Raw genomic sequence first — 55,610 nt, forward strand, 5'->3', positions numbered from 1 at the left:
TTGGGGATTTTGGGCAGGTCACGCAAGGGTTTCTTTTTGGTTGGCATACATGCACCTCTTACTCATGTTATGCCCGAACACAAAATTTCTGACACCCTCGAATAAGCGTCAACATCGCAAATGAATGCAAATACAACTCTCAACACCAACTAAAATAACCAAACAACCAAACAACACTAACCAAAGAAACTCAAAGCCGCTGAAGAATCAACTCCCCCGAGCCCCCAGCCAACCCAGGCTGCCCGGCCTGCCCAGGCCGCCCATCCCCCCCAGCATCAGTCCGATAAACCAGACACCCCTTACTGGCCCCACCCAAACCAGCCTTCCCAGCAGCCCCCGCCTTGCCCGGAGCACCGCCATCAAGCCGCACCACAATCCGCTCTTGCGCAAACCCTTCAGGCACCGCCAGACGAACCCGCCCGCCGGAAGCCCCATCATGCCCATTGCCACCATCATCACCATTGGCCCCACGGCTGGCCTGCCCCCAGGTACACCCCCCGGGCTTGCCATTGGCCCCATCGAGCCCAACATACCCCGGCGCCCCAGCCCCGCCGCGGGCGTCGATCGACAGCCGGTCCGCCTCCAGCGCCTGCAACCGCAGATCCAGGTTACGCCCAGGCCGCGCAGCACGTTCATAGGTCCCGGGCGCCCCAGGCGCGCTGAATTCGCTGCCCTCGCCCAGGTAGGCACTCAAAGCCTCGATACTCAGGTCCCGCTCCGCCGGCGCAATGGCGATCCGCGCATCGCGCCCCAGCTCGAGCCGGTCGATCTTCAGTTCGGTAAGCGTGGCCGGCAGCAACAGCGTCGCCGAGTCGGCCACCCGCAACTGCTCCAGGTGCACACTGGCCGCCTTGTTGGGCAGACGCAGCATCGAATGGGCGGCGACCTCCAGGCTTTCGGCCTGGACCAGGGGGCTGGCCAGTGCGGCCAGCAACATCAGTTTACGCATGGCTCGACGCCTCCTGCGGACGGGGGATGGACATGACGTGGAAGATACCGGTCAGCAGGATCTGCAGGCGATCGAACCAACGGTGGCTGCGCCCGCGCAGGCTGCCATTGAAGAACAGCACCTCCAGCGCATGCAGCGACAGCAGGACGATACCCGCGGCATTGATCAGCAGATTGAGCGGCAACGGCTGCGGCATGAACAGGTTGAACAGCACCACGCCCCAGAACGCCACCGTCAGAGCCTTGCCCAGGCCCAGGATGAACTTCATGTCCGGCCCCCATGGATTGTTGTTATGTCGGCGCGGCCCGTTCGAGGGGGCCGCGCCGGCAACAGTAACCCTACTGCCAGGGCATGCGCCAGAGGGGTTCAGTTCAGGTGCAGCTCCACCCGTCGGTTGCGCGAGCGCCCCTCATCGGTGTCGTTGTCAGCCACCGGCTCACTCTCGCCACGGCCCTGGCTGGTCACCTTGTTCGGCGCCAGCCCCTGGCTGATCAAGTACTCGGCAACACCACTGGCGCGACGCTCGGACAAGCGCTGGTTATAGCTATCCGAGCCCACGCTGTCGGTGAAACCGATGACCTTGACACTGGTCACACTGGGGTCGTTGAGCTTGGGCAGCAAACCTTGCAGGCGCTGCTGGGCGCCCTGGGTCAGCTCGGCGGAGTCGAAGGCGAACAGCACCTGGCCCTGGTCATCGAGCGTGATCACCTCTGGGGTTGCGGTGGGTTCCGGTTGGGGTGCCGACGCCGGATACTGCGGCAGCGGGCAGCCCATGTGATTGACCTGGGTACCTGCCGGGGTGTCCGGGCAGCGGTCGCGGCGGTCGAATACGCCATCGCCATCCTCGTCGCCATCCTGGGCATAGCAGATCAGGCCACCGGCAATCGCACCGGCAACGCCGGCACCGGCCGCCCAGCTGGAACTTTCGATGGCGCCAAGGCCGCCGCCGACCAGTCCGCCCAGCAGGCTGCAGATGGGCCAGGTCCTTTGATTGAGGGGAGCGCTGCCATCGCTGTGGGTGGCGCAGCCTGTAATCAGGCTCGTCGCCACCACCAACGGCAGCGCCGCTTTCGACAAAACACGCATGGTGATTGCTCCTGTGTCACCGGCCGCTACCGGTCACACAGGAGTAAAGACGCGCCCGCGTCACTTCTCAAGGCGCGGGCGTACGGCACTCAACGCTGGATCTTGATCTCGGTGCGCCGGTTCATCGCCCGGCCATCGGCCGTGGCATTGTCAGCGACCGGCTGGGTCTCACCCGCGCCCCCCACCGAAATGAAGCTGGCTCGCGGCACGCCGCTTTCGACCAAGTAGTTGGTCACCGACTGGGCACGACGCTCGGAAAGTTTCTGGTTGTAGCTATCGGAGCCGACGCTGTCGGTGTGACCTGTCACGCTCAGACGAGCGCTCGGCGCTTCCTGCTTCAGGCGACTGGCCACTTTATCCAGGCGTTCTTTGTCTTTGAGAGTCAGGCTTGCCGAGTTGAACTCGAAGTGAACGTCACGAATGACGATGACCTCTTCCTTCTGCACCACCACTTCCTCGACCACCGGCGCCGGCTCAGGCGGGCAACCGTTGGCATCGACCTGCACGCCACGCGGAGTACCAGGGCACTTGTCGCGGCTGTCCGGCACACCATCGCCGTCTTCGTCGCCATCGCCGTGGGCCCAGCAATAGCCGGCCGCCAGGCCACCACCGAGCAATGCGCCCCAGCCAGCCCAGCTGGAGCTCTCGATCGCGCCCAGGGCCGCGCCGCCCACGCCCCCGACGGCAGCGCACTTCGGCCAGTCGGTTTTCTGCAAACCTGCACAACCAGTCAACACACTGGTGAGCAGAACCAGGGGTATCGCTGTGCGTACTATGCTCATCTTGTTGCTTCTCCTAGGGGGAATCGGTGCATTACCGATGCTCTGGGAGTAAAGACCGGCGATTACCGCTCTGCCAGCAATAAGCCCCGACGTAGCGACGCGCCTCTTTGCCCGATCGCTTAGGACCGCTAGTCTTGAGCGACCTGAACGAGGAATGGCAATGACCGAGGTTTTTTCACAACGCACGCCGCAGCAGGCCTTGGCCGCCCTGCTCGATCGCTTCACCCCGCGCCAGTTGCTGCTGGTGGGCAGTCGCTTCCCGGCTCTGGAAGCCTTCGCTGCCGCCCATCCCGAGACCCGGATCGAGGTCGCCGCACCCGGTCCGCTCACCGCCGAACAGGCAGCCCGACGCTTCGACCTGGCGGTACTGGTCGACTGTCTGGAGCACCTGCCCAAGCGCACCGGCCTGGAGCTGCTGGGCGGCATCCGCAACCTCAACGCCAGCCGCGTCGCGGTGCTGGCGGATCTGAACGCCTGCGGCTGGCAGGACACCGACTTCTATTCGCTGGCACTCTCGGCCAGCGAGAAGTTCCAGCGCGACGAACAGGTGTTGAGCCTGTTCACCTATGATCTGCATGACTACAAGCAGGTCCCGGACTGGCTCAATGCAAAGTTCTGGGCCAACCCTGAAAACTTCGGCAAGTACTGGTGGTGACTGGATGAGTGTCTCGATCTGCCCCTGCGGCAGCGGCAACCTGCTCGACGCCTGCTGTGGGCACTATCACAGCGGCACCCCGGCACCGGACGCCCAGACCCTGATGCGTTCGCGCTACAGCGCCTACGTGCTGGGCCTGATCGACTACCTGGTGAACACCACCCTGCCGGCCCAGCAGGCCGAGCTGGATCGCGCCGCCATGGCGGCCTGGAGCGCGCAGAGCACCTGGCTGGGGCTGGAGGTGGAAAGCGCCGAGGTACTGGGTGGGCAACCCGAACACGCCTTCGTCACCTTCACCGCACGCTGGCACGACCTGGAAGGCGACCACCAGCACCGCGAGCGCTCGGCATTCGTCCAGCATGCAGGACGCTGGTACTTCATCGACCCGACCGTGGCACTCAAGGCCGGTCGCAACGATCCCTGCCCCTGCGCCAGCGGGCAGAAATTCAAGAAATGCTGCGCCAGTTACCTCGGTAGTTGAACATGCGCCCCCTGGCCCGCCTGCTCACACTCTGCCTGTTGCTGGGCTGGCTGACGGGCTGCGCCGGCTGGGGCGGCGACACCTGGCGTGAGCCACAGCTGCACCTGCTCGAGGTGGAGCCGGTGAAGATGCGTCTGCATCAGCAGGAGTTCGTCCTGCACCTGCGGGTCGACAACCCCAACGAAAGCCGCCTGTTCATCCGTCATCTGACCTATTCGGTGCGCCTGGGCGACCTGCTCCTGGCCGAGGACGAGACCAGCCTATGGCGCAGCGTCGGCGGCCAGGCCCGGCGCACCTTCAAGATCACCGTGCGCACCAACCTCTGGCAGCACCTCAAGCCCCTGGCGAAGCTGCTCAAGCGTGGGCAACCCCTGCAATACCAACTGCGCGGCGAGCTGGCCACCGGGCTGATCCTCCATCGGGACCTGCACTTGTCGCAAAGGGGTGAGATAATCCCCGGCGATCTACAACCGGAGTAACCCCGCAATGACCCAGCAACCCCATGTCCATGGCCCCGACTGCAACCACGGTCACGACCATCACCACGCCCACGACCATGGCCATGTACACGGCCCGCACTGCAACCACGGCCACCAGGAGCCGGTGCGCAACGCCCTGAAGGACGTCGGCCGCAACGACCCTTGCCCGTGCGGCAGCGAGAAGAAATTCAAGAAGTGCCACGGCGCCTGATCGACGTCAAATCAGGCCATCGCGGGCCAAGCCCGCTCCCCGGCAAATCGTCGTGGGAGCGGGCTTGGCCCGCGATCCGCACATACCAGCACGACCACTGGTAAATAAAGCTCCCCGGCACCTTGCACGGCGACTGCGCGCTCACTACCTTAGCGCCTTTCAGAACCCCGCCACGCCCTGCAGGAGCCTAGTCATGGCCGCCCCCGTCCTTCCGCCCTTCCCTCTCCGCCTCGGCAGTGCTGCCGCGTTGCTAGGCCTGCTCGCGCTCGGCGGCTGCCAGATGGGTGGTCACCAGGACAGTGTGCTGCCGACGACGGGCATCCAACCGCTCAAGGGCCTGGCGCAGAACGTCTCGGTTCGGCGCAACGCGATGGGCGCGCCGCTGATCGAAAGCAGCAGCTTCCATGACGCGCTGTTCAGCCTGGGCTACCTGCACGCCGGGGATCGCATCGAGCAGATGGTCGCCATGCGCCTGCTGGCCCAGGGGCGCTTGGCCGAGCTGGCCGGGGCCGATGCCCTGGAGATCGATCGCCTGATGCGCGCCGCCAACCTCAAGCAGAGCGCCGGCCAGCTGTATGCCGATGCCTCGCCGCGCCTGAAGCGCTTCTTCGAGGTGTACGCCCGCGGGGTCAACGCCTACCTGTTCCGCTACCGCGACAAGCTGCCGGGCGAGCTCGCCCGCAGCGGCTACCGCCCGGAATACTGGAAGCCCGAGGACTCGGCACTGATCTTCAGCCTCTACGCCTTCAGCCAGTCGGTGAACCTGCAGGAGGAACTGTCGGCCCTGACCCTGGCGCAGAAGGTCGGTGCCGACAAACTCTCTTGGCTGCTGCCCGGCGCCCCCGACGAGCCACTGGCCGAGGGCGAGCTCGACAAACTCAAGGGCGTGAACCTGACCAGCCAACTGCCAGGGCTCGGCGCACTCACCGCCGCCGGCCAGCAACTGGCCGACCTCGGCCTGCTGGGCGCCCCCGGCTCAGCCAATTTGGCCCTGACGCCCCAGCGCAGCCGCAGCGGCAATAGCCTGCTGGCCAGCGACAACCGCGCCGCCTGGGCACTGAGCCCGGTGCAGATCCATACCACCAAGTACCGGGTCGCCGGCCTGTCGCTGCCAGGCCTGCCGATCGTGCTGGCCGGCTACAACGGCAAGCTGGCCTGGAGCAGCAGCGCGGTGATGGCCGACAACCAGGACCTGTTCCTCGAGCAAGTACGCCGCCAGGGCAGCCAGCTGAGCTACCTCGCTGACGGCAAGTGGCAGCAGGCCCGCGCACGCAATGAAACCTTCTTCGTCCGCGGCCAGCGCCCGCAGCGCGAGGTCATGTACGACACCCGCCATGGCACCCTGCTGCCAGGCCATGGCAGCCTGGCCCTGGCCCTGCACCTACCGCAGCTCAAGGAAGATCGCAGCCTCGACGCGCTGTTCGACCTGACCCGCGCGCAGAACATCGAGCGCGCCTTCGACAGCACCCGCGAGGTCGCTGCGGCGGCGTTGAACTTCGTGTTCGCCGAGCCCCAGCACATCGGCTGGCAGGTCAGTGGCCGCTACCCCAACCGCCGCGAAGGCCAGGGCCTGCTGCCCTCGCCGGGCTGGGACGGGCGTTATGATTGGGACGGCTACGCCGACCCGATGCTGCACCCCTACGACCAGGATCCGCCCGCCGGCTTCATCGGTCACGCCAACCAGCGCAGCCTGCCCAAGGGCTATGGCATGCAGCTGTCGAGCAGTTGGTACTACCCCGAGCGTGCCGAGCGCATGGCCCAGCTGGCCGGCAACGGTCGTCACGACAGCCGCAGCCTGATGGCCCTGCAGAACGACCAGGTGACGCTGCTGGCCGACAAGCTCAAGCAGATGTTCGACGCGCCCGGCATGGCCCAGCCGCTCAAGCAGGCCATCGATGCCCTGCCCGCCGGGCAGCGCGACAAGGCCCGCGATGCCCTGGCCCGGCTCAAGGCCTTCGATGGCCGGCTGAGCCCGGTGTCGGCCGATGCCGCGCTGTATGAACTGTTCCTGCAGGCGGTCACCCGGCGGACCTTCCTCGACGAACTGGGCCCGGAATCCAGCCCGGCCTGGCAGGCCTTCGTCGGCAATGCCCAGCTCTCCTACTCCGCCCAGGTCGATCACCTGCTGGGGCGCGAGGACAGCCCGTTCTGGGATGATCGCGGCACGCCGCAGAAGGAAGACAAGCCGACCATCCTCGCCCGCAGCCTGGCCGCCGCGGTGGATGCCGGCACCGCCCAGCTCGGCGCGGATCGCCGTGCCTGGCAATGGGGCAAGCTGCACCATTACCGTTGGCCGGCACCGACCTATCACGGCCTGGGCGACAAGCTCGACCGCGCGCCCCTGGCGGCGGGAGGCGACTTCAGCACCCTGGCCCTGACGCCTTATGCCTTGGGGAGCGGCTTCGACACTCAGTTGCCGGCCTCGGCGCGCATGATCATCGACTTCGGCCAGGCCGAACCGCTGCAGGTACTGACCAGCAACGGCCAGTCCGGCAACCCGGCCAGCCGCCACTACAGCGACGGGCTCGATGCCTGGTTCAAAGGCCGTTTCAGCAGCCTGCCGCTGCAACCACAGAACTTTGCCCGGGCCTATGGCAGCCAGCGGTTGACCCTGGTGCCTGGCAAGTAGCTCATTTGGCAGTCGAGATCAAGCGTCGCGCTGGCGGCGCTCGATCTCATGGCCGATACCAAGTCATCGCCTGGCTCCCTTGCGCCCCGCGATCCGAATAGTGCGCCACTCCCGAAGTTATGCTTCTATCCTTGATCCCAGCCTTCGCCCTAAAACGCTGATATCAGGACCACCATGCACCAATCGACCCACGACCTGCTCTCCCCTGTCCCGGGTATCGCCCGCCAGCTGCACAGCTTCCACTTTGGCCCGCGTGGCGCCGGCAAGGTGTACATCCAGGCCTCGCTGCACGCCGACGAGCTACCGGGCATGCTGGTGGCCTGGCACCTGAAGCAGCGACTCGGGGAAATGGAGCAGCAGGGCCGCTTGCGCAAGGAGATCATCCTCGTACCGGTGGCCAACCCGGTGGGCCTGGAACAGGTGCTGCTGGACGCGCCGCTGGGCCGTTTCGAACTGCAAAGCGGTGAAAACTTCAACCGCAAGTTCGTCGACTTGTCCGACAGCATCGGTGACCAGATCGAAGGCCATCTCACCCAGGATCCGGCGCACAACCTGGCGCTGATTCGCGAATACCTGCGCCGGGGCCTGGAAGCCCACCCCGCGCACACGCCGCTGCAGTCGCAGCGCCTGACCCTGCAACGCCTGGCCTGCGACGCCGACATGGTCCTCGACCTGCACTGCGACTTCGAGGCGGTCGAGCATCTGTATACCACGCCGGAAGCCTGGCCCCAGGTCGAGCCGCTGGCCCGCTACCTGGGCGTGCAGGCCAGCCTGCTGGCCACCGACTCGGGTGGACAGTCGTTCGATGAGTGTTTCAGCCTGGTGTGGTGGCAACTGCAGCAGCGTTTCGCCAAACGCTTCCCGATCCCCCAGGGCAGTTTCTCGGTGACCATCGAGCTGCGCGGCCAGGCCGATGTCAGCCACCCCCTGGCGACCCGGGACTGCCAGGCGATCCTCGACTTCCTTACCCATGCCGGGATCATCGAGGGCCAGCCGGCCCCGCTGCCCGCATTGGTTCACCCGGCGACGCCGCTGGCGGCGGTGGAACCAGTCATGACGCCGCTTGGCGGGCTGCTGGTGTTCCACGCCGCGCCCGGCCAGTACCTGCAAGCCGGAGAGCTGATAGCCGAGGTCATCGACCCGCTCAACGACCGGGTCACCCCTCTGCGCAATACCCAGGCCGGCCTGCTCTACGCGCGCAGCATCAGGCGCATGGCCACGGCGGGCATGGTGGTTGCCCATGTGGCCGGCGCACAGGTTTGCCGCAGCGGCTATCTGCTGGGCAACTGAGACAAATCAGGCCACTGGGGCGGGCGGCGGCTCATCGGGCAGGGTCGGCTCGCCCGGCTCCATCGGTGGGTGCTCACCTGGTTCCGGCGGCTGCGGTGTGTCGGGATCGGGCTGGTGCGGCACGCCACCGGCCTGCATCGGCAGCGGTGTGTGGATCGGCGGGTGGGCCATCAGCGACCAGGCCAGCAATCCGATCTGGTTCGGCTGCAGGACGGCCAGCTTGGCACTGATTGCGGGGTCGATTTTCATAGGCGGCTCCTGACGAGGCCCGGCGCACGGCATGCGCGCCAGGACTTCTCGTTGGAGTTCCGGGCGCGGAAACAATTCCCGCGCTTTGTCGGCTCAGGTGCGTGGCAGGGTGACGCCGCGCTGGCCCTGGTACTTGCCACCACGGTCCTTGTACGACACTTCACATTCCTCGTCGGACTGCAGGAACAGCATCTGCGCCACGCCTTCGTTGGCGTAGATCTTCGCCGGCAGCGTGGTGGTGTTGGAGAACTCCAGGGTCACATGGCCTTCCCACTCGGGCTCGAGCGGCGTGACGTTGACGATGATGCCGCAACGGGCGTAGGTGCTTTTGCCCAGGCAGATGGTCAGCACGTCGCGCGGAATGCGGAAATACTCGACGGTGCGGGCCAGGGCGAAGGAGTTCGGCGGAATGATGCACACGTCACTCTTGATGTCGACGAAACTGCCGGCATCGAAGTTCTTCGGATCGACGGTGGCCGAGTTGATGTTGGTGAAGACTTTGAATTCGTCGGCGCAGCGTACGTCGTAGCCATAGCTGGAGACACCGAAGGAAATGACCCGGCTGTCCTGCTCGCCGCGCACCTGGCGCTCGACGAACGGTTCGATCATGCCGTGTTCCTGCGCCATGCGGCGAATCCACTTGTCCGATTTGATGCTCATGGCGGGGGTGTCCTGAAGAGTGCGGGGTAAAAAACGAGAGGTGCATCTTACCGGTCCCAACGCCCAGGTTAAAGTTTCCTCGCCCTATCCCGCGCCGGACGGGGCCTGTACAGGCCGCCGATCCGAATTTCATCAAAGCGCTTCTTGGCCATTGGCAGGTTGTGGAAAGTGGGTTAAGGTGGCGCCACTGTGCTGCACGTGACACCGAGAATCTCTAGTTTGATGCACGATCCTGATCGGCCCATCGCTGAATTTTCTGCTCTCTTTGCGCTCAGTCCCGGTCAGGGTGTTTCCTGACCGTTATCAACTTTGTCCAAGGAGACAGAAAAATGTCCAACCGTCAATCCGGTGTTGTCAAGTGGTTCAACGATGAGAAGGGCTACGGCTTCATCACCCCTCAGTCGGGCGACGACCTGTTCGTGCACTTCAAAGCCATCCAAGCTGACGGCTTCAAAACCCTGAAAGAAGGCCAGGCTGTTACTTTCGTCGCTACCCGCGGCCAGAAAGGCATGCAGGCTGAAGAAGTTCAGATCGCCTAAGTCGATCTCGCTTCCTCGCTTTCAAAAAAAACCCGCCATTGGCGGGTTTTTTTGTGCCTGAAGATTGATGGCTTTGTAAGCATATCTATTCGTGGGAGCGGGCTTGCCCCGCGATGGCGCCAGCCCAGGCAACCATCATCGCGGGGCAAGCCCGCACCCACGCCCCTCAGGTCCTGAGCTACCCAGCCCGAATCAATCCTCGCTGATGGTAATGCTCGGCATCACCGGCGCCGCCGCTTCCTGCAGCACGATCCGCGCCCCCACCTGCCGCGCCAGCTCCTGGTAGACCATGGCGATCTGGCTTTCCGGCTCGGCGATGGCGGTCGGCTTGCCGCTGTCGGCCTGTTCGCGGATCAGCATCGACAGCGGCAGCGAGGCCAGCAGTTCGACGCCGTACTGCGCCGCCAGCTTCTCGCCACCGCCTTCGCCGAACAGGTGCTCGGCATGGCCGCAGTTGGAACAGATATGCACGGCCATGTTCTCGACCACGCCCAACACCGGGATGTTGACTTTGCGGAACATCTCCACGCCTTTCTTCGCATCCAGCAACGCCAGGTCCTGGGGCGTGGTGACGATCACCGAGCCTGCCACCGGCACCTTCTGCGCCAGGGTCAGCTGGATGTCGCCGGTGCCCGGCGGCATGTCGATCACCAAGTAGTCGAGGTCGTCCCAGGCGGTCTGGGTCACCAGTTGCAGCAATGCCCCGGAAACCATCGGGCCACGCCAGACCATCGGCGTGTTGTCGTCGGTGAGAAACGCCATGGACATGACCTCGACGCCATGGGCCTTGATCGGCACGAACCACTTCTGATCGCGCACCTGCGGACGGGTGCCCTCGGCGATGCCGAACATCACCCCCTGGCTCGGGCCATAGATGTCGGCATCAAGAATACCCACTCGGGCGCCCTCGCGGGCCAGGGCCAGGGCCAGGTTGGCGGCGGTGGTCGACTTGCCGACCCCGCCCTTGCCCGAGGCCACGGCGATGATGTTCTTCACGTTGGCCATGGCCGGCACCTGGGCCTGAGCCTTGTGGGTGGCAATCACGCAGTCGATGCTCACGCTCGCCGAGGCAACGCCATCGAGGTTGCCGATCGCGGTCTGCAGCACCTGCGCCCAGCCGCCCTTGAACAGGCCGGCGGCATACCCCAACTGCAACTGCACGCTGACCTGCCCGCCCTGGATGTCGATGGCGCGCACGCAACCGGCGCTGACCGGGTCCTGGTTCAGGTAGGGGTCGGTGTACTGGCGAAGCACGCCTTCGACGGCGGCACGGGTGACGGCACTCATGGAGGCTCCCATTGGCAAACTGGATACGGAACAGGCGCCTATGCTAACCCGTCAATCGTCAGCAGATGCGTCCTTGGGGTGAAATAAATTCGCCAGCCCTTTATAGTGGCCGATCACCCTCATTTTTACCCCGTAGCCAGATAAGTAGCCGAGCCACCATGTCCGAGCCACGTCAGATTCTCGTCACCAGCGCCCTGCCCTATGCCAATGGATCGATCCACCTTGGCCATATGCTGGAGTACATCCAGACGGACATGTGGGTGCGCTTCCAGAAGCTGCGCGGCAACCAGTGCATCTATGTCTGCGCCGACGACGCCCACGGTTCGGCCATCATGCTGCGCGCGGAAAAGGAAGGCATCACCCCGGAGCAGCTGATCGCCAACGTCCAGGCCGAGCACAGCGCCGACTTCGCCGACTTCCTGGTCGACTTCGACAACTACCACTCCACGCACAGCGAGGAGAACCGTGAGCTGTCGAGCCTGATCTACACCCGTCTGCGCGACGCCGGGCATATCGCCAACCGTTCGGTCACCCAGTATTTCGACCCCGAGAAGGGCATGTTCCTCGCCGACCGTTTCATCAAGGGCACCTGCCCCAAGTGCGCGGCCGAGGACCAGTACGGCGACAACTGCGAGAAATGCGGCGCCACCTACGCCCCCACCGAACTGAAGAACCCCAAGTCGGCGATCTCCGGCGCCACCCCGGTGCTGCGCGACTCGCAGCACTTCTTCTTCAAGCTGCCGGACTTCCAGGCCATGCTGCAGCAGTGGACCCGCAGCGGCACCCTGCAGGACGCGGTGGCCAACAAGCTCGCCGAATGGCTGGACTCGGGCCTGCAGGAATGGGACATCTCCCGTGACGCGCCGTACTTCGGATTCGAGATCCCGGGCGAACCGGGCAAGTACTTCTACGTTTGGCTGGACGCGCCGATCGGCTACATGGCCAGCTTCAAGAACCTCTGCGCCCGCCGCCCGGAGCTGGACTTCGACGCGTTCTGGAACGAAGGCTCCAAGGCCGAGCTGTACCACTTCATCGGCAAGGACATCGTCAACTTCCACGCGCTTTTCTGGCCGGCGATGCTCGAAGGCGCGGGCCTGCGCAAGCCGACCGCGGTCAACGTGCACGGCTACCTGACCGTCAACGGCGCAAAAATGTCGAAATCGCGCGGCACCTTCATCAAGGCGCGCACCTACCTCGACCACCTGCAGCCGGAATACCTGCGCTACTACTACGCCGCCAAGCTGGGTCGCGGCGTCGATGACCTCGACCTGAACCTCGAGGATTTCGTGCAGAAGGTCAATTCCGACCTGGTCGGCAAGGTGGTCAACATCGCCAGCCGCTGCGCCGGCTTCATCCACAAGGGCAACGATGGCGTGATGGTTGCCGGCGATGCCGCGCCCGAACTGACCGAGGCCTTCCTCGCCGCCGCGCCGTCGATCGCCGAGGCCTACGAGGCCCGCGACTTCGGCCGCGCCATGCGCGAAATCATGGCCCTGGCCGACCGCGCCAACGCCTGGATCGCCGACAAGGCGCCCTGGTCGCTGGCCAAGCAGGAGGGCAAGCAGGACGAGGTGCAGGCCATCTGCGCCCAGGGCGTCAACCTGTTCCGCCAGCTGGTAATCTTCCTCAAGCCGGTGCTGCCGCTGCTGGCAGCGGATGCCGAGGCGTTCCTCAACGTCGCCCCGCTGACCTGGGACGACCACCTGTCGCGCCTGGAAAACCATCAGCTCAACCCGTTCAAGGCCCTGATGAGCCGTATCGAGCCGGCCAAGGTCGAGGCCATGGTCGCCGCCAGCAAGGAAGACCTGCTGGCTGCCGAAGCCAAGGCCGCCCCGGCGGGCAATGGCGAGCTGGCCAAGGACCCGCTGTCGGCCGAGATCGAATTCGACACCTTCGCCGCGGTCGACCTGCGCGTGGCGCTGATCGTCAAGGCCGAAGCCGTGCCCGGTGCCGACAAGCTGCTGCAGCTGACCCTGGACATCGGCGACGAGCGTCGCAACGTGTTCTCGGGCATCAAATCGGCCTACCCGGAACCTTCCCTGCTGGAAGGCCGCCTGACCATGATGGTAGCCAACCTCAAGCCGCGCAAAATGCGTTTCGGCGTTTCCGAGGGCATGGTCATGGCCGCCGGCCCCGGTGGTGAAGAAATCTACCTGCTCAGCCCTGACAGCGGCGCCAAGCCAGGCCAGCGCATCAAGTAAGCCCTCCTGCCCCGGCCAAATGGCCGGGGCAGTTGCATCTGCCGCCCGCTGTCCGATAATGACGGCACCCTCCCGCTTTCGGCATCGCCATGAGTGACTACGTCCTGATCCTGGTCAGCGCCGCGCTGGTCAATCACCTGGTCCTGAAGGCCGAGCCGATCGAGCGTGCGCGCCTGCATGCATTGGGCCTGTGTTCGGCCCTGATGATCCTCGTTGCGCTGCCTGTCGGCGCCTGGCTGCACCGACAATTTCTCGCACCCATGGAGTTGCAGAACCTGCAATTGTTCATTTTCCTGCCCTTGCTGACGGCACTGGCCTGGACACTGCCAAACCTGCTCCGACGCTTTCGGCCAAGCTGGCCCATGCACGGCCTGCAACCCTTGCTGAGCGCAAACGCCGTGGTGCTAGGCTTGCTGTTACAGCTTGCCAACGACGATGCGGACGGATGGAGGGTGCTGGTGTGGGCTGTCATCAGTGCACTGGGATTCTGGCTGGCCCTCATGCTGTATGCCGACCTTGACGCCCGCTGCCACCATGGGGAAATACCCGCAGCCCTGCGCGGCTTGCCTGTGAAGCTGATCGGCAGCGGCGTGATGGCCATGGCGCTTTCGGGATTCAACGGACTCTTCACCCAATGATCCTGACCCTACGCATCAATGTCTTGCCCCCGGCAATTGAAGCCACTGCTGCGCAACACCTCAAGGAAGCGCAAAACCATGACGACCACTGATCCGCGCCTGCGCAGCTCCATGCAACGGGTACTGCTAGCCTGCGCCCCTGGTCTGCTGGTGCTGTTCTGGTTGCATGGCTGGGGCGTGCTGATCAATCTGCTGTTGAGCGCTTGCACGGCGCTGGTCACCGAAGCGCTGCTGCTGCGCTGGCGGAGAATGCCGGTCGCCTGCGCCGCTGGCGACGGCAGCGCGCTGGTCACCGCCACGCTGCTGGCGGCTGCCTTACCCAGCCAGGCGCCCTGGTGGCTGCCGGTGACGGCGGCTTGCGTCGCCATCGGCCTGGGGAAACAGGCTTTCGGTGGCGTCGGGCGCAACCTGTTCAACCCCGCCATGGTCGGCTATGGGTTCGTCCTGCTGAGTTTCCCACTGCAGATGAACCACTGGCCAGGTCAGGCACCTGGGCTCGTGGAAAGCCTGAGCCTGAGCTTCGGGGCCAGTGAAAGGATCGACGCCTGGGCCAGCCCCACGGTGCTTGATGTCTTGCGCCACAACCGTAGCCTGACCATCGACGAACTGTTCGCCAGTCACCCAGCGTTCGGCCATCTGGGTGGGCGTGGCACCGAGTGGGTCAACCTCGCCTTCCTGCTCGGCGGGGTGTTCCTGCTGCAGCGCAAGGTCTTCGGCTGGCAGGCCCCCGTCGGCCTGCTCGGCGCCTTGTTCCTGTCCAGCCTGCTGGGCTGGAATGGCTCCGGCTCCGACTCCCACGGCTCGCCACTGCTGCACCTGCTGTCCGGTTCGACCATGCTCGCCGCCTTCTTCATCGCCACCGAACCGGTGTCCGGCTGCAAGCAACCGCAGGCCCGCCTGCTGTTCGGTATAGGCACCGGCCTGCTGATCTACCTGATCCGCACTTGGGGCAGCTTCGCCGATGGCACGGCGTTCGCCGTCCTGCTGATGAACCTCGCCGCGCCCATCCTTGACCGCTGGGTGGAACGCCGCCAGCAGGCCTGCCCATGATCGCCCGCAAACGCAGTACCGCAGTGCTGCTACTGGTGGCAGGACTGGCGATTGCCGCGACACTGGCCTGGCAGCGCTTCACCGCCGGACCGATTGCCGTGGCCTCCCGCCAGTGGCAGGAACAGCAGTGGCTCAAGGTGCTGCCACCGGGCAGCTACGACAACCGGCCATTGCAAACGCCCGTGGCACTCACGGACACTAAACTGAGCCATAGCCATCTGCTGGCCGGCTACCGCGCCAACTTGGCGGGAGCCACCAGCGCTGTTCTGCTTCACAGCAGCGTCCAAGGCTATGGCGGTGCCATCGAGTTGGTGATCGCCATCAGCCCTGCGGGCCGTCTGGTGGGCGTGCGTGTACTCAAACAGCAGGAAAGCCCTGGTTTGGGCGATCAACTGGTCGATCCGGCGCGCCATTGGCTGGACCAGTTTCTCGGTCAGACACTGCGCGATACACCCGAACAGGCCTGGGCGCTCAAGCGTGACCAGGGTGCGTTCGACCAACTAGCCGGGGCGACAGTGACTTCGCGGGCAGTCATCGAGGCGATCCAGGATACGCTGCGCTACTTCGACCAACATCGCCCCGCGTTGCTCGGTGAGATACCCCCATGAAGCGTTGCTGGCCCGTGCCAATCAGCCTGGTGCCATTGCTCGGCGCGACCGGCACTGTCGTCCAGGCGTTGGCGATAAGCCTTTGCACAGTGTTGCTGGTAGGCCTGCACCAGGTATTGATGATCCCGCTGCGCAGGCACCTGGACCATGGCCCCCGCCTGTGGGCAAGTACTGTACTTGCCGCCGCCTTGGCGACCTGCCTGCACCTCAGCCTGCAAGCCTGGGCGATGCCCCTGGCCCAGCAACTTGCCCTCTACCCGCTGCTGTTGGCCCTGCCCTGCCTGGCCAATGAGCAACTGCCAGCACAACCTGGCCGATATCGCCAGTTGGGGCTAGGACTGCTCGGTGTCCTCGCAACCGGCCTGGCCCTGGGCATCTGCCGCCAACTGCTGAGCGATGCTCTCGGCCTACACCTCGCCGCACTGGCTCCTGGCGCCTTGATACTGCTCGGCCTGCTGCTGGGCCTGTACAATCACTTGCGTCCATCGAACACCGCCTCACGCCGTCAAGGAACCCGCTGACCCCATGAATGCCGCCAAACGCCTGGAGATCTTTCGCAGGCTGCATGAAGACAATCCCGAGCCCAAGACCGAACTGGCCTATTCCACCCCCTTCGAACTGCTGATAGCGGTAATCCTCTCGGCCCAGTCGACGGATGTCGGCGTCAACAAGGCCACCGCTCGCCTGTTCCCGGTCGCAAACACCCCACAAGCGATCCACGCCTTGGGCATCGAAGGCCTGAGCGAGTACATCAAGACCATCGGCCTGTACAACAGCAAGGCCAAGAACGTCATCGAAACCTGCCGCCTGCTGATCGAACAGCACGCCGGCGAAGTCCCGCAGACCCGCGAAGCCCTCGAAGCCCTGCCAGGCGTTGGCCGCAAGACCGCCAATGTGGTGCTCAACACTGCCTTTCGCCAATTCACCATGGCCGTCGACACGCATATCTTCCGGGTCAGCAACCGCACGGGCATCGCGCCGGGTAAAACCGTGCTGGAGGTGGAGAAGAAGTTGCTCAAGTTCGTCCCCAGGGACTATCTGCTCGATGCCCATCACTGGTTGATCCTGCATGGCCGCTATGTCTGTCAGGCCCGAAAACCGCGCTGCGGCAGTTGCCGGATCGAGGACCTGTGCGAATACAAGCAGAAGACTTCTGACGATTGAGGCGATAGCTCATACTTGCTCGAGGCGATTGAAAAAATCTTTTTTACCCATTCTGCGATTCCCGTTATAAGGACGGCCAATGGCCCCTTGGCTTGGAGTGACGCATGAGCACCGATAAAGAAGACTTGGCAATCGACGACGATTTTCAGAGTGCGGACGACGATGTGGAGCCGCAGGCCGAACCGGCCAAGACCAACCTGAGCAAACGCCGCACCATTGACAACATGCTTGAGGAACGACGCCTGCAAAAGCAACTGGCCGACTTCGACTACGACCTGTAGTAGACGCAAAAGCCTCCCGAGCGGAGGCTTTTTCAATGATGCTCAGGCCAGCCCGTGGCGCTGGGCGAGTTCGATCAGGTCCACCAGCGAGCGGGCATTGAGCTTGAGCAACAGTCGCGTCTTGTAGGTGCTGACTGTTTTGTTGCTGAGAAACATGCTGTCGGCGATCTCCTTGTTGCTCTTGCCCCGGGCAAGCTGCTGCAGCACCATCATCTCCCGCCCGGAAAGCCGCTCGACCATCTCCATCTCCGTGGCGCCACTCACACCCGATCTCCCCTTGTGCAGCGCCTGGTTGGGGAAGTAACTGTAACCGGACAGCACGGCCTTGATCGCGCTGAGCAGTTCGGTCAGTTCCTGTTGCTTGCACACATAACCCGCCGCCCCTGCCTGCATGCAGCGCATCGAGAAATGCCCTGGAGCCTGAGACGTCAACACCAACACCTTGGTCCCCGGACTTGCCAGGGTCATTCGGGCAATCACTTCAAGCCCATCCAGTTTGGGGATCCCGATATCCAGAATGACAATGTCCGGCAGATATTCCCGCGTCAGTTGCAAGGCATCCACACCATTGTCGCTCTCCGCCACCACCTCGTAGCCATGCCGCTCCATCAGCATGCGTACGGCCAGGCGAATGACCGGGTGATCATCCACGATCAGCACTTTATTCATGCGATTCCCATTGATACGTTGTTTTTAGTTCGATAGACCACCACACCCGAGCATAACGATTATTTATGCAGCGGTTTCCCTGGCAGATTCACCGAAAGAAGTGGACTACTGTTATTAGAGATTCTTCCTACAAACAGCTAATTAACAAAATGTAATACATGCATGTCCATCGCAACGAGTCAGAAAGTAACAGTCGCCAAAATTGGATCCAAGTGTCGCCGGGTGACACATTTCGCGGGAAAATTCGACTATACAGGTTGGATAAAGGCCTGCCCTACGAACCACGCCATTACGGGGTAGGGAAACAAGCCACGCTTAACAGGCTGGGGAAAACGGGCTACAGATGAGCAAAGCATGGCCAGGCACTCATCATGAACCGCGACCCCATCAGCCCGTTGACTCTTATCGCTGTCTTTGCCGGTGTGATTGAGGGATCCGCCTTGGCCTCACTACCATTCCTCAGTGACGACAGCCAGACTGTCTACACTTGGTTCCTGGTAGGTTTTCCGTTCTTCCTCACCGTGCTGTTCTTTCTCACACTCAACTTCAATAGCGGTTCACTCTTTGCCCCGGACAGGCGTGCCTGTACTTCGGATAAAACAATGCCCCCCTCTGCGGCAAGGGACAAAGGGGCAATGATCATCGCCATCTCCGGTACCGACAGCCGGAAGATTATCGAAAACCATGTGCTGCGGATGGTCGAGCGTCCACACGGACAACAGCGGCGCTGGATCCTGTACAACCTCGATACGCGAACCTGCATCCACCTGTCGGTATCGCCGATGCAGGAAGGCGAGGTCGCGCCGCCCGCTGAATCCCGGGCATGAAAAAACCCGGCCAAGGCCGGGTTTTTTCTGATACACCATAGGCTTACAGCAGCGAACGGCCTTTGTTGGCCGCGATGCGCATGCGCAGTGCATTGAGCTTGATGAAGCCCGCGGCGTCGGCCTGATTGTAGGCGCCGCCGTCTTCCTCGAAGGTCGCGATATTGGCATCGAACAGCGAATCGTCCGACTTGCGGCCGACGACCGTGACGTTGCCCTTGTACAGCTTCAGGCGTACGACGCCGTTCACGTTGACCTGGGAGGCGTCGATCATCTGCTGCAGCATCAGACGCTCCGGGCTCCACCAGTAGCCGGTGTAGATCAGGCTGGCGTACTTGGGCATCAGCTCATCCTTCAGGTGAGCGACTTCGCGGTCCAGCGTGATCGACTCGATGGCGCGGTGGGCCTTGAGCATGATGGTGCCGCCCGGGGTCTCGTAGCAGCCGCGCGACTTCATGCCGACGTAGCGGTTCTCGACGATGTCCAGGCGCCCGATGCCGTTGGCGCCGCCGATGCGGTTGAGGTCGGCCAGCACGGTGGCCGGGGTCTTCTCGACGCCGTCGATGGCAACGATGTCACCGTTGCGGTAGGTCAGCTCGAGGTAGGTGGCCTGGTCAGGGGCATTCTCCGGCGAGACGCTCCAGCGCCACATGTCTTCCTCATGCTCGGTCCAGGTATCTTCCAGGACACCGCCTTCGTAGGAGATGTGCAACAGGTTGGCGTCCATCGAGTACGGCGATTTCTTCTTGCCGTGGCGCTCGATCGGGATGCCGTGCTTCTCGGCATAGTCCATCAGCTTCTCGCGGGACAGCAGGTCCCACTCGCGCCACGGGGCGATGACCTTGACGCCTGGCTTGAGCGCATAGGCGCCCAGCTCGAAGCGCACCTGGTCGTTACCCTTGCCGGTGGCACCGTGGGAAATGGCGTCGGCGCCGGTTTCGTTGGCGATCTCGATCAGGCGCTTGGCGATCAGCGGACGGGCGATGGAGGTACCCAGCAGGTACTCGCCTTCGTAGACGGTGTTGGCGCGGAACATCGGGAAGACGAAGTCACGCACGAACTCTTCGCGCAGGTCGTCGATGTAGATTTCTTTCACGCCCATCGCCTGGGCCTTGGCGCGGGCCGGCTCGACCTCCTCGCCCTGGCCGAGGTCAGCGGTGAAGGTCACCACTTCACAGTTGTAGGTGTCCTGCAGCCACTTGAGAATCACCGAAGTATCAAGGCCGCCGGAATACGCCAATACGACCTTTTTTACGTCCGCCATGCCATCACTCCACGGGGTTGTACGGAAAGCCGTTGATTCTACCGGCCTTGCCGAAATATTTACAATGGGGCGACAGCTTGTGACGACAAAGCGACAGGAATTGTCGAGAGCGCGACCCGTGGTCGCTCTCAGGATTTCGCCGAAGCGGACGGCGTGGCAGCAGCCGCAGGCGTTGGCGCAGGTGTGGTAGCCGTGGGTGTCGGGGTCGACGGCGGCACCGGCGCTGCCGGTTTCTCCACCGGCTTCTCGACCGGCGTCACGCGCTCGAGCTGGATGTTCACCCGGCGGTTGCGCGCGCGGTTGGCGGCACTGTTGTTCTTGGCCAGCGGGTAGCGCTCACCATGGAAACGCACGGTGATCTGTTCTTCCGGCACACCATGGGCCTTGAGGTACTCGGCCACCGCCAGCGCCCGTCGACGCGAGGTGTCGCGGTTGGTCAGACGATTGCCGCTGTTGTCGGAGTGACCATTGAGTTCGATGTGATTGACCGTCGGATCGGCCTTCAGGTAGTCCAGCAGCACATCCAAGCGCGCGCGCGCCGAGCTGTCCAGCTCGATCCCGCCCCCCGGGAAGCCGACCTGGGTCTGGCGGATCTGGTCGTAGTTCATCGGCAGCAGCTTGGCGGCGCACAGCTGGTAGTCGCTGTAGGCCTTGGCGAAACTGACCGGCATCACATGCACTTCCATCGGCCGGCCACCTTCGCCGCGGTAGTTGCGCACCACGGTGCTGCGTCCATCGAGCAGGCCGTTGATCAAACGGCTGGCCTGGCCCTGACTGGAGGTGAACAACACCCCGGTACGGGCCATATGCACCGCACCAAGGTTGATGTCGCCGCGCCCGGGCTGCCAGGGCGCGGCGGCGGCCAGCAAGGTGGCGGAGCCGGCGCCCAGGATATTGCTGTCCGAACGCAGCTGGAAGGTTGGCTGCTCGCCGGCGCGGCGCACGAACTCGCCGCTGCCGAAACCGTCGATCGGCTGGATCAGGCGACATTCGAACTGGTCACCCTCAACTTTCCAGGCGACGTTCTCCACGCGGGTCTGGAAGGTCATTGCCCCGGCCGGCAAGCTGGCAACGAGGGTGAACAGGGCTAGGTAACGCTGGCGCACGGTCGGCTCCACAGATTCTGGCGGCTTACCTGAACGCTATCGGTCGCCCGTCGGAAAACTTGATAGCCGTGCTCGAACAGGGGTTTTCCGGTAGCATTGGCTTCTGAGTTCGACCCGCCTGGAATCTCCAATGTCCGATCGCCTGACCCTCCTGCGCCCCGACGACTGGCACATCCATCTGCGCGATGGTGCCGTTCTGCCACACACCGTCGGTGACGTGGCGCGCACCTTCGCCCGCGCCATCATCATGCCCAACCTGGTTCCGCCAGTGCGCAACGCCGTCGAGGCCGCTGCCTACCGCGAGCGCATCCTTGCCGCACGACCCGCCGGCAGCCGCTTCGAGCCGCTGATGGTGCTTTATCTCACCGACCGTACCAGCGCTGACGATGTGCGTGCCGCCAAGGCCAGCGGGATCGTGTACGCTGCCAAGCTTTACCCGGCCGGCGCCACCACCAACTCCGATTCGGGCGTGACCAGCATCGACAATATCTTCCCGGCGATCGAGGCCCTGGCCGAAACCGGCATGCCCCTGCTGGTGCACGGAGAAGTCACACGCAGCGAGATCGACGTGTTCGACCGCGAGAAGCGCTTCATCGACGAGCACATGCGCCGCCTGGTCGAACGCTTCCCGACCCTGAAGGTAGTGTTCGAGCACATCACCACCAGCGACGCCGCGCAGTTCGTCACCGAGGCGCCAGCCAACGTTGGTGCGACCATCACTGCCCAGCACCTGCTGTACAACCGCAATCACATGCTGGTCGGCGGTATCCGCCCACACTTCTACTGCTTGCCGATCCTCAAGCGCAACACCCACCAGGTGGCGCTGCTGGATGCCGCCACCAGCGGCAATCCGAAGTTCTTCCTCGGCACCGACTCGGCGCCCCACGCCAAGCATGCCAAGGAAGCCGCCTGCGGCTGTGCTGGCTGCTACACCGCTTACGCCGCCATCGAGATGTACGCCGAGGCGTTCGAACAGCGCAACGCGCTGGACAAGCTCGAGGGCTTCGCCAGCAAGCACGGCCCGGACTTCTACGGCCTTGCTCGCAACACCGACACCATCACCTTGGTCCGTGAGGAATGGACCGCGCCGGACAGCCTGCCGTTCGGCGACAACACCGTGATCCCCCTGCGCGCCGGTGAGAAATTGCGCTGGCGCCTGCTGGAGGACAACGCGTGAGCGAAGACCTGTACGAAGACGACCAGGACAGCCAAGTCAGCAGCGGCTCGCGCCACCCCATGGCCGAGCGTTTTCGTGGCTACTTGCCAGTGGTGGTGGATGTCGAGACCGGCGGTTTCAACAGCGCCACCGACGCGCTGCTGGAGATCGCCGCCGTCACCATTGGCATGGACGAGAAGGGCTTCCTGTTCCCCGAACACACCTACTTCCACCGGGTCGAACCGTTCGAAGGGGCCAACATCGAGGCGGCCGCGCTGGAATTCACCGGCATCAAGCTGGACCACCCGCTGCGCATGGCGGTGAGCGAGGAAAGCGCACTGACCGATATCTTCCGCGGCGTGCGCAAGGCGCTGAAGGCCAATGGCTGCAAGCGGGCAATCCTGGTCGGGCACAACAGCAGCTTCGACCTGGGCTTCCTCAATGCCGCAGTGGCGCGCAACGACATCAAGCGCAACCCGTTCCACCCGTTCTCCAGCTTCGATACCGCCACCCTCGCCGGCCTCGCCTACGGCCAGACCGTGCTGGCCCGTGCCTGCCAGAGCGCGGACATCGACTTTGACGGACGCGAAGCGCATTCGGCGCGCTACGACACCGAGAAGACCGCCGAGCTGTTCTGCGGCATCGTCAATCGTTGGAAAGAAATGGGCGGCTGGCGCGACTTCAACGATTGAAGCCCGCCTAGCGCGACATGCTCGCGGGGCATAAAAAAACCGGCCACCAGGGCCGGTTTTTTATACGCGTGGCAATTACAGCTTGCCAGCGTTCTCGCTCAGATAGGCAGCAACGCCTTCCGGCGAAGCGTTCATGCCCTTGTCGCCTTTCTTCCAGTTGGCCGGGCAGACTTCGCCGTGCTCTTCGTGGAATTGCAGGGCGTCTACCAGGCGCAGCAGCTCGTCCATGTTGCGGCCCAGCGGCAGGTCATTGACGATCTGCGAGCGGACAACACCGTTGGTGTCGATCAGGAAGGCGCCACGGAAGGCCACACCGCCTTCGGACTCGACGTCGTAGGCCTTGCAGATTTCGTGGGTCATGTCGGCTGCCAGGGTGTACTTGACTTGACCGATACCGCCGTTGTTGACCGGCGTGTTGCGCCAGGCGTTGTGGGTGAAGTGCGAGTCGATCGACACACCGATCACTTCCACGTTGCGCGCCTGGAAGTCAGGGATACGGTTGTCCAGGGCGATCAGCTCGGATGGGCAGACGAACGTGAAGTCCAGCGGGTAGAAGAATACCAGGCCGTACTTGCCCTTGATGGCCGAGGCCAGGTTGAAGCTGTCTACGATCTCGCCGTTGCCCAGCACGGCTGGAACGGTGAAGTCCGGGGCTTTTTTGCCAACGAGTACGCTCATTCGATCTCTCCTGATGAGGGGTGAAAAACCTTGCCCGGGCGGAACACGTCCCCCGGATCCAGCAAAGGCCGACCATCATACACAGCTTTACGTGACAGGCCGAATCTCGACCGCCGGTCGCTCTGGAACGCACCTCACACAAAGTGCTTTGACAAGCATTCTCATTACCATTACTCTCCAACGCATCGACTCAACCCGCGACGGTCAGCCTTTATGTATGTGTGTCTCTGTGTCGGTGTCACCGATGGACAGATCCGCGATGCGATCTACGAAGGATGCTGCAGCTACAAAGAAGTGCGAGCCGCCACCAATGTGGCCAGCCAGTGCGGCAAATGCGCCTGCCTCGCCAAGCAGGTGGTACGCGAAACCCTCACCGAGCTGCAACTAAGCCAGCAGGCTAGCCTGCCCTACCCCGTTGAGTTCAATGCGGCATAATTCCCGAATTCGAAGAACCGGACCCAGCGTCCGGTTTTTTTATGCCTGCAATTCAATAAGTTAGCGCTCGAACGCGGTTCACAAACATTCTTATTCCGATTAATTTTCACTTATTATTCAATAACTTAGGTTTGACATAGGAATAGCTCAGGCTCAAACTTCTCTGTATTGGCTCAACTTCTACAGGGCAGGACCCCATCATGAAAGGCGACGTAAGCGTCATCCAGCATCTCAACAAGATCCTCGGAAACGAGCTGGTCGCAATCAACCAGTACTTCCTGCACGCGCGCATGTACGAAGATTGGGGCCTGAACAGAATCGGCAAGCTCGAGTACAAAGAATCCATCCAGGCGATGAAGGACGCTGACAAGCTGATCAAGCGCATCCTTTTCCTCGAAGGCATCCCCAACGTGCAGGACCTGGGCAAGCTGATGATCGGCGAGCACACCAAGGAGATGCTCGACTGCGACCTGAAACTTGAGAAAAAGGCCCATGCCGACCTCAAGGCCGCCATTGCCCACTGCGAAACGGCTGGCGACTTCGGCTCGCGCGATGTGCTCGAAGACATCCTCGAAGACCAGGAAGAGCACATCGACTGGCTGGAGACCCAGCTGGGCCTGATCGACAAGATCACTATCGAGAACTACCTGCAGTCGCAGATGGGCGAAGAGTAAGTTTCGCCAGCTACAAAAAAGCCCCGCCTAGGCGGGGCTTTTTGCTACTTGCGGCAAACGCCGGATCAGGCTTCGGAAGCCTTGGCCTTGGCGGCCGCTTCCTTGATCAGGGTCTGCAGCTCACCCTTCTCGAACATTTCCAGCATGATGTCGCTGCCACCGACCAGCTCACCGGCCACCCACAGTTGCGGGAAAGTCGGCCAGTTGGCGTACTTGGGCAGGTTGGCGCGGATTTCCGGGTTCTGCAGGATGTCGACATAGGCGAACTTCTCACCACAACCCATCACTGCCTGCGAAGCCTTGGCCGAGAAGCCACACTGCGGCGCATTCGGCGAACCTTTCATGTAAAGCAGAATGGTGTTGTTGGCAATCTGCTCTTTGATTGTATCGATGATATCCATGAAGCACCTCGGCTGAACTTTCCGACAGGGTCGTCGGCACGGTGACGCATTGTATCGGAAAGCCGAGCAGCGTGCTCGGCCTTACCGTACTTCATGCGGCCTCGACCTGTACCGGCACGCCATTGAGGGCGGCATTGCCGGAAACGCCATCGCGCAAGTGTTCGTCGGTCAGGTCATTGGCACTCGCCCCCGGCTGTGCAGCAGCCACCTGCAAGCGCGCGCCCTGGCGCCCATGGCCGTAGCCATGGGGCAGGCTGACCACGCCTGGCATCATTTGCTCACTGGCCTGCACCGTCACCTCGATTACCCCGGTACGCGAGCGCACCCGCACCATCTGACCGTCCTGCAAGTGCCGCCGGCGCAGGTCGTCCGGATGCATCAGCAACTGATGGCGCGGCTTGCCTTTGACCAACCGATGGTAGTTGTGCATCCACGAATTGTTGCTGCGCACGTGCCGACGGCCGATCAGCAGCAACTGGTCATCCGCAGGCGCGGCCATATGAGCGAGGCGCCGCAGGTCCTCGAGCAGTACGCCCGGGGCCGCCTCGACCTTGCCGCTGGCCGTGCGCAGGCGCGTCGTAAGGTTGGCGCGCAGCGGCCCGAGGTCAAGGCCATGGGGATGCGCGTCTAACACGCCTAGCGAGAGTTTCCAGGGCGTCTGCTCGCCATAAGGCCCCTTGCGCAGGGCGAAGTCGATCATCTGTGCCGGCGGCAGGGTGGCCTTGAGCTCGACCTGCGCGCGCTCGGCAAAAGCCTTGGCCAGCCCCACGAAGATCTCCCAGTCGTGCAATGCGCCCTCGGGCTTGGGCAGGATTGCCCGGTTGAAGCGGGTAACGTTGCGCACCGCCAGCAGGTTGAAGGTGGAATCGTAATGATCGTTCTCCAACGCCGAGGTCGACGGCAGGATCAGGTCGGCATGGCGCGTGGTCTCGTTGATGTACAAGTCAATACTGAGCATGAAGTCGAGGCCGGCCAGGGCGTCGTCCAGGCGTCGCCCGTTGGGCGTGGACAACACTGGGTTACCCGCCACGGTCACCAGTGCCCGCACCTGCCCCTCCCCGGGTTCGAGGATCTCTTCGGCCAGGGCCGACACCGGCAACTCGCCGCCGTACTCGGGCAAGCCCGAGACCCGGCTGCGCCATTGGTCGAAATGCCCGCCGCAAGTGCTGGCGACCAGGTCGACCGCAGGTGTCGTGCACAGGGCACCGCCCTCGCGATCAAGATTGCCGGTGACCAGGTTGATCAACTGCACCAACCAGTGGCACAGCGAACCGAAGACCTGGGTCGATACACCCATTCGGCCATAACACACCGCTTTGTCGGCAGCGGCGAAATCTCGCGCCAACTGGCGGATCGCCTCCGCCGGAATACCACACAGCGCGCTCATGGCGGTCGCATCGAACGGCAGGATGGCTTCGCGCACCTGTTCCAGCCCAGTGACCGGCAGATGCGAACCCCGGGCCAGGTTCTCGCTGAACAGCGTATGCAGCAGGCCACACAACAGCGCCGCGTCGCCACCGGGGCGAATGAACAGGTGCTGGTCAGCCAGCGCCGCTGTCTCGCTGCGCCGCGGATCCACCACCACCAATTGTCCGCCTCGGGCCTTGAGCGCCTTGAGACGCTTTTCCACATCCGGCACGGTCATGATGCTGCCATTGGAAGCCAGGGGATTGCCGCCCAGGATCAGCATGAACTGGGTCTGATCGATGTCCGGAATGGGCAACAGCAGGCCATGGCCATACATCAGGTGGCTGGTCAGGTGCTGCGGCAACTGGTCCACTGAGGTCGCAGAGAAGCGATTGCGGGTCTTGAGCAGGCCGAGGAAGTAGTTGCTGTGGGTCATCAGCCCATAGTTGTGCACGCTGGGGTTGCCCTGGTAAACGGCCACCGCGTTGCGCCCGTGGGCCTGCTGGATCGCCCACAACCGCTCGGCGGCCAGGGCGAAGGCTTCGTTCCAGTCGATCGGCAACCACTGGTCACCGATGCGCCGGTGAGGCTGGCGCAGACGGTCGGGGTCCTCCTGGATGTCCTGCAGGGCGACCGCCTTGGGGCAGACATGGCCGCGGCTGAACGGATCCTGCTGATCGCCCTTGATCGAGCTGATCCGCGCCGGGCCATCTGTTTCATGGGTGACTTCGATATTCAGGCCACAGATGGCCTCGCACAGGTGACAGGCTCGGTGATGCAGGGTCTTGGTCATGGCCGCCTCTGCCTTGTTATTTTAAAGACTCGACTATGCGCCCGCCGATCGAGGCTCGCTAGAAAGGTTCGCGACGTGAATCGGACGACATCAGGGGGACGATTCGCGACAACGGGTTTGCCAAAAGCGCTCCGAGCCGTGTACAACCGCTGTAGCAAATAAAAAACAGCTAGCCGGCAAGGGCTTACGACACCCATTGACACAGAGACGCTGTTTCCCCTCTTGGTTTCAGGCGACATTTAATTATAGTATTGCGCCTTTCCCTATTCCGTCCGCCCTGTGCGGCTTACGCCGCAGGTCACCCCCGTTGTCAACAAAACCCATACGGTCGACCTGCAAAACGTTGCAGATAAGGTAGTCAATCATGAGCGCTAGGCACTTTCTCTCCCTGCTGGATTTCACCGCTGACGAATTGCTCGGCGTGATCCGTCGCGGCATCGAGCTGAAGGACCTGCGCAAACGAGGCGTGCTGTTCGAGCCGCTGAAAAACCGCGTGCTGGGCATGATCTTCGAGAAGTCCTCGACCCGCACCCGGGTGTCTTTCGAGGCCGGCATGATCCAGCTCGGCGGCCAGGCCATCTTCCTGTCGCCACGCGACACCCAGCTGGGCCGCGGCGAGCCGATCGCCGACAGCGCCATCGTGCTGTCGAGCATGGTCGACGCGGTGATGATCCGCACCCACGCCCACAGCACCCTCACCGAGTTCGCCGCCAACGCGAAGGTGCCGGTCATCAACGGCCTGTCCGACGAGTCGCACCCCTGCCAACTGCTGGCCGACATGCAGACTTTCTTCGAGCACCGTGGCGCGATCCAGGGCAAGACCGTGGCCTGGGTCGGCGACGGCTTCAACATGTGCAACTCCTATATCGAAGCTGCCGTGCAGTTCGATTTCCAACTGCGCATCACCTGCCCTGAAGGCTACGAGCCTGATCAACGCTTCCTGGCGCTGGGCGGTGACCGCGTGCAGATCATCCGTGATCCGAAAGAAGCCGTGCGCGGCGCTCACCTGGTGACCACGGATGTCTGGACTTCCATGGGCCAGGAAGAGGAAACTGCACGGCGCCTGGCGCATTTCGCGCCTTACCAGGTCACACGCGAACTGCTCGACCTGGCGGCACCCGATGCCCTGTTCATGCATTGCCTGCCCGCCCACCGTGGCGAGGAAATCAGCCAGGACCTGCTCGACGACCCTCGTTCGGTCGCCTGGGACGAAGCTGAAAACCGCCTGCATGCGCAGAAGGCCCTTCTGGAATTCCTTGTAGAACCGGCTTACCACCACGCATGAGTCAACAGCTACTGCTCAACCTGCGCAACCTCGCCTGCGGCTATGGCGAGCAACGCATCGTCCAGAACCTCAACCTGCACCTGAACGCAGGCGACATCGGTTGCCTGCTGGGGTCCTCCGGCTGCGGCAAGACCACCACGCTGCGCGCCATCGCCGGCTTCGAGCCGGTGCACGATGGCGAAATCCAGCTAGCCGGCGAAGTCATTTCCCGCGCCGGGTTCACCCTGGCCCCGGAAAAGCGCCGGATTGGCATGGTGTTTCAGGACTACGCCCTGTTCCCCCACCTTACCGTGGCGCAGAATATCGCCTTCGGCATCGGCAAGCATCCGCGCCAGGCGGCGGTGGTCGACGAGATGCTCGAACTGGTCAAGCTCGGCGGCCTGGGCGGGCGCTACCCGCACGAACTGTCCGGTGGCCAGCAGCAGCGCGTGGCCCTGGCCCGGGCGCTGGCGCCGAAGCCACAGCTGCTGCTGCTCGACGAGCCGTTCTCCAACCTCGACGTGGAGCTGCGTCGGCGCCTGAGCCATGAGGTGCGCGACATTCTCAAGAGCCGTGGCACCAGCGCCATCCTGGTCACCCACGACCAGGAGGAAGCCTTTGCCGTCAGCGACCATGTAGGCGTGTTCAAAGAAGGTCGCCTGGAACAGTGGGACACCCCCTACAACCTCTACCACGAGCCGCAGACCCCGTTCGTCGCCAGCTTCATCGGCCAGGGTTACTTCATTCGCGGCCAGATGAGCAGCCACGAGTCGGTCACCACCGAACTCGGCGAGCTGCGCGGCAACCGCGCCTACACCATGGCTCCCGGCAGCTCGGTGGACGTGCTGCTGCGCCCGGATGATATCGTCCATGCTCCCGACAGCCCGTTGCGGGCGCGGATCATCGGCAAGAGCTTCCTCGGCGCCTCGACGCTGTATCGCCTGCAACTGCCCACCGGCAGCCAGCTCGAGTCGATTTTCCCCAGCCACAATGACCATCAGGTCGGCCAGGATGTCGGCATTGCGGTTGCTGCGGACCACCTGGTGCTGTTCGCGGTGCCCGGTAGCGTCGCTGCGCAGCTCTCCAGCCATGAGCAAGGCGTGCGACGCGTCAGCTGCGCACATTGATGCGCTAGATCCTCACAGCATCAATGTGCCGCTGGCGACGCGCCTTGCCATCCCGCCGATCTTCACCCGCTCGCCTTCCAGACGACAGAACAGCTCACCGCCCCTGGTCGAACACTGGAAGGCCTGCAGCTCGGACTTGCCAAGTCGCGCCGCCCAGTACGGGATCAGTGAGCAATGGGTGGAGCCGGTGACCGGGTCTTCCGGGATGCCAATGCCCGGAGCGAAATAGCGCGATACGAAATCATGCCGCTCGCCTGGAGCCGTCACGATCACTCCCAAGCCCGGCAGGCGAGCCAGCGCTGCCATGTCCGGCGCGCAATCGCGTACCGCTTGCTCCGAGTCGAGCACCACGAACAGCTCGCGGGTCTGGTAGACCTCGCGCACCTCGCAGCCCAGCGCTTCGGCAACCGCCACGGGCCCGGCCAACGGCTGCGGCTCGAGACGCGGGAAGTCCAACCACAGGCGGCCATTCTCACGGCTGACGCTCAGCAGGCCCGAACGGCTCTTGAAGTCCAGGCGCGGCGCCTGCTCACCATAGACGTCGAACAGGACATGAGCGCTGGCCAGGGTGGCGTGACCACACAGGGGGACTTCGGTGCTCGGGGTGAACCAGCGGATCCGATAGCCATCATCCTCGGCCACCACGAACGCGGTTTCGGCAAGGTTGTGCTCGGCGGCCACCTGTTGCATCAGGCCATCTTCGAGCCACTGGTCCAGGCGGTAGACCATGGCCGGGTTGCCAGCGAAGGGGCGGTCACTGAAGGCGTCCACCTGATGAAAATGCAACTGCATGCCACGACTCCTGTATCTGGCGGGAAAGGTCCCGAGCATGCGGCATGCCGCCAGGGCCCGACAGTGACAGAGTCGTAGAATTTCTATCAGTACAGATGATCAGCCGCGACCGATCTCGGCGAACTGTGCCTGGGTATAGGTGGCCAGCACCGCGGCGGCCAGCTCCACTTCAAGACCACGACGCCCAGCGCTCACATGAATCGTTTCATGTTGTTGCGCGGACTGATCGATAAAGGTGCGCAGGCGCTTCTTCTGCCCCAGCGGACTGATCCCCCCAACCAGATAGCCCGTGGCGCGCTGGGCAGCCTGCGGGTCGGCCATTTCGCACTTTTTCACTCCCGCCGCGTGGGCCAGGGCCTTCAGGTCGAGGGTCCCGACCACCGGCACCACGGCCACCAGCAGTTCGCCCTTTTCACTGCTGGCGAGCAGGGTTTTGAATACCCGCAACGGGTCAAGGCCGAGCTTTTCCGCCGCCTCCAGGCCATACGAGGCGGTTTTCGGATCATGTTCGTAACTGTGCACGCGGTGCTCGGCGCGCGCCTTCTTCAAAAGGTCCAGGGCGGGGGTCATCAACGGCTCCAGTCGATCACAAGTCGCCCGGTACTTTAGGGCAATTCCACCGGTGCAGCCAGCGCAGGTCCCAGGCTAGAGCAGCGGCCATGGATTCACGACCCGGTGCGTCAGTCAGATTGTGGCCAAGCGTTCATTTTCGACCTTTGACATCAGCGTTTCTTGTCTATATTTTTTCGTTTATGAATAAATGGTGCACCTATAAGGTGCACTACCTGTACCTGCCCGGCGTCAATGGGGATCGACTCCGGGCTTTTTTGCTGTCGAGCGCCCAGCGCCTCACAACAACAAGAACCGAGGTCACACATGACAACTGCTCTACGCGAACCCACGTTATCCGCCCAATGCCTGGCCGAGTTTCTCGGCACCGCCCTGCTCATCTTCTTCGGCACCGGTTGTGTCGCCGCGCTCAAGGTCGCCGGCGCCAGCTTCGGCCTGTGGGAGATCAGCATCATCTGGGGGGTCGGCGTGAGCATGGCGATCTACCTGACCGCCGGTGTCTCCGGCGCGCACCTGAACCCGGCGGTCAGCATCGCCCTGGCCGTATTCGCTGGTTTCGACAAGCGCAAGTTGCCGTTCTACATGCTGGCCCAGGTGTGCGGCGCATTCTGCGGCGCGGCCCTGGTGTACTTCCTGTACAGCAACCTATTCTTCGATTTCGAACAAAGCCACGCCATGGTACGCGGCAGCCAGGCCAGCCTGGAGCTGGCCTCGGTGTTCTCCACCTACCCGCACCCGGCGCTGTCCACCGGCCAGGCCTTCCTGGTCGAAGTGATCATCACCGCGATCCTGATGGCCGTGATCATGGCCCTGACCGACGACAACAACGGTCTGCCACGCGGCGCCACCGCCCCGCTGCTGATCGGCCTGCTGATCGCCGTGATCGGCAGCGCCATGGGACCGCTGACCGGCTTCGCAATGAACCCGGCGCGAGATTTCGGGCCTAAACTGATGACCTTCCTGGCCGGCTGGGGCGAAGTCGCCTTCACCGGCGGGCGCGATGTTCCGTATTTCCTGGTGCCGGTGTTCGCGCCAATCCTCGGTGCCAGCCTGGGCGCGGCCCTGTACCGTGGGGTGATCGCCCGCAACTTGCCGACAACCCAGGCTGCGGCCCAACAGACAGACGATAATCCTCAGGGTGATACCCAGGTTTCCTGATGCCAGCGCCGGGCCCGGACCGCAAGGCCGGCGCCCGCCACGCCCTGACCTACTCCCTTATTCGTGCAAGGCCACCGACATGACCGATACCCTGGACAAGAACTACATCATCGCCCTGGACCAGGGCACCACCAGTTCGCGCGCCATCATCTTCGATCGCGACGCCAACGTGGTGGGCACCTCGCAGCGTGAATTCGCCCAGCATTACCCGCAGGCGGGCTGGGTCGAACACGACCCGATGGAAATCTTCGCTACCCAGAGCGCGACCATGGTCGAGGCCCTGGCCCAGGCCGGCATCAGCCACGCCCAGGTCGCCGCCATCGGCATCACCAACCAGCGTGAGACCACCGTCGTCTGGGACAAGGAAACCGGCCGCCCGGTGTACAACGCCATCGTCTGGCAATGCCGCCGCAGCACCGACATCTGCGCCCAGCTAAAGCGCGACGGCCACGAGCAGTACATCCGCGAAGCCACCGGCCTGGTCACCGACCCGTACTTCTCCGGCACCAAGCTCAAGTGGATACTCGACAATGTCGAAGGCGCCCGCGAACGCGCCGAACGTGGCGAGCTGCTGTTCGGCACCATCGATACCTGGCTGATCTGGAAATTCTCCGGCGGCAAGGTGCATGTCACCGACTACACCAACGCCTCGCGTACGCTGATGTTCAACATCCATTCGCTGCAGTGGGACGAGAAGCTGCTCGATATCCTCGGCATTCCGCGCCAGATGCTGCCTGAAGTGCGCCCATCGTCCGAGGTCTATGGCAAGACCAAGAGCGGCATCGACATCGCCGGTATCGCCGGCGACCAGCAATCGGCGCTGTTCGGCCAGATGTGCGTCGAACCGGGCCAGGCCAAGAACACCTACGGCACCGGCTGCTTCCTGCTGATGAACACCGGCGCCAAGGCGGTCCAGTCGTCTCACGGCCTGCTCACCACCATCGCTTGCGGCCCACGCGGCGAGGTGGCCTACGCCCTCGAGGGCGCGGTGTTCAATGGCGGCTCGACCGTGCAGTGGCTGCGCGACGAGCTGAAGATCGTCAACGACGCCTACGACACCGAGTACTTCGCCAGCAAGGTCAAGGACAGCAATGGCGTCTACCTGGTACCGGCCTTCACCGGCCTGGGCGCGCCGTACTGGGATCCGTACGCTCGTGGCGCATTGTTCGGCCTGACCCGTGGCGTCAAGGTCGATCACATCATTCGCGCCGCCCTGGAGTCGATCGCCTACCAGACCCGCGATGTGCTCGACGCCATGCAGCAGGACTGCGGCCAGCGCCTCTCCGAACTGCGCGTGGACGGTGGCGCAGTGGCCAACAACTTCCTCATGCAGTTCCAGGCCGACATTCTCGGCACCTGCGTGGAGCGCCCGAAAATGCGCGAGACCACGGCGCTGGGCGCGGCCTACCTGGCGGGCCTTGCCTGCGGTTTCTGGAGCGGCCTGGACGAGTTGCGCGACAAGGCGATCATTGAACGCGAGTTCAGCCCGCAACTGGATGAAGTGGCGAAAGAGAAGCTGTACAAGGGCTGGCGCAAGGCTGTTGACCGTACCCGCGACTGGGAAGATCACGACGCCTGATCTAGTAATGCAGGGGCTGCCGTGCAGCCCCAGTTGACCAACGGCCTACTGGTCGTCATCTCCGTCCTACGGCATCATTGCAGAATTTGTCCGGCAGCCCCAAAGGACCGCCCATGAATCTGCCCCCACGCCAACAACAAATCCTCGAGCTCGTCCGCGAACGCGGCTATGTCAGCATCGAAGAGATGGCGCAGCTGTTCGTCGTCACCCCGCAGACCATCCGCCGCGATATCAACCAGCTTGCCGAGGGCAACCTGCTGCGCCGTTATCACGGTGGCGCGGCCTACGACTCGAGCATTGAGAACACCGCCTACGCCATGCGCGCCGACCAGATGCGCGACGAGAAGCAACGCATCGCCGAAGCCGTGGCACGGCAGATTCCCGACCATGCCTCACTGTTCATCAACATCGGCACCACCACCGAATCCATCGCCCGCGCCCTGCTCAACCACAACCACCTGAAGGTCATCACCAACAACCTGCACGTAGCGGCGATCCTGGCGGCCAAGGACGACTTCGAGGTACTGGTGGCCGGCGGCACGGTCCGTCGCGACGGCGGCGTGGTCGGCCAGGCAAGCGTCGACTTCATCAGCCAATTCAAGGTCGATTTCGCCGTGGTCGGCATCAGCGGTATCGACGAAGACGGCAGCCTGCTGGACTTCGACTACCAGGAAGTACGTGTATCCCAGGCGATCATCAGCAACGCCCGCCAGGTGCTACTGGCGGCGGACTCGAGCAAGTTCGGCCGCAATGCCATGGTTCGCCTCGGTTCGATCAGCCTGATCGACTGCCTGGTGACCGACCAGGCCCCTTCTTCTGCCCTGACGCAGTTGCTCAATCAGTACAAGATTCGTCTCGAGGTGGTTTGAAGCAGAGGCCGTGGGAGGGCGAAGGGCGCAGGCCTCAGCCCTTGTATCGCCTGTGAGATCAAGCGCCGCGCGGGCGGCGCTCGATCTCAATGCCCCTGAAAATCTTCAACCGTTCACCCCACCTTTTTCACAAATGTTCATTTCCCTGTCATCCGATCAGTTTTTTCTATAAAGACTGACTGGCAGCCGCCTGTTCATTGCGCTAGTATTTTCGAAAACGAACATTAATGTTCATATTCGATGTGAACAGCCCCAGGAGGCCTTGCCCGTGTCCCAGCCCGTTTCGTCCCAGCCACCACTCCAGGACTGCTACGACCTCGCCGTGATCGGCGGTGGCATCAATGGCGTCGGTATCGCTGCCGATGCCGCCGGGCGCGGTCTGAAGGTGTTCCTTTGCGAAAAGGATGACCTGGCACAGCACACCTCCTCGGCCAGCAGCAAGCTGATCCACGGCGGCCTGCGCTACCTGGAGCACTACGAATTCCGCCTGGTGCGCGAAGCACTGGCCGAACGCGAAGTGCTGCTGGCCAAGGCGCCACACATCGTCAAGCCCATGCGCTTCGTGCTGCCCCATCGCCCGCACCTGCGCCCGGCCTGGATGATCCGTGCCGGCCTGTTCCTCTATGACCACCTGGGCAAGCGCAAGCGTCTGGGCGCCTCGCGCGGCCTGCGATTCGGCCCAGGCTACCCGCTCAAGCCAGTCATCACCCGCGGCTTCGAATACGCCGACTGCGCGGTGGACGATGCTCGCCTGGTGGTGCTCAATGCCATGGCCGCCCGGGAGAAGGGCGCGCACATCCATACCCGCACCCGTTGCCTGCGCGCCGAACGCGTCGACGGCCTGTGGCAGGTGGAACTGCAGCATGCCGATGGCAGCCTGCAGAGCATCCGCGCCCGGGCACTGGTGAACGCTGCCGGCCCTTGGGTCGCCAGCTTCATCAAGGACGACCTCAAGCTCGATGCGCCGTACGGCATTCGCCTGATACAAGGCAGCCACCTGATCGTGCCGCGCCTGTACGAGGGCGAACACGCCTACATCCTGCAGAACGAAGACCAGCGCATCGTCTTCTGCATTCCTTACCTGGATCGCTTCACCCTGATCGGCACCACCGACCGCGAATACAGCGGTGACCCGGCCAAGGTGGCGATCACCGAACAGGAAACCGACTATCTGCTCAAGGTGGTCAACGAGCACTTCAACCACCAGCTCAGCCGCGCCGATATCCTGCACACCTATTCCGGCGTGCGCCCGCTGTGCAACGACGAATCGGACAACCCTTCGGCCGTGACCCGCGACTACACCCTGGCGCTGTCTGCCGCCCAGGGCGAGGCGCCGTTGCTGTCTGTGTTTGGCGGCAAGCTGACCACATACCGCAAGCTGGCCGAATCAGCCATGGCCGAGCTGCAGCCATTCTTCACCCAGATGCGCGGCAGTTGGACCGCAGGCGCACCACTCCCCGGCGGTGAAAGCATGACCACCGCACCAGCCCTGGTCGATGCGCTGGTGGCACGTCATGCCTGGCTGCCACTGGATATTGCCAAGCGTTGGGCCACGACCTATGGCAGCCGTGTGTGGCGTCTGCTCGACGGTGTCAACGGCCCCGAAGACCTCGGCCAGTCGATGGGCGGTGGCCTGTTCACCCGCGAGGTCGACTACCTGTGCACCGAAGAATGGGCCAGCAGCGCCGACGACATCCTCTGGCGCCGCACCAAGCTGGGCCTGTTCACCAGTGCGATCGAGCAACAGGCACTGGCTGACTACTTGCAGCAGACCCAGGGCAACCGCGTGCAGGCTGCCTGACGCCAAACTGCTAAAGCTTGGGTTCGATCATCATCCATGGGGCCGCTTTGCGGCCCCAATGCATCTGACTGATGCATCTGCGCGCAGCCATTCGTTCGGATTTCCGAATGCGCCACACCCCATCCTTTCGGAAATCCGTACGACACATACTGTCGTAAAGGCATCAAAAAACATTAATCCCCAGCATTTTCGCGGCGTTATGATCGACATCAGAGCTTGGCACGACTCATGCTCTACACTTGGAAGCCGAATGCACCACGCTTCATGCTGTATTCGTTGAACGAAAGAGTCCGCCAACGGCTCCATAAAAAAAACAAACACGTCGAGGAAAATTTGATGCGCATCGTTCGTCAATTGCTGGGCGCCGCCATCGCGGCAGCAGTCATTTCGTCGCCGGTCATGGCCGAAGAACTGACCGGCACCCTGAAGAAGATCAAGGACTCCGGCACCATCACCCTGGGCCATCGCGACTCCTCCATCCCGTTCTCCTACCTGGCCGGCAGCACCGCACCGGTAGGCTACTCCCACGACATCCAGCTGGCCGTCGTCGACGCCCTGAAGAAGCAACTGGGCACCGACATCAAGATCAAGTACAACCTGGTCACCTCGCAGACCCGCATCCCGCTGGTGCAGAACGGCACCGTGGACCTTGAGTGCGGTTCCACCACCAACAACGTCGAGCGCCAGCAGCAGGTCGGCTTCTCGGTGGGCATCTTCGAAGTCGGCACCCGCCTGCTGACCAAGGTCAAGGATGGCCAGCCATCCTATAAAGACTTTGCCGACCTGGCCGGCAAGAACGTGGTGACCACCGCCGGCACCACCTCCGAGCGCATCCTCAAGGCGATGAACGCCGACAAGCAGATGAAGATGAACGTGATCTCCGCCAAGGACCACGGTGAAGCCTTCAACATGCTCGAAAGCGGCCGCGCCGTGGCCTTCATGATGGACGACGCCCTGCTGGCCGGTGAAATGGCCAAGGCCAAGAAGCCTGCCGACTGGGTCATCACCGGCACGCCACAGTCGTACGAAATCTACGGCTGCATGGTGCGCAAGGACGACCCGGCCTTCAAGAAAGCGGTCGACGAGGCCATCGTCGCCTACTTCAAGTCGGGTGAAGTCAACAAGAGCTACGACAAGTGGTTCCAGCAGCCGATCCCGCCAAAGGGCCTGAACCTGCAGTTCCCGATGAGCGACGAGCTGAAGAAGCTGATCGCCGAGCCGACCGACAAGGCGGCGGACGAGAAGAAGTCCTGACCTCCGGCAAATAGTGGCCTGAAGCGCCTCCGCGCGAATCCATCCAACAGGCCACTTAGTTAGTGTCTAACCTTTACATCCGAGGGCGTCGAACGCCCCCGGATGTATCGAGGTGCCCGTGAAACAACCGTCTGAGGGGAAATCCCGATGAATTACAACTGGGACTGGGGCGTGTTCTTCAAGTCCACTGGCGTGGGCAGCGAAACCTATCTGGACTGGTACATCAGCGGTCTGGGCTGGACCATCGCCATCGCCATCTCCGCCTGGATCATCGCCTTGCTGCTGGGCTCGCTGCTCGGCGTGATGCGTACCGTACCCAACCGTCTGGTGTCAGGGATCGCCACCGCCTACGTCGAACTGTTCCGCAACGTGCCGCTGCTGGTGCAACTGTTCATCTGGTACTTCCTGGTGCCGGACTTGCTGCCAGAAGGCCTGCAGGAATGGTTCAAGCAGGACCTCAACCCGACCACCTCGGCACTGATCAGCGTGGTCATCTGCCTCGGCCTGTTCACCGCCGCCCGTGTCTGCGAGCAGGTGCGCACCGGCATCCAGGCGCTGCCCCGCGGCCAGGAGTCGGCCGGGCGCGCGATGGGCTTCAGCCTCCCGCAGATCTACATGAACGTGCTGCTGCCCCAGGCCTACCGGATCATTATTCCGCCGCTCACCTCGGAATTTTTGAACGTGTTCAAGAACTCCTCGGTGGCCTCGCTGATCGGCCTGATGGAACTGCTGGCGCAGACCAAGCAGACTGCCGAGTTCTCCGCGAACCTGTTCGAAGCATTCACCCTGGCCACCCTGATCTACTTCACCCTGAACATGGGCCTGATGCTGCTCATGCGCATGGTCGAGAAGAAAGTCGCGGTACCGGGCCTGATTTCCGTGGGAGGCAAGTAAATGGACATGGATTTCAGTGAAATCATCCCGGCCCTGCCCGCCCTCTGGGACGGCATGGTCCTGACCCTGCAACTGATGGTCATGGGCGTGGTCGGCGGTATTGCCCTGGGTACCATCCTTGCCCTGATGCGCCTGTCGTCGAACAAGCTGCTAGCTAATATCGCTGGCGCCTACGTCAACTACTTCCGCTCCATCCCGCTGCTGCTGGTGATCACCTGGTTCTACCTGGCGGTGCCGTTCGTGCTGCGCTGGATCACCGGCGAAGACACCCCGGTGGGCGCCTTCACCTCCTGCGTCGTGGCCTTCATGATGTTCGAGGCGGCCTACTTCTGCGAAATCGTCCGCGCCGGCGTGCAGTCGATCTCCAAGGGCCAGATGGGCGCCGCGCAGGCGCTGGGCATGAGCTACGGCCAGTGCATGCGCCTGATCATCCTGCCCCAGGCGTTTCGCAAGATGACCCCGCTGCTTTTGCAACAGAGCATCATCCTGTTCCAGGACACCTCGCTGGTCTACACCGTCGGCCTGATCGATTTCCTCAACTCGGCCCGCTCCAACGGCGACATCATCGGGCGCTCCCATGAGTTCCTGATCTTCGCCGGTGTCGTCTACTTTCTCATCAGCTTCTCCGCTTCCTGGTTGGTCAAGCGCCTGCAAAAAAGGATCGCCGTATGATTTCCATCAAGAACGTCAACAAGTGGTACGGGGACTTCCAGGTGCTGACCGACTGCAGCACCGAGGTCAAGAAGGGGGAAGTGGTGGTCGTGTGCGGCCCGTCCGGCTCGGGCAAGTCGACCCTGATCAAGTGCGTCAACGCACTGGAACCCTTCCAGAAGGGCGACATCGTGGTCGACGGGACCTCCATCGCCGACCCGAAGACCAACCTGCCCAAGCTGCGTTCGCGGGTGGGCATGGTGTTCCAGCACTTCGAGCTGTTCCCTCACCTGTCGATCACCGAGAACCTGACCATCGCCCAGCGCAAGGTGCTCGGCCGCAGCGAGGCGGAAGCCACCAAGAAAGGCCTGGCCCTGCTCGACCGCGTAGGCCTCGGCGCCCACGCCAAGAAGCATCCCGGCCAGCTGTCCGGTGGCCAGCAGCAGCGCGTGGCGATCGCTCGCGCCCTGTCGATGGACCCGATCGTCATGCTGTTCGACGAACCGACCTCGGCGCTGGACCCGGAGATGGTCAACGAAGTGCTCGACGTGATGGTCGAGCTGGCCCACGAAGGCATGACCATGATGTGCGTGACCCATGAGATGGGCTTTGCGCGCAAGGTCGCCAACCGGGTGATCTTCATGGACAAGGGCCACATCATCGAGGATTGCCAGAAGGAAGACTTCTTCGGCAACCCCGAAGGCCGCCACGAACGCACTCAACACTTCCTCAGCAAGATCCTGCAACACTAAGCAGGCACTGCTGCCCGGCGCTGCCGGGCAGCGGATGCTGGTGGTGACAAGGCCACTGTGATGAAATGCGACCCCTCGCTCCTTCGCCCTGCCCAGCCTGCCGTGAAATCCCGTCTGATCCGCCAACTGCTCCTCCCGCCCCTGGTCATTCTACTGATGGTTGGGCTGGGCTTCGTTGGCTTCTTGATCAGCGAGAGCAACGGCATCCGCACCCTCAGCGAGAACGGCGAGCGCCAGCTGGAGCTGCACGCCCGTACCGTCGAAAGCGAAATCAGCAAGTACACCTACCTGCCCAGCCTGCTGGAGTTGGAAGACAGCGTCTCGCGCCTGCTCACCGACCCCGAGGCCGGTGACCGTCAGGCCGTCAACGAATACCTCGAGGGCCTGAACCGGCGCAGCCGCAGCCGGGCGATCTTCGTCCTCGACACCAACGGCAGGGTCCAGGCCACCAGCAACTGGCGCGACGCCGACTCCTTCCTCGGCGAGGACCTGGCGTTTCGCGCCTACTTCCAAGTCGCCGTGCGCGGCGAGCCGGGGCGCTTCTACGGCATCGGCAGCACCACCGGCGAGGCCGGCTACTACCTGGCACACGGGTTGGAGGAACACGGCAAGATCATCGGCGTGGCGGTGATCAAAGTTCGCCTGGACACCCTTGAGGAGCGCTGGCAGCGTGCCCGTCTGGAGGCCTTTGTCAGCGACGAGAACGGCATTATCATTCTCTCCAGCGACCCGGCCCGGCGCCTGAAATCAGTACGCCCGCTCACCCCGCAGATCAAGGAGCGCCTCGCGCGCAGCCTGCAATACTACTGGTGGCCGCTCAACGAACTGCAACCGCTGGCCCGCGAAACCCTGGCCGACGGCGTGGAAAAGCTCACCTTCCCGGCCAACAGCGAGACCGACCAGGGCAAGCAACGTGAAGTCTCCTACCTGGCCCAGACCCGCCGCCTGGTCGACACCCCCTGGCATTTCACCCTGCTCACCCCGCTGCAGGACCTGCGCCGCGAATCGATGATGCAGGGCATCCTGGTGGGCGTGGCCTTCGCCCTGCTGGCGATCCTGGCCATCGCCTGGAACGAGCGGCGCAAGGTGATCGCCACCCGCCTGGCCGCCCGCGAGGCCCTGGAAGAGGCCAACAGCCAGCTGGAACGCAAGATCACCGAGCGCACCGCCGACCTGCGCGCCAGCAACGAACGGCTCAAGGGCCAGATCCGCGAGCGCCGCCACGCCGAGCAGACCCTGCGCCACGCCCAGGACGAACTGGTTCAGGCCGGCAAGCTGGCGGCCATCGGGCAGATGTCCACCAGCATTGCCCATGAGTTGAATCAGCCGCTAGCGGCCTTGCGCACCCTGTCCGGCAACACCGTGCGCTTCCTCGAACGCGGCGCGCTGGAAACCGCCAGCGCCAACCTGCGCACCATGAACGACCTTATCGACCGCATGGGCCGCATCACCGCCAGCCTGCGCTCGTTCGCCCGACGTGGCGACGACAGCGGCCAGGCCTCGCTAGAAAAGGCGGTGGAGGCTACCTTGCAGGTGCTGGCCAACCGCATCAGCGCCTGCCACCTGCAACTGCACCGACAGTTCGACGATCAACTGCTGGCCATCGACCAGACCCGGCTGGAACAGATCCTGGTCAACCTGATCGGCAACGCCCTCGACGCCATGGCCACCCAACCCCTGCCGCAACTGTGGCTCGAAGGCGAGACGCAGGGCGACAAGTATCGCCTGCGGGTGCTCGACAACGGCCACGGCATCGATGCCGAGGCGCGCAAGCACCTGTTCGAACCTTTCTTCACCACCAAACCGGGCGAGCATGGCCTGGGCCTGGGCCTGACCCTGTCGGCGAGCCTGGCCACCGCCGCCAAGGGTACACTGAGCGTCGAACATCCCGCCGGTGGCGGCACCGCGTTCGTGCTTGCCCTGCCCCTGGTCACGCCCCCTAGCGAATTGGCTGAGCCTCTATGAAACAAGCACCTCTCACCGTCCTGATCGTCGAAGACGACCCGCACGTGCTGCTCGGCTGCCAGCAGGCGCTGGCCCTGGAAGACATCGCCTGCGAAGGCGTCGGCAGCGCCGAGCAGGCCCTGGAGCGCATCGGCGACGACTTTGCCGGCATCGTCGTCAGCGATATCCGCCTGCCGGGCATCGATGGCCTGGAGCTACTCAACCGCCTCAAGGCCCGCGACCGCAGCCTGCCGGTGGTGCTGATCACCGGCCACGGCGACATCGACATGGCGGTCGGCGCCATGCGCAACGGCGCCTACGACTTCATGGAGAAACCCTTCTCGCCGGAGCGTCTGGTCGAGGTGGTGCGCCGGGCACTGGAACAGCGCGGCCTGTCTCGCGAGGTATTCGCCCTGCGCCGCCAACTGGCCGAACAGAGCAGCCTGGAAGGGCGTATCATCGGCCGCTCGCCGGCCATGGAGCAACTGCGCGAACTGATCGCCAACGTCGCCGACACCTCGGCCAACGTGCTGATCGAAGGCGAGACCGGCACCGGCAAGGAGCTGGTCGCCCGCTGCCTGCACGACTTCAGCCGGCGCCAGGGCCAGCCGTTCGTGGCGCTGAACTGCGGCGGCCTGCCGGAGAACCTGTTCGAAAGCGAGATCTTCGGCCACGAGGCCAACGCCTTCACCGGTGCCGGCAAGCGTCGCATCGGCAAGATCGAGCACGCCAATGGCGGCACGCTTTTCCTCGACGAGGTGGAGAGCATGCCGATCAACCTGCAGATCAAGCTGCTGCGCGTGCTGCAGGAGCGCACCCTGGAGCGCCTGGGCTCGAACCAGAGCATCCCGGTGGACTGCCGGGTGATCGCCGCTACCAAGTCCGACCTCGCCACCCTGGGCCAGAGCGGCCAGTTCCGCAGCGACCTGTACTACCGGCTCAACGTCGTTACCCTGGAGCTGCCACCACTGCGTGAGCGTCGCGAAGACATCCTGCAACTGTTCGAGCACTTCCTGCAGCAATCTGCCCTGCGCTTCGACCGCGAAGCGCCAGCGCTAGACAGCCAGACCCTGTCGCGGCTGATGGCTCACGACTGGCCGGGCAACGTGCGCGAGCTGCGCAACGTCGCCGAGCGCCATGCCCTGGGGCTGCCCGCATTCAAGAAGGGCCCAAGCGGCGGCGCCAGCCAGGGCCTGGGTTTTGCCGAGGCGGTGGAAGCGTTCGAACGCAACCTGCTCAGCGACGCCCTGCAGCGCACCGGCGGCAACCTCAGCCAGGCCAGCTTGGAGCTGGGCATGGCCAAGACCACGCTGTTCGACAAAGTGAAGAAGTACGGCCTCGGCTGATCGGCAACCCCAATCCTGGAATGAAAACGTGGACCTGGTATTCAAAGCGGCCCTGGGCGCCGGGGTGGTGGTGCTCCTGGCAATCCTGTCGAAGACCCGCAACTATTACATTGCCGGCTTGGTGCCGCTGTTTCCCACCTTTGCCCTGATCGCCCACTATATCGTCGGCAAGGGGCGGTCGCTGGAAGACCTGAAGGCCACCATCCTGTTCGGCATGTGGTCGATCATTCCCTACTTCGTCTATCTGGCGACGCTCTACGTGCTGGTCGATCGCCTGCGCCTGGAAGCTTCGCTGGTGCTGGCCACTGTGGCCTGGCTGATGGCGGCGACGGTGCTGGTGAGCGTTTGGGTAAGGATGCATTGAACCTATCGCGAAACGATGCTGGAAGCGGGCCTGCCGCGAGAGCCTTTAAAGCCGGGCAATATGCGTGACATCCTGTCGATGCGCCTGCAGGTAGGGTAGAACCGCCCCCAACAACGGCGCCTTGAACGGCTCCTGAAAGCGATGCGCCAGCCCAGGAATCAGCCGCAACTGGCTACCCTGGATATGCGCCGCCAGATGCACCCCGTGCATCACTGGCAACAAGGGATCGGCGGTGCCGTGCACCACCAGCGTCGGCACCCGCAATTGATTGAGCAGTTCGACCCGGCTGGGTTCGGCAAGGATCGCCATGATCTGGCGTTTGGCCCCTTCCGGATTGAACGCCCGGTCATAGGCCACGGCAGCTTGTTCCAGCAGCGCGGCACGGTCATCCCGCACCTCGGGGCTGCCCAGTGCCGCCAGCAGATCGGCCTGCTGCTCGATGGCCACCTCGCGGCTCGGCGCACTGCGCCGCGCCAGCAACTGCACCAAAGCCGGATCCGGCGCCGGCAGGCCGGCAGCGCCCGAACTGGACATCACCAGGGTCAGGCTGCTCACCCGCTCCGGGGCCATCGCCGCCAGGTGCTGCGCGATCATGCCGCCCATGCTCACCCCCAGCACATGAAACTGACGGATCCCCAGGGCATCCATCAGGCGCAAACCGTCACCGGCCATGTCGGTGAGGGTATAAGGCGCCGACACCGGCAGCCCCAGCTTGTAGCGCAGCAGTTCGACGGTCAGGTTGGCCGAGGCAGGCAGTTGGTTCCAGCGCGACAGGCCGACATCGCGGTTGTCGTAGCGGATCACCCTGAAACCCTGGCGACACAAGGCCTCGACCACATCGTCCGGCCAGTGGATCAACTGCCCGCCCAGGCCCATGACCAGCAACAGCGCCGGGTCACGGGGCGCGCCGACGCTCTGGTAGACCAGGCTCAGTTCACCCAGTTCGGCCCGTTGCACCGGCACATGGACGTCGCAGCGACCCTCGGCGAAACTCGCCGGCACGCTGACCAGCAGCAAGAAGAAAAGCAGTAAAGCCCGCATGAAAGAAACACCAGAATGCAGATCCCCAGTAGAGCGCGAGTCTGATGAAATCCGTTCGGGCGCGCTGCCACAAAACCGTGACAGTTTCGTGAACCCGGCCGAGCGGTCGTGTATATCCGGTTGTCGACAGCCCAGTGCAACATGAGGGAAACTCAACGCCAACTCGTTTTAGTTCAAAGAATGCTCACGGAGCCGTCGTGCTGGAAATCCGCCACCTGAAAACCCTTCATGCCCTACGCGAAGCCGACAGCCTTGTGGAGGCCGCCGAGCGCCTGCACCTGACCCAGTCAGCGCTGTCACACCAGTTCAAGGAGTTGGAAGAGCGCCTGGGCCTGCCGCTGTTCGTGCGCAAGACCAAGCCCATCCGCTTCACCAGCGCCGGCCTGCGCCTGCTGCAACTGGCCGACGCCACCCTGCCGCTGCTGCGCGGCGCCGAACGCGATATCGCCCGCCTGGCCGGCGGCACCGCCGGACGCCTGCACATGGCCATCGAGTGCCACAGCTGCTTCCAATGGCTGATGCCGACCATCGACCAGTTCCGCGACGCCTGGCCGGAGGTGGAACTGGACCTGGCCTCGGGCTTCGCCTTCGCCCCGCTGCCGGCCCTGGCCCGTGGCGACCTGGACCTGGTGGTGACCTCCGACCCCGTGGACCTGGCCGGCATCACCTACGTGCCGCTATTCACCTATGAGGCCATGCTCGCCGTGGCCAACCAGCATGCGCTGGCCAGCAAGCCGTTCATCGTGCCCCAGGACCTGCTCGATCAGACCCTGATCACCTACCCAGTGGAGCGCGACCGCCTGGACATCTTCACCCGTTTCCTGGAGCCGGCCGACATCGAGCCGGCGGCGGTGCGCACCTCGGAGCTGACGGTGATGATGATGCAACTGGTGGCCAGCGGCCGCGGCGTGTGCGGCATGCCGCACTGGGCGCTGCACGAGTACAGCTCGCGGGGCTACGTGAAGGGCAAGCGCCTGGGCGAGAAAGGGTTGTTCGCCACGCTCTACGCCGCAGTGCGCACCGACATGCTCGATGCGCCATACATGCGCGACTTCCTGCTGACCGCCAAGGACACCTCGTTCGCCACCCTGGACGGGGTCAGCGCGGTACGTTGAGGCCTTCACGCCACAGCGGCAGGATCAGGTCGCGAGTCAGAGGGGCCAGATCCAGGTCCGTGGCCTGGTCGGCGGACAGCCAGGTCACCTCTTCGATTTCCGCCGCCGGGCTTACCGTCTCGACGCATTGGACGCGAAACAACTCGGCTTGCACTTCGAAGCCCGGTTCGTTGGCGGCCGGGGCACTGAAACGGCCCAGGTGAACGGCCTGGGCCGGATCGACGCACAAGCCCAGCTCCTCGTGCAGCTCGCGCACCAGCGCCTGGGCCGGCGACTCGCCCGCATCGATCTTGCCGCCGGGCTGCATGAACGCCTGGGTGCCGCGTTTGCGGACCAGCAGGGTGCGGCCTTGCAGGTCGATGAGCAGAGCGGCGGCGATACGGATGGTGTTGGACATACTGGACTCACGAGCAGATGAAGGGCCGCAGAATACCTGACCAGGCCCTATCGCGGGGCAAGCCCACGCGTAATCGGCAACTCCGGAACAGGCGGACGAACGGCCCCTTGCCAAGTCGCCGGCAACCCGCCATAACCAACCCATGAACCTCCCTGCCCCGCAACACCCGGTGCTCGGCCTGTTCCACCCCGCCGTCGCCACCTGGTTCCACCAGCGATTCGCCACGGTCACCGAGGCCCAGGCCGGCGCCTGGCCGTTGATCCACGGTGGTCAGTCGATGCTGCTGGCCGCCCCGACCGGCTCGGGCAAGACCCTCAGCGCCTTCCTCGCCGTGCTCGACGAGCTGTTTCGCCAGGGCCTGGCGCAAGGCGGCGAACTGCCGGCGCAGACCCTGGTCGTCTACGTCTCACCGCTCAAGGCGCTGTCCAATGACATCCGCTTGAACCTCGACGCGCCGCTCGCAGGCATCGGCGGGCAACTCGAACAGTCTGGTCTCAAAGCCCCGCGCATCACCACCGCCGTACGCACCGGCGATACCCCGCAGAAGGAGCGCGCGGCCATGCGCAAGCTGGCGCCGCATATCCTGGTGACCACGCCGGAATCACTCTATGTGCTGATGGGCTCGGCCTCGGGCCGCGAGGGGCTGGCCAACGTGCACACGGTGATCGTCGACGAGATCCACGCGCTGGCCGGCAACAAGCGCGGTTGCCACCTGGCGCTGACCCTTGAGCGTCTGCAGGCCCTGACTGGCCGGCCGCTGCGGCGCATCGGCCTGTCCGCCACGCAGCGCCCAGTGGAGCGCGTGGCGCGTTTCCTGGTCGGGCAGGAACGTCCCTGCGCCATCGTCGATATCGGCCATGCCCGCCATCGTGACCTGGCCCTGGAAGTGCCACCCGTGCCGCTGGGCGCGGTGATGGCCACGGATGTCTGGGACCTGGTCTACGACCGCCTCGCCACCCTCGCCCGCGAGCACCGCACCACCCTGGTGTTCGTCAACACCCGGCGCCTGGCCGAGCGCCTGACCCGGCACCTTGGCGAGCGCCTGGGCAACCACGCGGTGGCAGCGCACCACGGCAGCCTGGCCAAGGAGCATCGCCTGGCCGCCGAGCAGCGCCTCAAGGGCGGCGAACTGCAGGTGCTGGTGGCCACCGCCTCGCTGGAGCTGGGAATCGATATCGGTGAGGTCGACCTGGTCTGCCAGATTGCCTCGCCGGGTTCGATCGCCGCCTTCCTGCAGCGAGTCGGACGTTCCGGCCACCAGGTCGACGGCGTGCCCAAGGGGCGCCTGTTTCCCACCTCACGGGACGATTTGATCGAGTGTGTCGCCCTGCTCGACTGCGTGCGCCAGGGCGAGCTGGACGAACTGCACATCCCGGCGGCGCCACTGGATGTACTGGCCCAGCAGATCATCGCCGAGGTCGGCAACCAACCGTGGGAAGAACGGGCGCTGTTCGACCTGCTGCGCCGAGCCAGTCCCTACGCCCTGCTCGACGAAGGCCACTACCAGGCCCTGCTGCGCATGCTTGCCGAGGGCTTCAACGGTCGCCAGGGCATCCGCAGCGCCTACCTGCACCGTGATGCGCTGAACCACACCCTGCGTGGGCGCCGCGGCAGCCAGCTGACCGCCCTGACCAGCGGCGGCACCATCCCCGAAACCGCCGACTATGCCGTGCTGCTCGAACCCCAGGCGCTGAACATCGGCAGCGTCAACGAAGACTTCGCGGTGGAGAGCATCGCCGGCGATATCTTCCAGCTGGGCAACGCCTCCTATCGCATCCTGCGGGTCGAACCTGGCCGAGTGCGGGTCGAAGACGCCCACGGCCTGCCGCCGACCATCCCGTTCTGGCTGGGGGAGGCGCCGGGGCGCAGTGACGAGCTGTCCGCCGCGGTGGCCCGCCTGCAGCAGCGGATCGACCAGCAATTGCAGACCAGCGATGGTCCGCAGATGCGCGCCTGGCTGCAAGCGACCTATGCCCTGGATGAAAGCTGCGCCGCGCAACTGCTCGACTACCTGGGCCGCACCTGGCAGGTGCTGGGCGCCCTGCCTTCGCAGCAGACACTGGTCATGGAGCGCTTCTTCGACGAGTCCGGCGGTACCCAGCTGATCATCCACTCGCCCTTCGGCAGCCGGGTCAACCGGGCCTGGGGCCTGGCCCTGCGCAAGCGCTTCTGCCGTACGTTCAATTTCGAGCTGCAGGCGGCGGCCAGCGAGGACGCCATCGTGCTGTCGCTGTCCACTAGCCACAGCTTCGCGCTGGACGAAGTGTGGCGCTACCTGCACAGCCGCACCGCGGAGTCGATCCTGGTCCAGGCCCTGCTCGATGCGCCGCTGTTCGGCGTGCGCTGGCGCAGGAATGCGGCGGTGGCCCTGGCGTTGCCGCGCTATGTGGGCGGACGCAAGGTGGCGCCGCAGATCCAGCGAATGAAGGGCGAGGACTTGGTTGCCGCAGTGTTCCCCGACCAGATCGCCTGCCTGGAGAACATTGTCGGCGAACGCCAGATCCCCGATCACCCGCTGGTGCAACAGACCCTCGACGACTGCCTGCACGAGGCCATGGACAGCGAGGGCTGGCTGGCGTTGTTGCGGCGCATGGAAAACGACGAGGTGCGCCTGCTCAGTCGCGACCTGTCGGCCCCGTCGCCGCTGGCATCCGCCATCCTCAACGCTCGGCCCTATACCTTCCTCGATGACGCGCCCTTGGAGGAACGGCGTACCCAGGCCGTGCTCAACCGACGCTGGAACGAGGTGCACAGCGCCGACGACCTGGGTGCGCTGGACGGCGATGCCATCGCCGCGGTACAGGCCGAGGCCTGGCCACAGGCGAGCAACGCTGACGAAATGCATGAGGCGCTGATGAGCCTGGGTGCCATTGCCCAACCTGAAGTCGAGGTCAATCACGGTTGGTCGCAGCTGCTGTTGCAGCTGGCCAAGGCAGGGCGTGCCTGTCATCTGGATGTTGGGGAGCGACGCCTGTGGTTCGCCCGCGAGCGCCTGCAAGCGATGCGGATCCTGTATCCCGAGGCACGCCCGGCCCCGGACGTTGCGGTGCTGCCGGGTTTCGCCGATGTATGGGACCTCGACACGGCCCTGGTCGAGTTGCTGCGCGCCCGACTCAGTGGCTTCGGGCCGCTAACCTTGCCCGAGCTCATCGATCCGCTTGCACAGGCAGCGGGTAATGCCGAACAGGCCCTGGCCCGCCTGGAAGGCGAAGGCTATGTGATGCGTGGCCACTTCAGCCCAGGCCAGACCGGCCCGCAGTGGTGCGAGCGGCATCTACTGGCACGCATCCACCGCTACACGGTCAAGCGCCTGCGCCAGGAAATCGAGCCGGTCAGCCTGCAGGACTTCATGAGGTTTTTGTTCGACTGGCAGTACCTGGGCGACGAAACACGCCTGCGCGGGCCGCAGGCGCTGGGCGAGGTGCTCGCCCAACTGCAAGGTTTCCCAGCCGCCGCCGGGGCCTGGGAAAGCGACCTGTTGCCGGCACGGATCAAGGGCTACAGCCCGCACTGGCTGGACGACGCCTGTCGCAGTGGCCAGTGGGCCTGGAGCCGGCTGGCGTCCACGCTGTCAGCCAGCACCCTGGTCAGCACGCCGCTGGTGCTGCTGCCCCGCGAGCACCTGGGACTGTGGCGCAGCCTGGCGCCCACTCCGGACCTCGAACAACTGGGTGCACGCGCACGGCGGGTGTTGCAGACGCTGCAGGAACAAGGCGCCTTGTTCTTCGATGAGCTGGCCCACGAAGCTCATCTGCTACCCAGCGAGCTGGAGTCGGCCCTGCAGGAGCTGGTCGGATCGGGCTTGGCCAGCGCCGATGCTTTCAGTGGCCTGCGCAGCCTGATCACTCCGGCGGCCAAGCGCGCTTCGCGTAACAGCCGCCGCGGCCATCCGGCGCTGTCGAGCAGCATGGTCCACGCCGGACGCTGGGCGCTGCTGCGCCGTTCGAGCGTTGCGGTGGATGCAGGCAAGCGCCTGGAGCATGTCGCCCGCAGCCTGCTGCGCCGCTATGGCGTCGTCTGCTGGCGCCTGCTGGAGCGCGAGAGCGATGTGCTGCCGCCGTGGCGCGACCTGTTGCGCTGCTACCACCGCCTCGAGGCCCGCGGCGAGATCCGTGGCGGACGCTTTATCGCTGGGCTGGCGGGGGAGCAGTTCGCCTTGCCCGAAGCGGTGGGGCTATTGCGCCAGGTACGCAGGCGCTCACCGCAAGGCGAGCTGGTGGTGGTCAGCGGCTGCGATCCGTTGAACCTGGTGGGTACCTTGTTGCCTGGGGCCAAGGTACCGGCGGTGGCGGGCAACCGCGTCCTGTACCGGGAGGGTGTCGCGGCGGCCACCCGGGTGGCGGGCAAGTACCAGTTTCTTGTCGATGCGCCAGCCACCGAACAGGCACAATGGCGCCAGTATCTGTTGCGCGACGCACCGTCTGTTTGACTACGCGATCAACGCTTGGCCTGGAAACCGGCGAAGCGCTTGTTGAACCCGGCCACCCGCCCTTCGACCGTGGTCTTGCGCTGCTGCCCGGTGTACACCGGATGCGAGGCACTGGAGACATCCAGCGCCACGTACGGATAGGTCTGCCCATCGCTGTGCACCTGGGTGCGGTCGGTCTCGACGGTCGAGCCGATCAGGAAGAACACATCGGCGGCAGTGTCGTGGAACAGCACGGGGCGATAGGCAGGGTGGATACCAGCTTTCATGGGGGCAATCTCCTGTAAGTTATGGTTACTTTATAACATATCTTATCGCGAATGATTTTCGATACCCCAATTTTCATTTTTCCCCCAGCGCCCAACCGGGCTATGGTCGGGGTTTGCCCCAGGCCCCTGAGCCTGACCGAGCCATTCGCAAGGACACCGTATGAGCCTGTCACTCCTCAGCCGTTACGCCTTCTTCGCCGCCTGCGTGCTGTTCACCCTCGCCAGCCTGCCGTTCCTCGCCCACGACTGGTTGTGGCCGTTCACCCTGACCACCGGGGTACTCAGCCTGATTGGCGTGTTCGACCTGCTCCAGCAACGCCACGCGGTCCGTCGCAACTACCCGATCCTGGGCAACATCCGCTACCTGGTCGAGGGCATCCGCCCGGAGATCCGCCAGTACCTGCTGGAATCCGACAGCGACGCGCTGCCCTTCTCCCGCGCCCAGCGCTCACTGGTCTACGCCCGGGCCAAGAACGAAGCCTCGGACAAACCCTTCGGTACCTTGATCGACGTCTACGAGTCGGGCTTCGAGTTCATCGGCCACTCCATGCGCCCCGCGCCGTTGGCCGACCCGGCGAGCTTTCGCGTCAGCGTCGGCGGCCCGCAGTGCACCCAGCCGTACTCGGCGTCGATCTTCAACATCTCGGCCATGAGCTTCGGCTCGCTCAGCGCCAACGCCATCCGGGCCCTCAACCAGGGCGCCAAGCTGGGCAATTTCCACCACGACACCGGCGAAGGCAGCATCAGCCCCTACCACCGCGAACATGGCGGCGACCTGGTCTGGGAACTGGGCAGCGGCTACTTCGGCTGCCGCACCGCGGACGGCCGCTTCGACCCCGAGCGCTTCGCCGTCCAGGCGCAGAACCCGCAGGTGCGGATGATCGAAATCAAGATGAGCCAGGGCGCCAAGCCCGGCCATGGCGGCATCCTGCCCAAGCACAAGGTGACCCGGGAAATCGCCGAGACCCGTGGCGTCATGATGGGCGAGGACTGCATCTCGCCATCACGCCACAGCGCCTTCTCGACCCCGATCGAGATGATGCAGTTCATCGCCCAGCTGCGTGAGCTGTCCGGCGGCAAGCCGGTGGGCTTCAAGTTCTGCCTGGGCCACCCATGGGAATTCATGGGCATCGCCAAGGCCATGCTGGAGACCGGCATCCTGCCCGACTTCATCGTCGTCGACGGCAAGGAAGGCGGCACCGGCGCCGCCCCGGTGGAGTTCACCGACCATATCGGCGTGCCGCTGCGCGAGGGCCTGCTGTTCGTGCACAACACCCTGGTCGGCCTGAACCTGCGCGACAAGATCAAGCTCGGCGCCAGCGGCAAGATCGTCAGCGCCTTCGACATCGCCAGCGTGCTGGCCATCGGCGCCGACTGGGCCAACTCGGCGCGCGGTTTCATGTTCGCCATCGGCTGCATCCAGTCGCAGAGCTGCCACACCAACAAGTGCCCGACCGGCGTGGCCACCCAGGACGCCCTGCGCCAGCGTGCGCTGGTGGTGCCGGACAAGGCCCAGCGGGTGCTGAACTTCCACCACAACACCCTGCGCGCCCTGGCCGAGATGCTCGCCGCGGCGGGCCTGGAACATCCGGCGCAATTGGAGGCCAAGCACCTGGTGCGGCGCATCTCGGCCACCGAGATCAAGCTGTTCTCGCAGATGCACGTGTTCCTCAAGCCGGGCGAACTGCTCACCGGCGAGGTCAATGGGCAGTTTTATTCGCGGATGTGGCAGTTGGCCCGGGCCGACAGTTTCGAGCCGCATAGCGAGGTGGCGGCCTGATCGGCCACGCGATGAGGGCCATACAAAAACAAAGCCCCGGCACTGGCCGGGGCTTTGTTCATCAGGAGGCGGTACTCGCCACGCCTTGGGCCTCTTTCGGCGCCAGACGGAAGGTGTAGTACAGCGCCGTCAGCAGCACCAGGAATGCCGGACCGATGTACAAGGCCACGCGGGTATCCGGGAAGTACGCCATCAGCCCCACCACCAGTACCAGGAACGCCAGCGCCAGGTACGAACTCAACGGCCACAGCCACATGCGGTATTTCAGCGCGTTGCGCTCGGCGGTACTCAGCCCGGCGCGGAACTTCAGTTGCGCCAGCAGGATCATCACCCAGGTCCAGATCGCGCCGAAAGTGGCGATCGAGGTCACCCAGACGAACACCTTCTCCGGCACCAGGTAGTTGGCCAGCACGCCCAGCAGCAGCGCGGCGATCGACAGCAGCAGCGCGTTGCGCGGCACGCCGCTCTTCGAGGTACGGGCGAAAGTGGCCGGGGCCTGGCCGTTCTGCGCCAGGCTGTAGAGCATGCGCCCGGTGCTGAAGATACCGCCGTTGCACGACGACAGCGCGGCGGTGATCACCACGAAGTTGATGATGCCGGCGGCGGTCTTGATGCCGAGGCGCTCGAAGGTCATCACGAACGGGCTGCCCTGGCTGCCGATCTCGTTCCACGGATAGATCGACAGGATCACGAACAGCGCGCCCACATAGAACAGCAGGATGCGCCAGAACACCGAGCCAATGGCCTGGGGGATGGTCTTCTGCGGGTTGCGCGCTTCGCCGGCGGTCAGGCCGATCATTTCCACGCCCAGGTAGGCGAACATCACCATCTGCAGCGACATCAGCACGCCGGTCACGCCATTGGGCATGAAGCCGCCGTTGCGCCACAGGTTGGAGATACCCATGGCCACGCCGTCGTTACCGAAACCGAAGGCGATGATGCCAATACCGCCGAGCACCATGGCGATGATGGTGACGATCTTGATCAGGGCAAACCAGAACTCGAACTCGCCGAACGCCTTGACCGCAATCAGGTTGATCGCGCCCATGCTGCCCAGGGCCATCAGCGCCCAGATCCAGCGCGGCACATCGGGGAACCAGATGCCCATGTAGATGGCCACCGCGGTGATCTCGGCGACGCAGGTCACCAGCCACAGGAACCAATAGTTCCAGCCGGTGAGGAAGCCCGCCAGGGGGCCGAGGTAGTCTTGCGCGTAGCGGCTGAAGGAGCCTGCCACCGGGTTGTGCACGGCCATCTCGCCGAGGGCGCGCATGATCACCAGGATGGCCAGGCCACCGATGATGTAGGAGAGCATGATGGCGGGGCCGGCCATTTCGATGGCCTTGGCCGATCCCAGGAACAGGCCGACGCCGATACAGGCGCCAAGGGCCATCAGACGGATGTGCCGTTCGCCCAGCTCGCGCTTGAGCGGGCCGCCCTGGACGGACGCGTCGTGGGCAGGATGGTTGCCGACTGGCATAGCAATACAACCTCATTTTGTTATTGGATTTGACCTTCGTGCAGCACCGACCACGCCGATAGGCGGGGCGTCGTCTCGCCAGGCCGCGTTGTGGGCGGCCTGTCCACCGGACGCGGGGCGCCGGCGGGTCGAAGGGGGCGAGCAGTATAGGAAGCCAATTGCAGGGCTTTTCACTATATAAAACGGGATATTTGGCGAGAATTCTCGGCAAAAAGCCCTTAACCGGAGGGGCATTCTGGCCTCGCTCCACCCATGCACAGGAATGGGGCAGCTACATTAACAACATTGCCGAAGAATGGAAGTCGCACCAAAGGCGCATGTTCATACGCTATCGCTCGAAGCTTCTTACAAATTTTTCACCAAACTTGGCCAGCGTCTAAGCTTCAGACAAGCAACGCGAAAACACCTGGCCGGACTCAAGACTATGGGCGCACTGTGGCAATCGGAACCAACCAGAACGGAAGCACCCAAAGCACCTCAGGCTGAAGCCCCCTTGCCCAAGACCCCACGTCAGCGCCGCCTGTGGTGGCGCCTGATCCTGCTCATCCTGTTGATCGGCCTGGTCGCGGTGGGCCTTGCCGCCTATGACGAATTCCAGACCTCGCGCCTGCAATCGCGTGAGTTCAGCCGCCTGGCCGGTACCCTCACCTACGCCCTTGAGCCCGGCCCGAGCGATGCCATCGTCTACCCGGGCGAGGGTCCGTTCGACAGGCGCCTGGGCTACAGCGCCCTGGGCGAATTCCTGCCGCGACTGCTCAAGCGCGACTACCTGATCAACCAGCAGGTGCGTTTCTCCCCAGCGCTGATGAACTACGTCGATCACGGCCTGTTCGTCCCCTATGTGGAGAAGATCCAGGCTGGCCTGTCGATCACCGACTGCCGCGGCGACATGCTCTATCAATACAACTACCCGCAGCACCTGTACCCGAACTTTGCGGCGATCCCGCCGGTGATGGTCAACAGCCTGCTGTTCATCGAGAACCGCGACCTGCTCGACCCGAAAGACCCGCAGAACAACCCAGCGGTGGACTGGCCACGCTTCGCCAAGGCCGCCTATAGCCAGGTGGCCAAGTACCTGGCCCTGCCCGGGCAGTCAGCCGGCGGCAGCACCCTGGCCACCCAATTGGAGAAATACCGCCACTCGCCGGACGGGCTGACCGTCTCAGGCGCCGAGAAGATCCGCCAGATGATTTCCGCCAGCGTGCGTGCCTACCAGGGCGGCCCCGACACCACCGAGGCTCGCGAGCGCATCGTGCGCGACTACCTCAACAGCGTGCCGCTGTCGGCGGTACCCGGCCACGGCGAGGTGCACGGCATGGCCGAAGGCCTGCGGGTGTGGTACGGCGCCGACTTCGACCAGGTCAACCAGGCCCTCACCTCCACCGCCAGCGACGAAAAA

Annotated in this window: 55 protein-coding genes (1 of these 55 running past the window's edge); 36 read left to right on the top strand and 19 right to left on the bottom strand. The window is 63.9% G+C overall.

Annotated features, from left to right (window positions below):
• Positions 1-190 precede the first annotated feature (190 nt).
• From AC25ND_RS02975 to AC25ND_RS02990, 4 genes are all read right to left on the bottom strand, one after another.
• Positions 191-949: a hypothetical protein gene (locus tag AC25ND_RS02975; RefSeq protein WP_036985967.1), complete on the bottom strand. Its 759-nt coding sequence runs from the start codon at positions 947-949 to the stop codon at positions 191-193.
• Positions 942-1,217: a DUF1145 domain-containing protein gene (locus AC25ND_RS02980; protein WP_050704046.1), complete on the bottom strand. Its 276-nt coding sequence runs from the start codon at positions 1,215-1,217 to the stop codon at positions 942-944. Before AC25ND_RS02980 ends, AC25ND_RS02975 begins: the two co-directional genes overlap by 8 nt.
• Before the next feature lie 98 nt (positions 1,218-1,315).
• On the bottom strand, positions 1,316-2,035 hold the full coding sequence (locus tag AC25ND_RS02985; protein WP_028690057.1) for a PA1041 family peptidoglycan-binding anchor lipoprotein: 720 nt from the start codon (positions 2,033-2,035) through the stop codon (positions 1,316-1,318).
• Between the two features lie 89 nt (positions 2,036-2,124).
• Entirely contained in the window at positions 2,125-2,817 is a 693-nt protein-coding gene (locus AC25ND_RS02990) for a PA1041 family peptidoglycan-binding anchor lipoprotein (protein WP_028690058.1), read from the bottom strand.
• Between the two features lie 160 nt (positions 2,818-2,977).
• On the opposite strand from AC25ND_RS02990, the gene AC25ND_RS02995 reads away from it, so the two are divergent.
• From AC25ND_RS02995 to AC25ND_RS03020, 6 genes are all read left to right on the top strand, one after another.
• Entirely contained in the window at positions 2,978-3,472 is a 495-nt protein-coding gene (locus AC25ND_RS02995) for a DUF6231 family protein (protein ID WP_186597736.1), read from the top strand.
• Between the two features lie 4 nt (positions 3,473-3,476).
• Positions 3,477-3,953, top strand: a complete 477-nt coding sequence (locus AC25ND_RS03000; protein WP_028690060.1) for a YchJ family protein — start codon at positions 3,477-3,479, stop codon at positions 3,951-3,953.
• Between the two features lie 2 nt (positions 3,954-3,955).
• A complete protein-coding gene (locus AC25ND_RS03005; protein WP_186597738.1) occupies positions 3,956-4,432 on the top strand; it encodes an LEA/WHy family protein in 477 nt (158 codons plus the stop codon).
• A gap of 7 nt (positions 4,433-4,439) precedes the next feature.
• Positions 4,440-4,643 carry an SEC-C metal-binding domain-containing protein gene (locus AC25ND_RS03010; RefSeq protein ID WP_028690062.1) on the top strand — a complete coding sequence of 68 codons (204 nt, stop codon included), beginning with the start codon at positions 4,440-4,442 and terminating at the stop codon, positions 4,641-4,643.
• A 193-nt stretch (positions 4,644-4,836) separates the two neighbouring features.
• Complete coding sequence (locus AC25ND_RS03015; protein WP_486976097.1) at positions 4,837-7,272, top strand: penicillin acylase family protein; 2,436 nt, start codon at positions 4,837-4,839, stop codon at positions 7,270-7,272.
• Between the two features lie 174 nt (positions 7,273-7,446).
• A complete protein-coding gene (locus AC25ND_RS03020; protein WP_062363574.1) occupies positions 7,447-8,562 on the top strand; it encodes a succinylglutamate desuccinylase/aspartoacylase family protein in 1,116 nt (371 codons plus the stop codon).
• A 6-nt stretch (positions 8,563-8,568) separates the two neighbouring features.
• On the opposite strand, the gene AC25ND_RS03025 is transcribed toward AC25ND_RS03020, so the two are convergent.
• Together AC25ND_RS03025 and dcd are read right to left on the bottom strand one after the other, a co-directional pair.
• Positions 8,569-8,811, bottom strand: coding sequence for a hypothetical protein (locus AC25ND_RS03025; protein ID WP_062363571.1), 243 nt, complete (start codon positions 8,809-8,811; stop codon positions 8,569-8,571).
• A 93-nt stretch (positions 8,812-8,904) separates the two neighbouring features.
• A complete protein-coding gene (dcd, locus tag AC25ND_RS03030) occupies positions 8,905-9,471 on the bottom strand; it encodes a dCTP deaminase (RefSeq protein ID WP_003258001.1) in 567 nt (188 codons plus the stop codon).
• A 329-nt stretch (positions 9,472-9,800) separates the two neighbouring features.
• Between dcd and AC25ND_RS03035 the strand changes: the two genes are divergently transcribed.
• Complete coding sequence (locus AC25ND_RS03035; protein ID WP_003254922.1) at positions 9,801-10,010, top strand: cold-shock protein; 210 nt, start codon at positions 9,801-9,803, stop codon at positions 10,008-10,010.
• Positions 10,011-10,202: 192 nt separating this feature from the next.
• On the opposite strand, the gene apbC is transcribed toward AC25ND_RS03035, so the two are convergent.
• Positions 10,203-11,297: an iron-sulfur cluster carrier protein ApbC gene (apbC, locus tag AC25ND_RS03040; RefSeq protein WP_186594400.1), complete on the bottom strand. Its 1,095-nt coding sequence runs from the start codon at positions 11,295-11,297 to the stop codon at positions 10,203-10,205.
• Positions 11,298-11,455: 158 nt separating this feature from the next.
• On the opposite strand from apbC, the gene metG reads away from it, so the two are divergent.
• The 7 genes from metG (at position 11,456) to AC25ND_RS03075 (ending at position 17,239) form a co-directional block, all read left to right on the top strand.
• A complete protein-coding gene (metG, locus tag AC25ND_RS03045) occupies positions 11,456-13,498 on the top strand; it encodes a methionine--tRNA ligase (RefSeq protein WP_062363562.1) in 2,043 nt (680 codons plus the stop codon).
• A gap of 89 nt (positions 13,499-13,587) precedes the next feature.
• Positions 13,588-14,136, top strand: a complete 549-nt coding sequence (locus AC25ND_RS03050) for an Rnf-Nqr domain containing protein (RefSeq protein WP_186594398.1) — start codon at positions 13,588-13,590, stop codon at positions 14,134-14,136.
• 78 nt (positions 14,137-14,214) lie between these two features.
• Positions 14,215-15,186, top strand: a complete 972-nt coding sequence (locus AC25ND_RS03055; protein WP_186594396.1) for an RnfABCDGE type electron transport complex subunit D — start codon at positions 14,215-14,217, stop codon at positions 15,184-15,186.
• Positions 15,183-15,794: an RnfABCDGE type electron transport complex subunit G gene (locus AC25ND_RS03060; RefSeq protein ID WP_186594388.1), complete on the top strand. Its 612-nt coding sequence runs from the start codon at positions 15,183-15,185 to the stop codon at positions 15,792-15,794. Before AC25ND_RS03055 ends, AC25ND_RS03060 begins: the two co-directional genes overlap by 4 nt.
• Entirely contained in the window at positions 15,791-16,315 is a 525-nt protein-coding gene (locus tag AC25ND_RS03065) for an Rnf-Nqr domain containing protein (RefSeq protein ID WP_186594379.1), read from the top strand. Before AC25ND_RS03060 ends, AC25ND_RS03065 begins: the two co-directional genes overlap by 4 nt.
• Positions 16,316-16,319: 4 nt before the next feature.
• A complete protein-coding gene (gene nth / locus AC25ND_RS03070) occupies positions 16,320-16,958 on the top strand; it encodes an endonuclease III (protein ID WP_062363547.1) in 639 nt (212 codons plus the stop codon).
• Positions 16,959-17,062: 104 nt separating this feature from the next.
• The gene (locus AC25ND_RS03075; RefSeq protein WP_028690073.1) at positions 17,063-17,239 is read left to right on the top strand and encodes a PA3496 family putative envelope integrity protein; all 177 of its coding nucleotides are present in this window, start codon (positions 17,063-17,065) and stop codon (positions 17,237-17,239) included.
• A gap of 42 nt (positions 17,240-17,281) precedes the next feature.
• Here the strand turns inward: AC25ND_RS03075 and AC25ND_RS03080 are convergent, their stop codons facing one another.
• Positions 17,282-17,908: a response regulator transcription factor gene (locus AC25ND_RS03080; RefSeq protein ID WP_028690074.1), complete on the bottom strand. Its 627-nt coding sequence runs from the start codon at positions 17,906-17,908 to the stop codon at positions 17,282-17,284.
• 371 nt (positions 17,909-18,279) lie between these two features.
• On the opposite strand from AC25ND_RS03080, the gene AC25ND_RS03085 reads away from it, so the two are divergent.
• Positions 18,280-18,735 (top strand): hypothetical protein, encoded by a 456-nt coding sequence (locus AC25ND_RS03085; RefSeq protein ID WP_069016051.1) that lies wholly within the window; start codon positions 18,280-18,282, stop codon positions 18,733-18,735.
• Between the two features lie 43 nt (positions 18,736-18,778).
• Here AC25ND_RS03085 and AC25ND_RS03090 read toward each other — a convergent pair whose 3' ends face one another.
• Both AC25ND_RS03090 and AC25ND_RS03095 read right to left on the bottom strand, forming a co-directional pair.
• Entirely contained in the window at positions 18,779-19,996 is a 1,218-nt protein-coding gene (locus tag AC25ND_RS03090; protein WP_028690076.1) for an argininosuccinate synthase, read from the bottom strand.
• Positions 19,997-20,124: 128 nt separating this feature from the next.
• Positions 20,125-21,102: a flagellar protein MotY gene (locus AC25ND_RS03095; RefSeq protein WP_213883551.1), complete on the bottom strand. Its 978-nt coding sequence runs from the start codon at positions 21,100-21,102 to the stop codon at positions 20,125-20,127.
• 130 nt (positions 21,103-21,232) lie between these two features.
• On the opposite strand from AC25ND_RS03095, the gene pyrC reads away from it, so the two are divergent.
• Together pyrC and rnt are read left to right on the top strand one after the other, a co-directional pair.
• Positions 21,233-22,279, top strand: a complete 1,047-nt coding sequence (pyrC, locus tag AC25ND_RS03100) for a dihydroorotase (protein ID WP_028690078.1) — start codon at positions 21,233-21,235, stop codon at positions 22,277-22,279.
• Positions 22,280-22,338: 59 nt separating this feature from the next.
• Positions 22,339-22,950, top strand: coding sequence for a ribonuclease T (rnt, locus tag AC25ND_RS03105; protein WP_225933324.1), 612 nt, complete (start codon positions 22,339-22,341; stop codon positions 22,948-22,950).
• Between the two features lie 75 nt (positions 22,951-23,025).
• Here the strand turns inward: rnt and AC25ND_RS03110 are convergent, their stop codons facing one another.
• Positions 23,026-23,628: a peroxiredoxin gene (locus AC25ND_RS03110; RefSeq protein WP_003254945.1), complete on the bottom strand. Its 603-nt coding sequence runs from the start codon at positions 23,626-23,628 to the stop codon at positions 23,026-23,028.
• A gap of 213 nt (positions 23,629-23,841) precedes the next feature.
• On the opposite strand from AC25ND_RS03110, the gene AC25ND_RS03115 reads away from it, so the two are divergent.
• Together AC25ND_RS03115 and bfr are read left to right on the top strand one after the other, a co-directional pair.
• Positions 23,842-24,063 (top strand): bacterioferritin-associated ferredoxin, encoded by a 222-nt coding sequence (locus AC25ND_RS03115; protein WP_028690080.1) that lies wholly within the window; start codon positions 23,842-23,844, stop codon positions 24,061-24,063.
• Between the two features lie 200 nt (positions 24,064-24,263).
• Complete coding sequence (gene bfr, locus AC25ND_RS03120; RefSeq protein ID WP_028690081.1) at positions 24,264-24,737, top strand: bacterioferritin; 474 nt, start codon at positions 24,264-24,266, stop codon at positions 24,735-24,737.
• 65 nt (positions 24,738-24,802) lie between these two features.
• On the opposite strand, the gene grxD is transcribed toward bfr, so the two are convergent.
• Together grxD and AC25ND_RS03130 are read right to left on the bottom strand one after the other, a co-directional pair.
• Positions 24,803-25,138, bottom strand: a complete 336-nt coding sequence (gene grxD / locus AC25ND_RS03125; protein ID WP_016713741.1) for a Grx4 family monothiol glutaredoxin — start codon at positions 25,136-25,138, stop codon at positions 24,803-24,805.
• 91 nt (positions 25,139-25,229) lie between these two features.
• The gene (locus tag AC25ND_RS03130; protein ID WP_028690082.1) at positions 25,230-27,338 is read right to left on the bottom strand and encodes a molybdopterin oxidoreductase family protein; all 2,109 of its coding nucleotides are present in this window, start codon (positions 27,336-27,338) and stop codon (positions 25,230-25,232) included.
• A 364-nt stretch (positions 27,339-27,702) separates the two neighbouring features.
• On the opposite strand from AC25ND_RS03130, the gene argF reads away from it, so the two are divergent.
• A complete protein-coding gene (gene argF, locus AC25ND_RS03135) occupies positions 27,703-28,623 on the top strand; it encodes an ornithine carbamoyltransferase (protein ID WP_028690083.1) in 921 nt (306 codons plus the stop codon).
• Positions 28,620-29,729, top strand: a complete 1,110-nt coding sequence (locus tag AC25ND_RS03140; protein ID WP_486976098.1) for an ABC transporter ATP-binding protein — start codon at positions 28,620-28,622, stop codon at positions 29,727-29,729. Before argF ends, AC25ND_RS03140 begins: the two co-directional genes overlap by 4 nt.
• Positions 29,730-29,741: 12 nt before the next feature.
• On the opposite strand, the gene AC25ND_RS03145 is transcribed toward AC25ND_RS03140, so the two are convergent.
• Together AC25ND_RS03145 and ybaK are read right to left on the bottom strand one after the other, a co-directional pair.
• Positions 29,742-30,521, bottom strand: a complete 780-nt coding sequence (locus AC25ND_RS03145) for a PhzF family phenazine biosynthesis protein (RefSeq protein ID WP_182322171.1) — start codon at positions 30,519-30,521, stop codon at positions 29,742-29,744.
• A gap of 99 nt (positions 30,522-30,620) precedes the next feature.
• Positions 30,621-31,091 (bottom strand): Cys-tRNA(Pro) deacylase, encoded by a 471-nt coding sequence (gene ybaK, locus AC25ND_RS03150; RefSeq protein WP_182322169.1) that lies wholly within the window; start codon positions 31,089-31,091, stop codon positions 30,621-30,623.
• Positions 31,092-31,397: 306 nt separating this feature from the next.
• Between ybaK and AC25ND_RS03155 the strand changes: the two genes are divergently transcribed.
• From AC25ND_RS03155 to AC25ND_RS03205, 11 genes are all read left to right on the top strand, one after another.
• On the top strand, positions 31,398-32,249 hold the full coding sequence (locus AC25ND_RS03155) for an MIP/aquaporin family protein (protein WP_182322167.1): 852 nt from the start codon (positions 31,398-31,400) through the stop codon (positions 32,247-32,249).
• A gap of 79 nt (positions 32,250-32,328) precedes the next feature.
• Complete coding sequence (gene glpK / locus AC25ND_RS03160) at positions 32,329-33,828, top strand: glycerol kinase GlpK (protein WP_182322165.1); 1,500 nt, start codon at positions 32,329-32,331, stop codon at positions 33,826-33,828.
• A gap of 113 nt (positions 33,829-33,941) precedes the next feature.
• The gene (gene glpR, locus AC25ND_RS03165; protein ID WP_062363536.1) at positions 33,942-34,697 is read left to right on the top strand and encodes a DNA-binding transcriptional repressor GlpR; all 756 of its coding nucleotides are present in this window, start codon (positions 33,942-33,944) and stop codon (positions 34,695-34,697) included.
• 268 nt (positions 34,698-34,965) lie between these two features.
• Positions 34,966-36,498 (top strand): glycerol-3-phosphate dehydrogenase, encoded by a 1,533-nt coding sequence (gene glpD / locus AC25ND_RS03170; protein WP_062363533.1) that lies wholly within the window; start codon positions 34,966-34,968, stop codon positions 36,496-36,498.
• A gap of 336 nt (positions 36,499-36,834) precedes the next feature.
• Complete coding sequence (locus AC25ND_RS03175) at positions 36,835-37,752, top strand: glutamate/aspartate ABC transporter substrate-binding protein (protein ID WP_028690091.1); 918 nt, start codon at positions 36,835-36,837, stop codon at positions 37,750-37,752.
• A 147-nt stretch (positions 37,753-37,899) separates the two neighbouring features.
• Positions 37,900-38,646, top strand: a complete 747-nt coding sequence (locus AC25ND_RS03180; RefSeq protein WP_028690092.1) for an amino acid ABC transporter permease — start codon at positions 37,900-37,902, stop codon at positions 38,644-38,646.
• Positions 38,647-39,318: an amino acid ABC transporter permease gene (locus AC25ND_RS03185; protein ID WP_028690093.1), complete on the top strand. Its 672-nt coding sequence runs from the start codon at positions 38,647-38,649 to the stop codon at positions 39,316-39,318.
• The gene (locus AC25ND_RS03190) at positions 39,315-40,049 is read left to right on the top strand and encodes an amino acid ABC transporter ATP-binding protein (RefSeq protein ID WP_028690094.1); all 735 of its coding nucleotides are present in this window, start codon (positions 39,315-39,317) and stop codon (positions 40,047-40,049) included. Before AC25ND_RS03185 ends, AC25ND_RS03190 begins: the two co-directional genes overlap by 4 nt.
• A 60-nt stretch (positions 40,050-40,109) precedes the next feature.
• Positions 40,110-42,014 carry a two-component sensor histidine kinase AauS gene (gene aauS / locus AC25ND_RS03195; protein WP_028690095.1) on the top strand — a complete coding sequence of 635 codons (1,905 nt, stop codon included), beginning with the start codon at positions 40,110-40,112 and terminating at the stop codon, positions 42,012-42,014.
• Positions 42,011-43,339, top strand: coding sequence for a two-component response regulator AauR (gene aauR / locus AC25ND_RS03200; RefSeq protein WP_028690096.1), 1,329 nt, complete (start codon positions 42,011-42,013; stop codon positions 43,337-43,339). Before aauS ends, aauR begins: the two co-directional genes overlap by 4 nt.
• Positions 43,340-43,367: 28 nt before the next feature.
• Entirely contained in the window at positions 43,368-43,703 is a 336-nt protein-coding gene (locus tag AC25ND_RS03205) for a GlpM family protein (RefSeq protein ID WP_028690097.1), read from the top strand.
• Between the two features lie 45 nt (positions 43,704-43,748).
• On the opposite strand, the gene AC25ND_RS03210 is transcribed toward AC25ND_RS03205, so the two are convergent.
• Positions 43,749-44,744 carry an alpha/beta fold hydrolase gene (locus AC25ND_RS03210; RefSeq protein ID WP_062363530.1) on the bottom strand — a complete coding sequence of 332 codons (996 nt, stop codon included), beginning with the start codon at positions 44,742-44,744 and terminating at the stop codon, positions 43,749-43,751.
• A 197-nt stretch (positions 44,745-44,941) separates the two neighbouring features.
• On the opposite strand from AC25ND_RS03210, the gene metR reads away from it, so the two are divergent.
• Positions 44,942-45,859: a transcriptional regulator MetR gene (gene metR, locus AC25ND_RS03215; protein WP_028690099.1), complete on the top strand. Its 918-nt coding sequence runs from the start codon at positions 44,942-44,944 to the stop codon at positions 45,857-45,859.
• On the opposite strand, the gene AC25ND_RS03220 is transcribed toward metR, so the two are convergent.
• Positions 45,843-46,256 carry an NUDIX hydrolase gene (locus tag AC25ND_RS03220; RefSeq protein ID WP_028690100.1) on the bottom strand — a complete coding sequence of 138 codons (414 nt, stop codon included), beginning with the start codon at positions 46,254-46,256 and terminating at the stop codon, positions 45,843-45,845. The genes metR and AC25ND_RS03220 overlap by 17 nt on opposite strands.
• 142 nt (positions 46,257-46,398) lie before the next feature.
• On the opposite strand from AC25ND_RS03220, the gene AC25ND_RS03225 reads away from it, so the two are divergent.
• Positions 46,399-50,685: an Lhr family helicase gene (locus AC25ND_RS03225; RefSeq protein WP_486976099.1), complete on the top strand. Its 4,287-nt coding sequence runs from the start codon at positions 46,399-46,401 to the stop codon at positions 50,683-50,685.
• Between the two features lie 8 nt (positions 50,686-50,693).
• Here the strand turns inward: AC25ND_RS03225 and AC25ND_RS03230 are convergent, their stop codons facing one another.
• Positions 50,694-50,951, bottom strand: coding sequence for a type B 50S ribosomal protein L31 (locus tag AC25ND_RS03230; protein ID WP_028690102.1), 258 nt, complete (start codon positions 50,949-50,951; stop codon positions 50,694-50,696).
• A 160-nt stretch (positions 50,952-51,111) separates the two neighbouring features.
• On the opposite strand from AC25ND_RS03230, the gene AC25ND_RS03235 reads away from it, so the two are divergent.
• Positions 51,112-52,731 (top strand): FMN-binding glutamate synthase family protein, encoded by a 1,620-nt coding sequence (locus AC25ND_RS03235; RefSeq protein ID WP_028690103.1) that lies wholly within the window; start codon positions 51,112-51,114, stop codon positions 52,729-52,731.
• Between the two features lie 61 nt (positions 52,732-52,792).
• Here the strand turns inward: AC25ND_RS03235 and AC25ND_RS03240 are convergent, their stop codons facing one another.
• On the bottom strand, positions 52,793-54,211 hold the full coding sequence (locus tag AC25ND_RS03240) for an amino acid permease (RefSeq protein ID WP_028690104.1): 1,419 nt from the start codon (positions 54,209-54,211) through the stop codon (positions 52,793-52,795).
• A 424-nt stretch (positions 54,212-54,635) separates the two neighbouring features.
• Here AC25ND_RS03240 and AC25ND_RS03245 point away from each other — a divergent pair, with 424 nt between their 5' ends.
• On the top strand, positions 54,636-55,610 hold the 5' end (the start) of the coding sequence (locus AC25ND_RS03245; protein ID WP_028690105.1) for a transglycosylase domain-containing protein. The gene runs 2,145 nt beyond the window's last position; the window shows 975 of its 3,120 coding nt (coding positions 1-975); its start codon is at positions 54,636-54,638; the stop codon falls past the right edge of the window.

The organism is Pseudomonas sp. P110(2024) (assembly GCF_057480795.1).

Excerpts from the sequence above, each read along its gene's own strand:
- AC25ND_RS02975 (WP_036985967.1), bottom strand. The coding sequence starts at position 949 with ATGCGTAAACTGATGTTGCTGGCCGCACTGGCCAGCCCCCTGGTCCAG.
- AC25ND_RS02980 (WP_050704046.1), bottom strand. The coding sequence starts at position 1,217 with ATGAAGTTCATCCTGGGCCTGGGCAAGGCTCTGACGGTGGCGTTCTGG.
- AC25ND_RS02985 (WP_028690057.1), bottom strand. The coding sequence starts at position 2,035 with ATGCGTGTTTTGTCGAAAGCGGCGCTGCCGTTGGTGGTGGCGACGAGC.
- AC25ND_RS02990 (WP_028690058.1), bottom strand. The coding sequence starts at position 2,817 with ATGAGCATAGTACGCACAGCGATACCCCTGGTTCTGCTCACCAGTGTG.
- AC25ND_RS02995 (WP_186597736.1), top strand. The coding sequence starts at position 2,978 with ATGACCGAGGTTTTTTCACAACGCACGCCGCAGCAGGCCTTGGCCGCC.
- AC25ND_RS03000 (WP_028690060.1), top strand. The coding sequence starts at position 3,477 with ATGAGTGTCTCGATCTGCCCCTGCGGCAGCGGCAACCTGCTCGACGCC.
- AC25ND_RS03005 (WP_186597738.1), top strand. The coding sequence starts at position 3,956 with ATGCGCCCCCTGGCCCGCCTGCTCACACTCTGCCTGTTGCTGGGCTGG.
- AC25ND_RS03010 (WP_028690062.1), top strand. The coding sequence starts at position 4,440 with ATGACCCAGCAACCCCATGTCCATGGCCCCGACTGCAACCACGGTCAC.
- AC25ND_RS03015 (WP_486976097.1), top strand. The coding sequence starts at position 4,837 with ATGGCCGCCCCCGTCCTTCCGCCCTTCCCTCTCCGCCTCGGCAGTGCT.
- AC25ND_RS03020 (WP_062363574.1), top strand. The coding sequence starts at position 7,447 with ATGCACCAATCGACCCACGACCTGCTCTCCCCTGTCCCGGGTATCGCC.
- AC25ND_RS03025 (WP_062363571.1), bottom strand. The coding sequence starts at position 8,811 with ATGAAAATCGACCCCGCAATCAGTGCCAAGCTGGCCGTCCTGCAGCCG.
- dcd (WP_003258001.1), bottom strand. The coding sequence starts at position 9,471 with ATGAGCATCAAATCGGACAAGTGGATTCGCCGCATGGCGCAGGAACAC.
- AC25ND_RS03035 (WP_003254922.1), top strand. The coding sequence starts at position 9,801 with ATGTCCAACCGTCAATCCGGTGTTGTCAAGTGGTTCAACGATGAGAAG.
- apbC (WP_186594400.1), bottom strand. The coding sequence starts at position 11,297 with ATGAGTGCCGTCACCCGTGCCGCCGTCGAAGGCGTGCTTCGCCAGTAC.
- metG (WP_062363562.1), top strand. The coding sequence starts at position 11,456 with ATGTCCGAGCCACGTCAGATTCTCGTCACCAGCGCCCTGCCCTATGCC.
- AC25ND_RS03050 (WP_186594398.1), top strand. The coding sequence starts at position 13,588 with ATGAGTGACTACGTCCTGATCCTGGTCAGCGCCGCGCTGGTCAATCAC.
- AC25ND_RS03055 (WP_186594396.1), top strand. The coding sequence starts at position 14,215 with ATGACGACCACTGATCCGCGCCTGCGCAGCTCCATGCAACGGGTACTG.
- AC25ND_RS03060 (WP_186594388.1), top strand. The coding sequence starts at position 15,183 with ATGATCGCCCGCAAACGCAGTACCGCAGTGCTGCTACTGGTGGCAGGA.
- AC25ND_RS03065 (WP_186594379.1), top strand. The coding sequence starts at position 15,791 with ATGAAGCGTTGCTGGCCCGTGCCAATCAGCCTGGTGCCATTGCTCGGC.
- nth (WP_062363547.1), top strand. The coding sequence starts at position 16,320 with ATGAATGCCGCCAAACGCCTGGAGATCTTTCGCAGGCTGCATGAAGAC.
- AC25ND_RS03075 (WP_028690073.1), top strand. The coding sequence starts at position 17,063 with ATGAGCACCGATAAAGAAGACTTGGCAATCGACGACGATTTTCAGAGT.
- AC25ND_RS03080 (WP_028690074.1), bottom strand. The coding sequence starts at position 17,908 with ATGAATAAAGTGCTGATCGTGGATGATCACCCGGTCATTCGCCTGGCC.
- AC25ND_RS03085 (WP_069016051.1), top strand. The coding sequence starts at position 18,280 with ATGAACCGCGACCCCATCAGCCCGTTGACTCTTATCGCTGTCTTTGCC.
- AC25ND_RS03090 (WP_028690076.1), bottom strand. The coding sequence starts at position 19,996 with ATGGCGGACGTAAAAAAGGTCGTATTGGCGTATTCCGGCGGCCTTGAT.
- pyrC (WP_028690078.1), top strand. The coding sequence starts at position 21,233 with ATGTCCGATCGCCTGACCCTCCTGCGCCCCGACGACTGGCACATCCAT.
- rnt (WP_225933324.1), top strand. The coding sequence starts at position 22,339 with ATGGCCGAGCGTTTTCGTGGCTACTTGCCAGTGGTGGTGGATGTCGAG.
- AC25ND_RS03110 (WP_003254945.1), bottom strand. The coding sequence starts at position 23,628 with ATGAGCGTACTCGTTGGCAAAAAAGCCCCGGACTTCACCGTTCCAGCC.
- AC25ND_RS03115 (WP_028690080.1), top strand. The coding sequence starts at position 23,842 with ATGTATGTGTGTCTCTGTGTCGGTGTCACCGATGGACAGATCCGCGAT.
- bfr (WP_028690081.1), top strand. The coding sequence starts at position 24,264 with ATGAAAGGCGACGTAAGCGTCATCCAGCATCTCAACAAGATCCTCGGA.
- grxD (WP_016713741.1), bottom strand. The coding sequence starts at position 25,138 with ATGGATATCATCGATACAATCAAAGAGCAGATTGCCAACAACACCATT.
- AC25ND_RS03130 (WP_028690082.1), bottom strand. The coding sequence starts at position 27,338 with ATGACCAAGACCCTGCATCACCGAGCCTGTCACCTGTGCGAGGCCATC.
- argF (WP_028690083.1), top strand. The coding sequence starts at position 27,703 with ATGAGCGCTAGGCACTTTCTCTCCCTGCTGGATTTCACCGCTGACGAA.
- AC25ND_RS03140 (WP_486976098.1), top strand. The coding sequence starts at position 28,620 with ATGAGTCAACAGCTACTGCTCAACCTGCGCAACCTCGCCTGCGGCTAT.
- AC25ND_RS03145 (WP_182322171.1), bottom strand. The coding sequence starts at position 30,521 with ATGCAGTTGCATTTTCATCAGGTGGACGCCTTCAGTGACCGCCCCTTC.
- ybaK (WP_182322169.1), bottom strand. The coding sequence starts at position 31,091 with ATGACCCCCGCCCTGGACCTTTTGAAGAAGGCGCGCGCCGAGCACCGC.
- AC25ND_RS03155 (WP_182322167.1), top strand. The coding sequence starts at position 31,398 with ATGACAACTGCTCTACGCGAACCCACGTTATCCGCCCAATGCCTGGCC.
- glpK (WP_182322165.1), top strand. The coding sequence starts at position 32,329 with ATGACCGATACCCTGGACAAGAACTACATCATCGCCCTGGACCAGGGC.
- glpR (WP_062363536.1), top strand. The coding sequence starts at position 33,942 with ATGAATCTGCCCCCACGCCAACAACAAATCCTCGAGCTCGTCCGCGAA.
- AC25ND_RS03175 (WP_028690091.1), top strand. The coding sequence starts at position 36,835 with ATGCGCATCGTTCGTCAATTGCTGGGCGCCGCCATCGCGGCAGCAGTC.
- AC25ND_RS03180 (WP_028690092.1), top strand. The coding sequence starts at position 37,900 with ATGAATTACAACTGGGACTGGGGCGTGTTCTTCAAGTCCACTGGCGTG.
- AC25ND_RS03185 (WP_028690093.1), top strand. The coding sequence starts at position 38,647 with ATGGACATGGATTTCAGTGAAATCATCCCGGCCCTGCCCGCCCTCTGG.
- AC25ND_RS03190 (WP_028690094.1), top strand. The coding sequence starts at position 39,315 with ATGATTTCCATCAAGAACGTCAACAAGTGGTACGGGGACTTCCAGGTG.
- aauS (WP_028690095.1), top strand. The coding sequence starts at position 40,110 with ATGAAATGCGACCCCTCGCTCCTTCGCCCTGCCCAGCCTGCCGTGAAA.
- aauR (WP_028690096.1), top strand. The coding sequence starts at position 42,011 with ATGAAACAAGCACCTCTCACCGTCCTGATCGTCGAAGACGACCCGCAC.
- AC25ND_RS03210 (WP_062363530.1), bottom strand. The coding sequence starts at position 44,744 with ATGCGGGCTTTACTGCTTTTCTTCTTGCTGCTGGTCAGCGTGCCGGCG.
- AC25ND_RS03220 (WP_028690100.1), bottom strand. The coding sequence starts at position 46,256 with ATGTCCAACACCATCCGTATCGCCGCCGCTCTGCTCATCGACCTGCAA.
- AC25ND_RS03225 (WP_486976099.1), top strand. The coding sequence starts at position 46,399 with ATGAACCTCCCTGCCCCGCAACACCCGGTGCTCGGCCTGTTCCACCCC.
- AC25ND_RS03230 (WP_028690102.1), bottom strand. The coding sequence starts at position 50,951 with ATGAAAGCTGGTATCCACCCTGCCTATCGCCCCGTGCTGTTCCACGAC.
- AC25ND_RS03235 (WP_028690103.1), top strand. The coding sequence starts at position 51,112 with ATGAGCCTGTCACTCCTCAGCCGTTACGCCTTCTTCGCCGCCTGCGTG.
- AC25ND_RS03240 (WP_028690104.1), bottom strand. The coding sequence starts at position 54,211 with ATGCCAGTCGGCAACCATCCTGCCCACGACGCGTCCGTCCAGGGCGGC.